The 57,671-nt window shown below is 50.2% G+C and carries 44 protein-coding genes and 2 pseudogenes (1 of these 46 running past the window's edge); 16 read left to right on the top strand and 30 right to left on the bottom strand.

Features of this window, described 5'->3' with window-relative positions:
- The 8 genes from GWG06_RS26425 to GWG06_RS26390 all read right to left on the bottom strand — a co-directional run.
- Positions 1-924, bottom strand: partial view of an efflux RND transporter periplasmic adaptor subunit gene (locus GWG06_RS26425; RefSeq protein WP_160717310.1) — the 5' portion only. The gene continues 291 nt to the left of window position 1, outside the view; 924 of the gene's 1,215 nt are visible here — the first part of the coding sequence; the start codon lies at positions 922-924; its stop codon lies beyond the left edge, outside the window.
- 4 nt (positions 925-928) lie between these two features.
- Positions 929-2,131 (bottom strand): efflux RND transporter periplasmic adaptor subunit, encoded by a 1,203-nt coding sequence (locus GWG06_RS26420; protein WP_160717308.1) that lies wholly within the window; start codon positions 2,129-2,131, stop codon positions 929-931.
- Positions 2,109-3,362: a TolC family protein gene (locus GWG06_RS26415; RefSeq protein ID WP_202183128.1), complete on the bottom strand. Its 1,254-nt coding sequence runs from the start codon at positions 3,360-3,362 to the stop codon at positions 2,109-2,111. The genes GWG06_RS26420 and GWG06_RS26415 overlap by 23 nt, the downstream gene beginning before the upstream one ends.
- Positions 3,346-5,280: an efflux RND transporter permease subunit gene (locus GWG06_RS30735; protein WP_160717304.1), complete on the bottom strand. Its 1,935-nt coding sequence runs from the start codon at positions 5,278-5,280 to the stop codon at positions 3,346-3,348. Before GWG06_RS30735 ends, GWG06_RS26415 begins: the two co-directional genes overlap by 17 nt.
- 2 nt (positions 5,281-5,282) lie before the next feature.
- Positions 5,283-6,572, bottom strand: a complete 1,290-nt coding sequence (locus GWG06_RS30730) for an efflux RND transporter permease subunit (protein WP_127036994.1) — start codon at positions 6,570-6,572, stop codon at positions 5,283-5,285.
- Positions 6,573-6,728: 156 nt separating this feature from the next.
- Positions 6,729-7,127, bottom strand: coding sequence for an HYC_CC_PP family protein (locus GWG06_RS26400; protein ID WP_127036992.1), 399 nt, complete (start codon positions 7,125-7,127; stop codon positions 6,729-6,731).
- Between the two features lie 183 nt (positions 7,128-7,310).
- Positions 7,311-8,150 carry a sigma-70 family RNA polymerase sigma factor gene (locus GWG06_RS26395; protein WP_160717302.1) on the bottom strand — a complete coding sequence of 280 codons (840 nt, stop codon included), beginning with the start codon at positions 8,148-8,150 and terminating at the stop codon, positions 7,311-7,313.
- Between the two features lie 58 nt (positions 8,151-8,208).
- Positions 8,209-8,670: a carboxymuconolactone decarboxylase family protein gene (locus GWG06_RS26390; RefSeq protein ID WP_127036988.1), complete on the bottom strand. Its 462-nt coding sequence runs from the start codon at positions 8,668-8,670 to the stop codon at positions 8,209-8,211.
- 279 nt (positions 8,671-8,949) lie between these two features.
- Here GWG06_RS26390 and GWG06_RS26385 point away from each other — a divergent pair, with 279 nt between their 5' ends.
- The 6 genes from GWG06_RS26385 (at position 8,950) to GWG06_RS26360 (ending at position 17,505) form a co-directional block, all read left to right on the top strand.
- A complete protein-coding gene (locus GWG06_RS26385; protein ID WP_158631407.1) occupies positions 8,950-9,516 on the top strand; it encodes an RNA polymerase sigma factor in 567 nt (188 codons plus the stop codon).
- 82 nt (positions 9,517-9,598) lie between these two features.
- Positions 9,599-10,774 (top strand): FecR domain-containing protein, encoded by a 1,176-nt coding sequence (locus GWG06_RS26380; protein WP_160717300.1) that lies wholly within the window; start codon positions 9,599-9,601, stop codon positions 10,772-10,774.
- A 50-nt stretch (positions 10,775-10,824) separates the two neighbouring features.
- On the top strand, positions 10,825-14,364 hold the full coding sequence (locus tag GWG06_RS26375) for a SusC/RagA family TonB-linked outer membrane protein (RefSeq protein ID WP_160717298.1): 3,540 nt from the start codon (positions 10,825-10,827) through the stop codon (positions 14,362-14,364).
- A 4-nt stretch (positions 14,365-14,368) separates the two neighbouring features.
- Positions 14,369-15,838 (top strand): RagB/SusD family nutrient uptake outer membrane protein, encoded by a 1,470-nt coding sequence (locus tag GWG06_RS26370; protein ID WP_160717296.1) that lies wholly within the window; start codon positions 14,369-14,371, stop codon positions 15,836-15,838.
- Positions 15,839-15,868: 30 nt separating this feature from the next.
- Entirely contained in the window at positions 15,869-16,540 is a 672-nt protein-coding gene (locus tag GWG06_RS26365; protein ID WP_160717294.1) for a hypothetical protein, read from the top strand.
- 35 nt (positions 16,541-16,575) lie between these two features.
- Positions 16,576-17,505: a DUF5007 domain-containing protein gene (locus GWG06_RS26360; RefSeq protein ID WP_160717292.1), complete on the top strand. Its 930-nt coding sequence runs from the start codon at positions 16,576-16,578 to the stop codon at positions 17,503-17,505.
- Positions 17,506-17,560: 55 nt separating this feature from the next.
- On the opposite strand, the gene GWG06_RS26355 is transcribed toward GWG06_RS26360, so the two are convergent.
- The 4 genes and pseudogenes from GWG06_RS26355 to GWG06_RS26345 all read right to left on the bottom strand — a co-directional run bounded on the left by GWG06_RS26355 (position 17,561) and on the right by GWG06_RS26345 (position 22,475).
- The gene (locus GWG06_RS26355) at positions 17,561-18,550 is read right to left on the bottom strand and encodes an alpha/beta hydrolase (protein WP_127036974.1); all 990 of its coding nucleotides are present in this window, start codon (positions 18,548-18,550) and stop codon (positions 17,561-17,563) included.
- 180 nt (positions 18,551-18,730) lie between these two features.
- A pseudogene (locus tag GWG06_RS30895) lies at positions 18,731-19,273 on the bottom strand (S41 family peptidase); the annotation flags it as partial.
- Between the two features lie 426 nt (positions 19,274-19,699).
- Positions 19,700-21,856 (bottom strand): annotated as a pseudogene (locus GWG06_RS30930) (S41 family peptidase); the annotation flags it as partial.
- Positions 21,857-22,013: 157 nt separating this feature from the next.
- Positions 22,014-22,475, bottom strand: coding sequence for a nuclear transport factor 2 family protein (locus tag GWG06_RS26345; protein ID WP_202183127.1), 462 nt, complete (start codon positions 22,473-22,475; stop codon positions 22,014-22,016).
- A 204-nt stretch (positions 22,476-22,679) separates the two neighbouring features.
- Between GWG06_RS26345 and GWG06_RS26340 the strand changes: the two genes are divergently transcribed.
- Genes GWG06_RS26340 through GWG06_RS26320 form a run of 5 tightly spaced genes read left to right on the top strand, consistent with a single transcriptional unit; the run spans position 22,680 to position 26,587 of the window.
- Entirely contained in the window at positions 22,680-23,297 is a 618-nt protein-coding gene (locus GWG06_RS26340) for a hypothetical protein (protein ID WP_160717288.1), read from the top strand.
- A gap of 59 nt (positions 23,298-23,356) precedes the next feature.
- Complete coding sequence (locus tag GWG06_RS26335; protein ID WP_160717286.1) at positions 23,357-23,704, top strand: hypothetical protein; 348 nt, start codon at positions 23,357-23,359, stop codon at positions 23,702-23,704.
- A 12-nt stretch (positions 23,705-23,716) separates the two neighbouring features.
- Positions 23,717-24,580 (top strand): hypothetical protein, encoded by an 864-nt coding sequence (locus tag GWG06_RS26330; RefSeq protein ID WP_127037132.1) that lies wholly within the window; start codon positions 23,717-23,719, stop codon positions 24,578-24,580.
- Between the two features lies 1 nt (position 24,581).
- Positions 24,582-25,256, top strand: coding sequence for a response regulator transcription factor (locus GWG06_RS26325; RefSeq protein WP_127037134.1), 675 nt, complete (start codon positions 24,582-24,584; stop codon positions 25,254-25,256).
- Positions 25,257-25,258: 2 nt separating this feature from the next.
- Positions 25,259-26,587 carry a sensor histidine kinase gene (locus GWG06_RS26320; protein WP_160717284.1) on the top strand — a complete coding sequence of 443 codons (1,329 nt, stop codon included), beginning with the start codon at positions 25,259-25,261 and terminating at the stop codon, positions 26,585-26,587.
- A gap of 33 nt (positions 26,588-26,620) precedes the next feature.
- Here GWG06_RS26320 and GWG06_RS26315 read toward each other — a convergent pair whose 3' ends face one another.
- Complete coding sequence (locus tag GWG06_RS26315; protein ID WP_235938548.1) at positions 26,621-27,070, bottom strand: SRPBCC family protein; 450 nt, start codon at positions 27,068-27,070, stop codon at positions 26,621-26,623.
- Positions 27,071-27,148: 78 nt separating this feature from the next.
- On the opposite strand from GWG06_RS26315, the gene GWG06_RS26310 reads away from it, so the two are divergent.
- From GWG06_RS26310 to GWG06_RS26300, 3 genes are all read left to right on the top strand, one after another.
- Complete coding sequence (locus GWG06_RS26310; protein WP_160717280.1) at positions 27,149-27,583, top strand: GNAT family N-acetyltransferase; 435 nt, start codon at positions 27,149-27,151, stop codon at positions 27,581-27,583.
- A 72-nt stretch (positions 27,584-27,655) separates the two neighbouring features.
- Complete coding sequence (locus GWG06_RS26305; protein ID WP_160717278.1) at positions 27,656-27,997, top strand: YciI family protein; 342 nt, start codon at positions 27,656-27,658, stop codon at positions 27,995-27,997.
- 9 nt (positions 27,998-28,006) lie between these two features.
- The gene (locus GWG06_RS26300) at positions 28,007-28,465 is read left to right on the top strand and encodes a DUF1569 domain-containing protein (protein ID WP_127037144.1); all 459 of its coding nucleotides are present in this window, start codon (positions 28,007-28,009) and stop codon (positions 28,463-28,465) included.
- 21 nt (positions 28,466-28,486) lie between these two features.
- On the opposite strand, the gene GWG06_RS26295 is transcribed toward GWG06_RS26300, so the two are convergent.
- The 6 genes from GWG06_RS26295 to GWG06_RS26270 form a co-directional block, all read right to left on the bottom strand.
- The gene (locus tag GWG06_RS26295; RefSeq protein WP_160717276.1) at positions 28,487-29,962 is read right to left on the bottom strand and encodes a S41 family peptidase; all 1,476 of its coding nucleotides are present in this window, start codon (positions 29,960-29,962) and stop codon (positions 28,487-28,489) included.
- An 80-nt stretch (positions 29,963-30,042) separates the two neighbouring features.
- Positions 30,043-31,158 (bottom strand): helix-turn-helix domain-containing protein, encoded by a 1,116-nt coding sequence (locus GWG06_RS26290; RefSeq protein ID WP_160717274.1) that lies wholly within the window; start codon positions 31,156-31,158, stop codon positions 30,043-30,045.
- A 158-nt stretch (positions 31,159-31,316) separates the two neighbouring features.
- Positions 31,317-31,787: a serine protease inhibitor ecotin gene (eco, locus tag GWG06_RS26285; RefSeq protein ID WP_160717272.1), complete on the bottom strand. Its 471-nt coding sequence runs from the start codon at positions 31,785-31,787 to the stop codon at positions 31,317-31,319.
- 76 nt (positions 31,788-31,863) lie between these two features.
- Entirely contained in the window at positions 31,864-33,240 is a 1,377-nt protein-coding gene (locus GWG06_RS26280) for an efflux transporter outer membrane subunit (RefSeq protein WP_160717270.1), read from the bottom strand.
- Positions 33,241-33,249: 9 nt separating this feature from the next.
- Positions 33,250-36,414: an efflux RND transporter permease subunit gene (locus GWG06_RS26275; RefSeq protein WP_160717268.1), complete on the bottom strand. Its 3,165-nt coding sequence runs from the start codon at positions 36,412-36,414 to the stop codon at positions 33,250-33,252.
- Between the two features lie 86 nt (positions 36,415-36,500).
- The gene (locus GWG06_RS26270; protein ID WP_202183126.1) at positions 36,501-37,649 is read right to left on the bottom strand and encodes an efflux RND transporter periplasmic adaptor subunit; all 1,149 of its coding nucleotides are present in this window, start codon (positions 37,647-37,649) and stop codon (positions 36,501-36,503) included.
- Between the two features lie 216 nt (positions 37,650-37,865).
- Between GWG06_RS26270 and GWG06_RS26265 the strand changes: the two genes are divergently transcribed.
- The gene (locus GWG06_RS26265; protein WP_160717266.1) at positions 37,866-38,510 is read left to right on the top strand and encodes a helix-turn-helix transcriptional regulator; all 645 of its coding nucleotides are present in this window, start codon (positions 37,866-37,868) and stop codon (positions 38,508-38,510) included.
- 55 nt (positions 38,511-38,565) lie between these two features.
- Here the strand turns inward: GWG06_RS26265 and GWG06_RS26260 are convergent, their stop codons facing one another.
- From GWG06_RS26260 to GWG06_RS26210, 11 genes are all read right to left on the bottom strand, one after another.
- Positions 38,566-39,492, bottom strand: coding sequence for a hypothetical protein (locus tag GWG06_RS26260; RefSeq protein ID WP_160717264.1), 927 nt, complete (start codon positions 39,490-39,492; stop codon positions 38,566-38,568).
- A gap of 139 nt (positions 39,493-39,631) precedes the next feature.
- Positions 39,632-41,827, bottom strand: coding sequence for an IPT/TIG domain-containing protein (locus GWG06_RS26255; protein WP_160717262.1), 2,196 nt, complete (start codon positions 41,825-41,827; stop codon positions 39,632-39,634).
- Positions 41,828-41,838: 11 nt separating this feature from the next.
- Positions 41,839-45,117, bottom strand: coding sequence for a TonB-dependent receptor (locus GWG06_RS26250; protein ID WP_235938546.1), 3,279 nt, complete (start codon positions 45,115-45,117; stop codon positions 41,839-41,841).
- A gap of 24 nt (positions 45,118-45,141) precedes the next feature.
- Complete coding sequence (locus GWG06_RS26245) at positions 45,142-46,119, bottom strand: fasciclin domain-containing protein (protein WP_127037162.1); 978 nt, start codon at positions 46,117-46,119, stop codon at positions 45,142-45,144.
- Between the two features lie 27 nt (positions 46,120-46,146).
- A complete protein-coding gene (locus tag GWG06_RS26240; protein ID WP_160717260.1) occupies positions 46,147-47,367 on the bottom strand; it encodes a fasciclin domain-containing protein in 1,221 nt (406 codons plus the stop codon).
- 42 nt (positions 47,368-47,409) lie between these two features.
- The gene (locus GWG06_RS26235) at positions 47,410-48,492 is read right to left on the bottom strand and encodes a fasciclin domain-containing protein (protein ID WP_160717258.1); all 1,083 of its coding nucleotides are present in this window, start codon (positions 48,490-48,492) and stop codon (positions 47,410-47,412) included.
- A 24-nt stretch (positions 48,493-48,516) separates the two neighbouring features.
- A complete protein-coding gene (locus GWG06_RS26230) occupies positions 48,517-49,680 on the bottom strand; it encodes a hypothetical protein (protein ID WP_160717256.1) in 1,164 nt (387 codons plus the stop codon).
- Between the two features lie 31 nt (positions 49,681-49,711).
- Positions 49,712-51,412: a hypothetical protein gene (locus tag GWG06_RS26225; RefSeq protein WP_235938544.1), complete on the bottom strand. Its 1,701-nt coding sequence runs from the start codon at positions 51,410-51,412 to the stop codon at positions 49,712-49,714.
- A gap of 33 nt (positions 51,413-51,445) precedes the next feature.
- Entirely contained in the window at positions 51,446-54,943 is a 3,498-nt protein-coding gene (locus GWG06_RS26220; protein ID WP_202183125.1) for a TonB-dependent receptor domain-containing protein, read from the bottom strand.
- Positions 54,944-55,076: 133 nt separating this feature from the next.
- Positions 55,077-56,051: a FecR family protein gene (locus GWG06_RS26215; protein WP_160717252.1), complete on the bottom strand. Its 975-nt coding sequence runs from the start codon at positions 56,049-56,051 to the stop codon at positions 55,077-55,079.
- A gap of 75 nt (positions 56,052-56,126) precedes the next feature.
- Positions 56,127-56,696, bottom strand: a complete 570-nt coding sequence (locus GWG06_RS26210) for an RNA polymerase sigma factor (protein ID WP_158631414.1) — start codon at positions 56,694-56,696, stop codon at positions 56,127-56,129.
- A gap of 263 nt (positions 56,697-56,959) precedes the next feature.
- On the opposite strand from GWG06_RS26210, the gene GWG06_RS26205 reads away from it, so the two are divergent.
- Entirely contained in the window at positions 56,960-57,520 is a 561-nt protein-coding gene (locus GWG06_RS26205) for an RNA polymerase sigma-70 factor (protein ID WP_420826323.1), read from the top strand.
- Positions 57,521-57,671 lie beyond the last annotated feature (151 nt).

Below are 57,671 nucleotides of genomic sequence, written 5' to 3'. Positions count from 1 at the left end.
CTGCCAGCGGTTATCCGGGTTGGCAATAGCACCGCGTATCTGCATCAGCTGACTACCGCTCTGCAATACCGGATTAATGAACTGAATGGTCATCTGCTGCGGTTCATGCTCATAACCGGCTACCAGTACTTTCACGGACTGGCCGGGTTGTACGGCAGCGGCTTCAGCGGGGTATACGTCTGCTTCCACCCACAGCTGATTGTAGCCTTCCAGCCGCATGATGGCGCCGCCTTCCGCCACATATTGTCCTTCTGTTACGGAGAGTTCAGACACCATGCCACTCACGGTTGCAGGATAGGTGACATAGGGATTCACTTTCTGCGCCTGCACCAGTTGCTGTATCTGAGCGTCAGACTGATCGTACAGGGTTAGTTTCTGGCGGGCAGCCTTTTCAATCTGCTGAAAGCGGGCATCGTCAGGGAATTGCTTCACCTGCGCCACTGCCAGCAGGTATTCCTGCTGCAGGGTGGCCAGCTGTTCGGAATAAATTTTATACAGCGGCTGTCCTTTGCTGACTTTCACACCTGTTTCCTTTACATACAGTACTTCCACACGGCCGGGTACGCGGCTGGAGATAACGGCCGTCTTCTCCGGATCTGTTACCAGCCTGCCGTTCAGCTGCCTGAAATTGGAGAGTGCTCCAGTGCCGGCCACCATGGTAGTAATATTGCCCAGCGCCATCTGGTTGTCGCCGAGATGCAGCGTGGCGTCCTTATTGTTCTTGTCAAATGGTACGAGGTCCATCCCGCAGATAGGGCATGTGCCGGGTTTGTTCTGCACCACCTGCGGATGCATGGGGCAGGTAAAGGTTTGCTGTGCTTCCTGTGCTGCGGGCTGCTTCCCGGTTTCTTTACATGCTGCCAGCAACAACGCCGGTGCAAACGTCACCATCGCTATAGATTTCAAAAAATGTTTTCTTTCCATATCGTTACTGTTGCGGGTTATTCATTTTAATAAAGCTCTCACTGTCTACCAGGTAAGCCGCGTTGGAAGCCACTTTCCAGTCTCCGATGGCAGTACTTACCTGTATCATATCTCCTGCTTCTGCGGTAATATCTACGGCTGCGGGCAGGTAGGTGTCCTTGTCCTTTCTGAATACGATGGTCTGGTTACCCAGCTTCCATACTGCTTTGCGTGGCAGCCACCAGCCGCCGGTATATACTACGGGCACGCTGGCGGTGAGCAGCTGTCCCGGCCGCAGCGTGTGTGTACGCAGGTATACCCTTGCCAGCGTAAAATTTTCTCCGTTGCGGAATACCGGTTCAATCAGCCCAATGCTGCCAGTCAGCATAGCATTGTTATCTGCGGAGGGATAGAACAGCAGCTGCTGTCCATGCCGGATACGTGCAGCCAGCAGTGGCGGAAAGGCAAATTCGGCTACCAGGCTCTCCGCCTGATAGATGGTAAACAGTGGCTGGCCGGCGTTTACATACTGTCCTTCGCGAAGCATGACCGGCGTGGCTGCCGGTGCTGTGGGCGCCGGAGCAGCCGCAGGGGCACTGCCTCCGCCCATACTGCTCATACCATCTCCGGAGGCTGCCGGCGCAGCAGCGGTGCCCGCCACCGTGGCGACGGCGGCTGATTTCTCCAGGATATAGCCGTCAGCGTTACTATACACAGGAATGCGGTACAGGATGTTACCGGTACGCAGTACCTGCTCTATCTGCGGCAGTTGCATGCCCAGCAGCTGCAGCCGCTGCTTCGCGCCTGTGAGCAGCTGCGGTGATGCCGTAGCTACGTATAGCAGTTCCCGTTGGGCGGCGGCCAGATCGGGGGAATAGATTTCCATAATCAGCTGTCCCCTTTTCACCGGCTGATAGTTATACTTAATCAGCAGCCGTTCTATACGTCCGGCTATGCGGCTGGCTATGGATGTCTGGTTACGGGTATCGTAGGTGATGACCCCATTCACATCGGCCGCCTGTATACGCGTGCCGCTTTCCGGAGAGATGGCCGGGATAGTGGCCACTATATGCGTATTCACGGAACGGGTAAGCCCGGCCACGCTTTTATCCATAGCAGGTTCCTGGTGGGCATCATGACCCTTATGCGGCGGCTGTTTCTGCCCGCAGGAAGCCAGCAATACAGCTGTCAGCAGCAGCGATATATTAACGATATAACTGTTTCTCATAATCGGCGATCATTTCGTAGAGTTTTAATTTTTCATCCAGCACGTTAGACTGCATCATGGTGAGCGCTTCCCAGGAATCGATCACATTAGACAAAGCCAGCCTGTTCTCCTGGTAATTGAGGAAGTTGGCGTCCAGCGTCTGCCGCAGGGCGGGGATGATTTTACCTTCCATCGCCTCCACCCGCTGCTGCATGGTTTGTATTTCGTACTGCATACCGTACAGCATACCCTGTGTTTCCTGCAGCATCGCGGCGCGTTCCTTCTCCATGGCCTGTACATTGTACTCCATGGCTTTTACGCCGGACCTGTACATCTTCGAGGCCCAGGGCGCTATCGGAATACTGATCATCCCCATGGCACTGAAAGCCTTTGGCATAGCCTTGTCCAGCGGTTGCATATGATCAAACCGCACTTTAAAATCCGGTTTCTTTTCCCGCTTCATACTTTCAATATTCAGCTGCATGGAGCGGATGCTTTCATCCATTTTGTAGATATCCTTTCTGACAGCGGCCAGCGTAGCTGTATCATAGGACGGCGCCTTTTCAAAGGCAGGACGATAGGTGGTATCAATATCGAAAAACTGATTACCGGGCGCATTCATCAGGCTGTTCAGCCAGGAGCGGGCTTTTGCAATCGTTCCTTCCTGCATACGGATCATATTCCGGTTATCTTCTATTTTGGCATCTGCCTTAAACACACCGCTCAATTGTGACTGATTATAAGGATATCTTACCTCTTCTATCTTCTTCATCGTCAGCATAATCTTTTCATTCTCCTGCAGTACGGCTATCCGTTGCCGGGCGATGAGCCAGTTGTAGTAAAGGCGGCGGGCCTGCGACTTCAGCTCATTCAGCGTAATGCCGCGGGTAGCGCGCTCCACGTTTCCCTGGGAGGCGATAAAATTTTTCTGCGCCGCTTTCTTCGCGGGATTAGGAATATCCTGTTCCAGCTGCAGCATGAGGCTACCCTTATCTCTTCCGTCCATCACCATCTGTCCCGGATAAGGCGTCATAAAGGTTCCCACACCTACCATGGGCGCCATCCAGGCGGTAGCCGCATCTGCGCTGTGTTTGTAACTTTCTGCCTTGAGTCCGTACGATTGCAGGAGCACATTGTTCCTGTCTACCCGTTGCAGGATACTGTCCAGCGGCAACACCGGCGATTGCTGCGCAAACAGCTGCAATGGCGCGGCCAGCAGGCATCCCCATATATATTTAATGATTTGTTTCATGTATTTCCAGTTTACCGTACTTGCGTAATTCATATTCTTTCGACATTAAAAAGATGAGCGGCGTTACCAGGAGGATATGGGTAGAAGAAGTGAGTACCCCGCCGATCATGGGCAGCACAATGGGTTTCATCACATCTGTACCTACGCCGGTGGCCCATAATACCGGCACCAGGCCGAAGAGGGAAACGCATACGGTCATCAGTTTGGGACGCAACCGCTTGGCAGCACCATATATCACGTGCGTACGCAGGTCTTCCCGGGTAATGGTTCCGGCGGAATTACCTTTCTGTTTCACCAGCTGGTTCATGGCATCGTTGAGGTAGATGACCATGACGATACCTGTTTCCACCGCGATACCAAACAAGGCGATAAAGCCTACCGCCACGGCCACCGAGAGATTCACGCCGTAGAACCATATCATATAGGCGCCGCCGATCAGTGCAAAGGGCACCGTAATAAGGCTCAGGAAGGCTTCGCGGATAGAATGGAAGGCGAAGTACAGCGAGAAGAAGATGATGACCAGCACTACCGGAGCAATCCACATCAGGGTCTTTTGCCCGCGGATCAGGTTTTCATACTGCCCGCTCCACTCCAGGTAATAGCCCTGCGGCAGCATACCTTTAGCCTGGTTCATCTTATCTATCGCATCTTTCACGGTGCTGCCCAGGTCGCGGCCACGCACATTGAATAATACGGCGCCGCGGAGCATGGCATTTTCAGAAGTAATCATCGGCGGGCCATCAGAGAACTTCACATCTGCTACGGCAGACAGCGGCACTTCGCCGGCTGCCGGCGACATCAGCGGGATACGGCGGATGCGCTCCACGCTGTTGCGGTATTCCTGCGCCAGGCGCACGCTGATAGAAAAGCGCTGCCTTCCTTCAATGGTATTACCGATAGGCGCGCCGCCCAGAGCCGTTTCTACGGTCTGGTTCACATCATCTACGTTTAGCCCGTACCGTGCGAGGTCCGCGCGGCGTACATCAATATCCAGGTACTTACCGCCGGTAACGGGTTCCACGTAGAGGTCCATTACACCGGGAGTACCTTCCAGGGCTTTGCGCACACGCTCGGATACCGCAGCGATGGTATCCAGGCGCTGCCCGTATACCTTAACGCCCACGTCTGTACGAATACCGGTAGCCAGCATATTGATACGGTTGATGATAGGCTGTGTCCAGCCGTTCACCACGCCGGGTATCTGCAGTTTAGCATCGAGTTCATTGATGATATCCTTCTTGGTTTTGCCTTCCCGCCATTGTGATGTAGGTTTCAGCATAATGATGGTTTCTATCATGCTGATAGGCGAGTTGTCTGTAGCAGTGGCAGCGCGGCCGGCCTTTCCCAGCACTTTGTCTACTTCCGGTACCGTTTTGATAATTTTATCCTGCACCTGCAGAATACGTTTCGCCTCTGCATTGGAAATATCCGGTAAGGTCACCGGCATAAACAGGATGCTCTGTTCATCCAGCGGCGGCATAAACTCGCTGCCCAAGCTTTTCAGCAGCGGAATGGTAACAACCAGTGCAATTACATTAACGGCAATGGTCGTTTTACGCCACTTCAGCACCCCGCGGATAACGGGCTCGTAAATCCGCTCCAGTACCCGGTTTACAGGGTTGGCATTATCCGGCCTGAATTTTCCTTTCATAAAGAAGGATATCAGCACCGGCGCCAGGGTGATGACCAGGAGCGCGTCCATAATCATGATGAATGTTTTCGTATAGGCGAGCGGGTGAAACAGCTTGCCTTCCTGTCCGGTGAGCATGAATACCGGCAGAAACGAAGTGATGATGATAATCGTTGCGAAAAATACGCCGCGGGACACCTGCTTGCTGGACTGCTCAATGATTTTGAGCCTTTCCTCTTCCGTTATCCACTGCGGGGATTTTTTAAATATCTTGCTGAGCCATTTCATAGTTACTTGCTTTTTTGTTGTTCCTGCCATTGCGCATAGCGTTCTGAGAGATGTTTATAGGCATTCTCACTCATGATGATGCCATTATCCACGATCACACCGATAGCCAGGGCGATGCCGGTGAGCGACATGATGTTGGAAGAGATACCGAAAGCATTGAGCAGGATGAAGCTCGCCGCCAGGGTGATGGGTATCTGGATAATGATGCTGAGTGCGCTGCGCCAGTGGAACAGGAAGATGATGACTACGATAGACACCACTATCATTTCCTCTATCAGCGTATGTTTGATGGAGTCTACCGATTCTTTTATCAGCTCTCCCCTGTCATAGACAATATCGAATTTTACGCCGTCGGGGAATCCTTTGGCTACCTCTTTCATTTTCTCCTTTACCCTGTTGATGACCGCATCGGCATTTTCTCCGTAGCGCATGACTACGATACCGCCTACACGTTCGCCTTCGCCATTCTGATCGAAGATGCCGAGGCGGGTTTCGCCGGTCATCTGTACGGTGGCTACATCTGCAACACGCACGGGAATGGTGTTCTGTGTTTTGACGGGAATATTCTCTATTTCCTGTACCGATTTGAGATATCCGGATGTTTTAATGATATAGCCGATATCGCTCAGTTCAAACTTGCGGCCGCCGGATTCGTTGTTATTGGCGCGGATAGCGTTGATGACTTCTCCGGCCGAAAGGCGGTAGTAGAGCAGTTTGTTGGGGTCCAGCGTAATCTGGTATTGTTTCTGGAAACCGCCGAAGGAGGCTATTTCGCTGACGCCTTCCACATTCTGCAGGGCAAACTTCACGTACCAGTCCTGCAGGGCGCGTTGTTCGCCCAGGTCCATATCGGGTGCATCGAGGGTGTACCAGAGGATATGGCCCACGCCAGTACCGTCGGGGCCGAGTTGCGGCGTCACGCCGGCGGGCAGGGTGCTGGACACGGTGCTGAGTCTTTCCAGTACGCGTTCTCTGGCCCAGTAAATATCTACATCGTCATTGAAGATGACATAGATAAAGCTCATCCCGAACATGGAGGAGCCTCTCACATATTTAATGCGGGGCAGTCCCTGCAGGTTGGTTACCAGCGGATAGGTCACCTGATCTTCAATCAGCTGGGGGCCGCGGCCCATCCATTCAGTGAATACGATTACCTGGTTTTCGGACAGGTCAGGGATGGCGTCGATAGGATTTTTCTTTACGGCAAAGATCCCCCAGGCAAACAGGGCTGTGGCCATCACCAGCACAATAAACCGGTTGCGCAGGGACCATTCAATAATTCGATGTACCATAACAGTATGTTTCGGATGCGGGCACAGAAAGCCCGGTGGCTGCTTGGTGTCAGCCGTAATATGTGTCGGAAATCTTGTATGATGTATTGCAGCGGTAAGAAGATCGCGTACGGTGCTGCGAAATAACGGTCAGGGGTATACGCGATAGGGGAATAATCAGATACGGAAAGTGCAGTGCAGGATATGGGTCAGTACTTTACTGCTTCGCGGCGGCGCATTAATCAGCGGCCTTACGGCTGTCAGGCGTACTACATCTGCCTGCGGCAGTTCCAGCCACGGTAGCGGCACTGCCGCCACAGCCAGCTGCATAAAGTGCAGTGTATTCTCAGCTGCCTTCTGGTCTTTCTCCAGCTTTACGGTTTTATGTTCATCCCGGCAGCATTTTTTAGCGCAGCTCTTACTATGCGTAGTGCCGCATTTGCTGCACTGCGTACCACTGCTATGCCACAGCTGTACATCCATCAGCACGCCATTGCAGTAATGCATATGGAAAGTGGCCCCCGTAGAGGACCCCATGTAAAGGACGGCTAATATGAGCGCGATGAACTTCTTCATTTGCGACAAAACTAACGGGAATTGGGGGAAGAAGTGTTATATAATTTTAAGCTGACTTTATATAATTACGAATTGCGAATTACGAATTACGAATGTGGAGCGAAGATTTAAGCGAATGATTTTTTATCCGCTTAAATCTTCGCTCCACATTCGTAATTCGCAATTCGTAATTCGTAATTAATACTACACAAGGCTTCTCAGCTTACCCGGATCCACTACCGCACTGATCTGCAGTATTTTTCCATCTTCAGGAGCGATATCGAAAACGGTGCAGGCAACCAGGGTGTCGCCGTTGTAGAACAGCATGGCCGGCTGGTGGTTGATTTCTTTCACCACGATATTGGCTTTTGTCTGGTAGGTGAAATAGATATGGGTAAGCAGGTCGGCCACTTCGGAAGCGCCGGTGCAGACTTTTCTGAATACGTTGACTTTACCACCGCCGTCAGCATAGAAGGCGATATCGGCGGCGAGCAGGGAACCTAGTTTTTCCAGGTTGCGGCCCCTGATGGCGTCGATATAGTTCTGCAGCATGGCGTTGGTGCGTTCATTGCGAACGCTGACCTCCGGCTTCTCCTCCGGCTTGAACAGCCTGGCTTTGGCGCGGCTCAGCAGCTTGCGCGACAGTTCTACGGTGATGCCGAGCATGTCCGCTATTTCCTCATGTGCATAGTCAAAGCTCTCTTTCAGGATGAAGACCGCGCGCTCTTTGGCATTCAGTTTTTCCAGCAATACCAGCAGGGAGTACGACAGAATATCTTTCAGATAAACATTGGCGTCTGCGGATTCGGTGGCCACCGGTTCCGGCAGCCAGACTTCCGGCTGTACGGTCTGTTTGCGGCGGGTCTTCATATTAATGGCGTGGTTGATTACACTTTTTACGAGATAGGCTTTCTCATTTTCAATGTCCTGGCGCTGATCTGTGTAAAATTTTGTGAGCACGTCCTGTATGGCATCGCGGGCATCTTCGGCGGAGCCGAGGATGTTGTAGGCATACGGGAATAAAATGTTCTGATAGTCTTTCAATGTATACCGGTTTTAAGAACAGCCGGTAACCGGCTGTTCCTGCAATAATAGCGCAATTTTATAAACCCATCGGCTGGCCTGGCTGGTACCATCCTGCCGGAGTTCTGAACGTGATATTCAGGCGGTTCCAGGTGCCTACATTGGAGATCAGGAGTGCCAGCACCGCAATTTCCTCTTTGGAGAAGTGACGTGTCAGTTCCTGATAAACTTCGTCGGTCACTTCGCATTTTTGCGTGAGGCCGTCAGCCAGCGCCAGCGCCGCCCTTTCTGCAGGCGTATAGTAAGGCGCTTCCTTCCATGCTGCCAGTCCGAAGAGACGTTGCGGATCTTCTCCCTGGTGCAGGGCATCTTTGGCGTGCATGTCCAGACAGAAGGCGCAGCCATTAAGCTGGGACACGCGGAAGTGCAGCAGTTCCTGCAGCGTGTGCGGGATTGCGGATTTCCGGATAAATCCGCCGGTACGCATTAAGCCGTCCATCATTCCCTGTGGTGTCTCTTTGTAGTCGATTCTTGTTTCCATGTTGCTATATTTTTAAAGTGTTTTAAAGATGAATTACACATACAAGACACCCTGGAAATATGAAACGTGACAGAAACGGGAAATTTTTTTATTTTTTTTTATTTCCGGCCGGATCCGGCTCTACATATAATACTTTATTCATCATCCGGTTAAATTACTATGATCTATTGTGAAAATTTAATTCGTTATTTTCAGTCAGTATAATTAATATTGTAAGTATCCCTCTATATTATAATACCAAAATCACAGCCAACCAATATTCTAAAATATAGCATGGGTTTGAAGAGCATAGATAATGAGCCAGTATTAATAAAGCAGGTTGCAGGCGGCAGTCAGCAGGCGTTTGCACAGCTTTTTCATGGTTACGTCAACCAGGCAGGAAAAATTATTCATACCATTACAGGGTCCAGGGAACAGACCGAGGAAATCATCCAGGATGTATTTGTAAAGCTCTGGAAAGACAGGGAGAAGCTGACGCAGATCAGGCAGTTTAATGCGTATCTCTTTATACTGTTGCGGAATCAAACGCTGAATCATCTCACCCGTATTGTTACAGAAAGGAAAAAACAGCAGGAATATTTTAAACAGGCGCTGGAACAGGAGAATGGCTATGATGAACGGCTGGATATCCTGGACAAGGCTATAGATGCGCTTCCTGTACAGCAGCGCACGGTATTTCTGTTGCGGGCGCAAGGGTACCGGAATCCGGAGATAGCGCTGCGTATGAATCTGTCTACCGACTCCGTCAAGAAATACAACCAGCTTGCACTGCGGTCCATCCATCAATATATGAGCATGCGTGTCACCATTTTATTTTCCCTCGCAGCCATCCGGCTTTTTGAGTAGATAAAAAATTTTTTCCGCCCATATCTCCTTTTTGATACCTCCGCTTGTCTTTATATATAGACAACCAGCAAAAGCATTACCTATGCAGGAAGACAGGCTTCATTATTTATTTCACCGGGCTGTCGGCGGCAGCATTACTGCTGAAGAGCGGCAGGAGCTGCATGCCTTGCTGGCTGACAACAGCTACCGCAGGCAGTACAATGAATTATTTGCGCAGCTGCCATCATTGACGGCCACGCAGGAAGATGTGTTCCGGCCGCAGGAAGCAGATGCCCTGTTCAATAAAATTAAGGCAGCAACCAATATGGAGGCTGCCCGCAAGACTGTCATTCCTTTAACTACCTGGTGGGCCTGTATAGCAGCCGGTATTGCATTGCTGCTGGGCTTCATCGGCTACCGGCTTTTCCTGCATACCCCATCTGCGCCGGTCAGTTTAGCCACCGCCCTGTCTCCTCGTAAAGCCGGTAATGTCATGCTGGTATTAAGCGATGGCAGGCAAATACCGCTTGACAGCAATCAACAGCACACCGTTATCAGGCAGCAGGGCGCTAAGGCCGTCAGTACCGATACCGGAACGCTCACCTATACTGCACAGCCGGTACCGGGTGAAGCCGCTGCTATTGCCTACAATACGCTCACCACCCCACGGGGCAAACATTTTAAAATAGTACTCCCCGACGGCACCCGCGTATGGCTGAATGCCGCCTCTTCCCTGCACTACCCCACCGTATTCAGCGAGGGACAACGTAAAGTCACACTCAGCGGTGAAGCCTATTTTGAAGTGGCCGCAGACAGCCGCAAACCATTTGTAGTCAGCACAACCGGCCAGACCATCCGGGTACTGGGCACGGCCTTTAACGTTAAAGCATATACGGACGAATCCTATACCCGCACCACCCTGGTAGAAGGCCGTATCAGCATCACCCCGGATAACAGCAACAGCCCGGTACTGCTATCCCCCGGAGAACAGGCCACCTGGGAAAACAATCAGCTGCAGATCATTAAAACCGATCCGCAAGAAGCAACATCCTGGATAACAGGACTCTTCTATTTTTCAGACACAGAACTCAGCGTAGTACTGCATCAGCTGCAACGATGGTATGATATTGATGTAGACTATGCCTCCCTTCCTCCGGGAAGACTATACGGCCAGCTGTCACGGAATACGCCGCTGCCGCAATTACTAAGAGCTATCGAGAAAACAAGTAACATAAAATTTAAACTGAACAATGACCGGTTATCCGTAGAAAGACAATAACCGGCGGAAGTCAACCAGAATTTAATTCGCTTACCTAAAAATCAACTTTTATGAAAACGAAACATGGCCTCCCCATAGGCCATTGGAAGAGCTATGCCCGGTGCATTATGCTTGCCGCCTGCCTGTTCCTGCAAACAACGGCAGCCGCTTTCTCCCAGCTGATCAACCTGCAGGTTAACGGCGCCCGGCTGGAACAGGTACTCAGCACTATCCGCGCTCAAACCGGCTATTCATTTGTTTTTGACGCCCGGTTCGCCAAGAACGCCTTGCCGGTGACCGTACACCTCAGAGACGCTTCCCTGCAAGGCGCACTGGAAGAGGTTTTCAAGGGCCAGCCATTTACCTTCGAAATCAATGACAAGATCGTTACCGTACTTACTGCAGCACCGGTAAGGCAAACCATCGCCATCTCCGGCAGAATACTCAGTCCCGATAACCAGCCCATCATCGGCGCTACCGTTATCGTACAGGGCACCAAACAGGGAACCATCACCAACTCCGACGGAAGATTCACCCTGGGCAACATCCCCGAAGATGCCACCCTCGTTATCACCTCTGTAGGCTTTGATCCTTTATCCCTGCGTGTCAGCAACGGCGCCATCAACGTTACCAACTCCGGGCTGAAAAGCCAGCTGGTAAAAAGTGGTCTGCAAAACCTGCTCATCACCCTCGTACCCTCTTCCTCCCAACTACAGGAAGTAAATGTAACCGTAGGTTACGGTACGCAGAAAAGAAGAGAAACCACCGCCGCCATCTCCACCATCAAAGGATCGCAGCTGCAGAACAAACCCAGCGCATCTATTGAAGGACTGCTGCAGGGGCTTGCACCCGGACTGCTTGTACAGAACAATTCCGGTATGCCCGGCGGCCGCAGCGTAGTACAGATCAGGGGGCTGGCTTCCTTCTCCAACTCCGCCAACTCCAATGTGGTAAGCACCCCGCTGTTTATCATCGATGGCGTACCGCTGGAACAGGATGTCTTCAACCCTTCCGATCCGCGTCAGGCCATTACCAGCGTGCTGGCAGGTTTCAGCCCCTTCGACCTCGAATCCGTAGATGTACTGAAAGATGCTTCCGCCACTGCCATCTATGGTTCCAGGGGCGCCAACGGTGTTATCATCATCAACACCAAACGCGGCAAAGTAGGTAAACCCATCGTGACACTCAACACGCAATATGGCTTAACCTATTATCCTTCTCTCCGCAAAACCCTCGGTGGTAAAGCAGAACGTGATTTTAAAATAGCACTCTACAATCAGTATAAATCATCCAAGGTAGGCGGCGGCGCTACAGATATGCCTATAGAGCTGACAGACAGTCTGAACAGTTTCTATAACAACTCTACCGACTGGCAGCGTTTATACTTCCGTGATGCCGACCTGAAAAACGTCAACCTCGGCATCAGCGGCGCTACCGAAAATGCCAGCTACCGCATCGGTGTTGATTATTACAAAGAGAAAGGTATCGTACTCGGTTCCGGATTCTCCCGCTTTTCACTGACATATAACGGCATCTTCAAACCTACTTCCAGGCTGACCATCACCGGCCGCGCCAATTTAAGCCAGACCGATGCCAGCCAGAAAAGAGGCGACACCTACAACGCAGCTGTAGTAGGTAACAACTTTTCTTCCTCCTTCCGGCCTGGCCCCAACAGCGGCTTTTTCGATGCCTTCCTGGAATCATATAACAAGGGCGTGAACATCGACCTCACCCGCAGAGCGCTCGCACAGCTGGAAGTGAGCTATGATATATTCAAATTCCTGAACCTCACCTCCAGGGCTTCCGGTAACTATGAGTTCTACCGCACGCGCACCTTTGAGCCTTCTGCCACCAGAACAGACTACAAGGCAGCGGCTTCGTACTATTCACAGGAAAAGGTAAACCTGCTCAGCGAAACCTTCCTGCGCTACTACCAGACATTCAAACGTCACTCCGTAGACCTCGTAGTGGGCAACACCATCAACACCAGCGAAAACAACAACATCTACGGCGCAGCCACCGGCGGCCCCAGCGATGCGCAGCAGGTGATACAGGGTTATCCGCAGGCTAACCTGAAACTGGAAACACATAATATCAGATACGGATTATTGTCTTACTACTCCCGCCTTTCCTACAACTACGATAAAAAATATCTCTTACAGGGAGTGATACGCGCCGATGGATCTTCCAAATTCGGTAAAGACAATCAATGGGGATATTTCCCTTCCCTGTCTGCCGGATGGGTATTTACAGAAGAAAAATTCCTGCGCAGCAACATCGGCCGCTGGCTCAACTTCGGTAAAATCAGGGCCAGCACAGGTAAGTCAGGTACACAGTATGAAGATAACTACCTGGCAGTAGGCGCTTATCAGACCAGAAGCGGCGACAACGCCACGTATAATAACATTCCCCTGCTGAATCCCAACTACGGTGGCGGTAATGGTATTGCACTGCCTAACCTTACCTGGCAGACAACCCAGGACAAAGGCATTGGGCTGGATCTCGAATTTTTCAACAGCAGGCTGACCGCCACATTGGATTACTATGATAAACATACCGATGGCTTCCTCTTCCCGGATGCCCTCAACAGCACCAGCGGATACGCTTCCCGCTTTGTGAACAGCGGCGCTGTGAGAAACTACGGCTATGAAGCAGCCATCACTGCCTATATTACCAAACCCGGAAAGAACTTCCAATACTCTACCACGTTCATCGGCGCCATTAACCGCAATGAGCTGACCAAACTGCCGGACTTCGGCAGAAGCGTGTCCAGAGGCAACTATGCAGTAGGGCAACCTTACCTGCAGATTGGCCGCCCGCTGAACGGATTCTATCTGCTCAAATACCTCGGCGTATATCCGGATGATGCCTCCGTACCCGTAAACAAATATACCGGTACCCGTCTCTATCCCAATACCAGCGGCTTCGCATCACAGGACCCTTACCGCGCCGGCGATATCGCCCTGCTGGATGTTAACGGCGACGGCAGAATCGGGGTAATGCCCAACGACTTCTCCGACCGTGTATATGCAGGAGATCCCAATCCTAAATTTACCGGCAGCTTTGCACATACCTTCAGCTACCGCTTTAAAAACAATGCCACCGTACAGCTGGAGCTGTTCTTCAACTACTCCGTAGGCGGCAAGGTGTTCAACAAAGTGCTGGCAGACCGCATCAAAGGCGTTAGCTGGACAGCCAGTGAAAACGTGAACTATCCCGGCGGACAAAGAAACCTGCTGGATGTATCAGACCTGGATTTCTGGCGTCCCGACCATACCAATGCCAAATATCCCGTGCTGAATCCATGGCGCTACTATGGCCTGTCGAGCTACGACTTCATCGGTAACTACGAAACAAACAATGACCTGTTCCTGGAAGACGGCAGCTTCATCAGACTGAACAACGTGAATCTCAGCTACGACTTTTCCAACTCCGTGCTGAATCGCTGGCATATCAGGAGACTGCGCGTTTACGGAGGTATGAACAACGTGTTCCTGCTCACCAGGTACAGCGGCGTAGATCCGGAGAACGTGGATTTCTATGGCTATGATCTCGGAAACGGCTATCCTATTCCGTACAAATTTAACTGTGGTTTCAACTTTGAATTTTAATTGTATGAAAAGCAACTTTCACCCGAAATATATACTGATCCTCGTGTTGCTGGTAGCTGTTGCAGGCGTTTCCTCCTGCAGGAAGATACTCGAACCCGATGTAATTGAACTGCCTACTGCGGAAAATGGCATTACCTCTTCCGCCGATGTGGAGAAGGCAGTAGCGTCCGCATACGCTTATCTTCGTACAGTCGTACCCGATAAGATTTTCCTTATGGGCGATGTACGCGCAGATCTGTTCTCCAGCTATAGCCAGTCTGTTAACGTACGCCCGGAAACGCCGATTGCCACCAACAGCGCCAATGCCATCATCAATAACGGCGGCGGAGACTGGAGCCAGTTTTATACTGTCATCGCACAATGTAACCTGGTGCTCGAAAAAATTCCGCAGATCAAAAACTATGATGAACTGCTGAAAAAAAGACATACCGGCGAAGCCAGCTTCATCCGCGCACTCACCTACTTTTATCTCGCACGTTTCTGGGGCGATGTGCCGCTGAATCTGCAAAGCGTGAACATAGACAACCTGGGCAGAGCGCCGCAGGCAGAAGTTTTCGCCCAGATTAAAACTGACCTGGATGTAGCCATCGCTAACCTGGATGCAGATTATACCGCCGGCGACAAAGCCGTGAGAGCCACCAAAGGCGCAGCCTGGGCTATCAAGGCACATGTACTCGCCTGGCTGCAGGACTTCGCCGGTTGCGAAAAATTATGCGACAGCGTTATCACCAAAGGGCCTTACAGCCTGGTTACCGACACCAGCAACCTGCTCAGCATCTTTGTTGGCAAATCGCAGGAAAGCATCTTCGAACTGAACTTCGACGCAGCCGCCCGCGAACTGCAGAAGAACCGCGTATTCAACAGAACGCTGGGACGTCCCTGGTATAAAGACGTATCAGACGGTGGTGGCGGAACCGACAGATACCTCCTGTCTCCCAGCCGTGCGCAGCTCGAAAGAATGTTCCCGGCCGCAGTAAGAGATGCCCGCTACTTCACCTGGTTTGTAAAAGAAACCGTGCTGCAGGGCGTAGGTCCGGAAGATCGCGTATTCTTCGGTAAATTCAGAACATTGCAGCTCAAGGGTGATACCTCTTCCCAGAACATCAATGAATCCAATATCATCATCACGCGTCTGCCGGACATCATGCTGCTGCGTGCCGAAGCACTGGCGCATCCGTCTGTGGGAAGAACAGGAGAAGCCATCACCTGGCTGAATAAGGTAAGGGCCCGCGCCTATGCGCCCGCCTATACCAGCGGCGGCAACCTGCAGGATACCATTTTACTGGAACGCAGGAAAGAACTGATCGGAGAAGGACAATATTTCTTTGACCTGGTGAGAACAAGAAAGCTGGATAAAGATTCGAAAATCACGCAGACAGACTGGTACGAGCGCGGCGCATGGCTGCTGCCTATCAATCAGACCATCATCGCGAAAAGCAATTTTGCCATTACACAAAATGAATTCTGGAGATAATTTTTTTCATCCCTGAAAAAATAATACTGTATGAAGAAAAATATTGCATTCACCGCAGCAGTACTGATGACAGCCGTTATTGCGCTGTTCACCTCCTGCAGAAAGACAAACTACTACCTGGATGGCGGTTTGTCCGGACAATCAGAAGCAGAGAAAAATTTATCTGTATATGATTTTCTCGCCAGCAGATCTAATCACATGTTCGATTCGCTGATAAAAATTATTGATCTCACCAACTCAAAAGCACTCGTCAACCAGCAGAACATCACCTTCTTTGCAGTACCTAACAAAGGAGTACGCCGTCTGCAGCTGAACTATGTGCCGGACGACAAACAGGCGCCACGCGCACTGGAGGCCATTTCCAAAGACACACTGCTGATGTTGCTGAACAGGTTTATCATTCCCGGTAACAGGATCAGCCTGGAGCAGGCCGTAAAAGATAAACGCAGATTCTACCGCGCCGCCAACGGAGACAGTCTGTATATCGTTGGCACCGACGGTGGTATCAAACCGGGAGAAAGCACTATTCAGACATCCGCTTTCACCATTGAATTTGAACATGTAAAGATACCCGGAACCGATACGGTAAAATATGTAGGCAAGATGCAGACGCATAACCTCATAACCGCCAATGCCATGATACATGTGCTGAATGAAAGCTCCAGCTTCGGAGCCGGGTTAAAACAACGGTATAACAGATAGCATACCTTCTTTTCATTGTTTCAATTACTATTACCATGAAAAAAATAACGGCATTAAAATATCTGCTGTGGCTGGCGCTTCCCCTGCTGGCTATCAGCTGCAACAAAGACAAAACCGATGGCTTCCTGAGCCCCGCGCTTAAATATACCAATCCATCGCTCAGGGCCAGCGTAGGCGCTACGCTGTTCCAGTCAGGCGCCATGGTCACAGATGAATCCACCAAACCGCTGGTATTTACCATAGAAGCCATCCGTTATCCCGATGGCAGTATAGCCAGCAAGGTGATGAACTACCGCGTAGATACCTACTTCTGGAATGCGGAATATTCTCCCAACGATAAAACTGCTCAGGAGACAGACGGCAAGCGTACCAAGGTAAACCGTCCGGCGATCGATATTAATCCTGAAAACGGCAACATTATTATTTATCCGGAAGCTACCGACTCCTTCCAGCTCACCAAGGGAAAATACCTGATAGACGTGCGGGTGAAAAACGGTGGCGGTGAAGTACTGCTGACGAGTGCCATGACCCTGGATGTCGTATATGCGTTACCGTATACCTATTCCGGTGTAGGCATTGACGGCAGGCTTACCGGCATAGATACAAAATTCGAGCGCCTATCAGAAACCGGTAATACCTTACTGGTATATGTACTGAAAAAAGATGGTTCACCCGTTGATCCGGAGACGCTCTTCGGATATGATTATGATGACAGTCCGGATAAGGAAGACCTGAGAGACTGGCGGCACCTGGGTTTAAACAATCCCACAAAGTACACCGCTTTTCCGGATCACCTGGAGCTGCAGGTAGAAACGTTTCCGCTGCCTTATGTACTGGGGAAAGTACGCAGGATAGATCTGTATAACAACGGAGATATCAACGGAGGATATTTCAATTTCTGGTTTGACTTCGCCATCCGCAAGCCCGGCGTATGGAAGATCACCACCCAGCTGAAGTATAATTGAGCACTATACAAAACCCCCTGCCTGCTTCCTTCCGGAAGCAGCAGGGGTATTTTATTTATTTCAATGCGTGTTTCAGTACCGCTCCGGCATAGCGTAACACAGACTGTACTTCCGGCACGGCAGCCAGCGGGTTGAGCAGGCCGTAGTCGTGAATCATGCCCATACATCTTATCAGTGATACCGGCACACCGGCCTCATTCATTTTGCGGGCATAGCTTTCCGCTTCATCGCGGAGCACATCATTCTCCGCTGTTTGTACCAGCGCAGGCGGCATGCCTTTCAGCTGCGCACCGGTAGCCTGCAGCGGCGACGCATAAATTTCCTTTCGCTTTGCTTTATCAGGCAGGTAGTTATCCCAGAACCATATCATCATATTTCTTGTGAGGAAGCGTTGCGTAGCGTATTGATGATAGGACGGCGTATCGAAATCAGCATTTGTTACCGGCCACAAAAGTACCTGTTGCCGGATGGCTGGTCCGTTTTCCAGGTGCGCGCGCAAAGCTGTTACCGCAGCCATATTACCACCTACACTGTTGCCCGCTACTGCCAGGCGGCTGCCATCCACGCCTATCTCTGCACCATTTTCCGCCACCCATTCCGTAGCCGCATACGCCTGGTTAACCGCCACGGGATACTGTGCCTCCGGAGACGGCGTATAATCCACATATACTGCCGCTGCACCGGAATAAATCACCAGGTCGCGGATCAGCCGCTGGTGCGTAGGAAAATCGCCCAGCACCCATCCGCCGCCATGGAAAAACATAAACACCGGCAATATACCGCCGGCGCCCGCAGGTTTTACAATGACGATTTTAATCTCCGCCCCGTTGCGGGAGATTGTTTTCTCTGTAGTATCCACCCCGGAGATGTCTACCTGTACGGATTTCTGGGCGCCAGTAAGCACGGCCCGTGCTTCCACCGGCGTCATCAGTTCCATCGGCTTTCCGTCACCGCTGTTAAGCGCCTGCAGAAAGGCTTTGGTTTCCCTTTCAATAGCCGGGTCATTCGCCGCATCTATGATAGCAGGAGAAGGTCTTGTTTCCATAGCATAAATTTTAAAAGGATAACAAGGGAAAGCGGGAGAGGGTTCGTTAGGTTTTAAATTACGAATTGCGAATTACGAATTACGAATGAGGAGCGAAGATGTAAGCGAAGAAGTAAATTCTTTATCCGCTTACATCTTCGCTCCTCATTCGTAATTCGCAATTCGTAATTCGTAATTAAATTATTTCGTTTCCTTCAGCATTTCCTTCACCGCTGCTTCCAGCTGTGCGTCTTTGCCGTTCAGGAATTCATTGTAACGAAGGGGTACTTTAATATCTGGTTCGAGCTGGGTGTTTTCCATAACGACGCCTTTTCTGTCGATGTTGGCGATCATCGGGATACCGAATACCAGCGTGGGATCTATCTGTTCTTCCCACCATACGGCAGTACCGGTGCCGGGTACAGGCATACCGATCAGTTTGCCGAGGTTATCCTGTTTGTACACTACCGGGAAGATGTGCGCATCGCTGTAGTTGGCTTCACTCATCAGCAGGCAGGAAACGCCCTGGTATTGCACCACGGGTTCGCCTCCTTTCAGTTGTTCGCCCTGCGGAGCAAACTTCAGGTAGTTTTTACCGCTGAAGAAGTTGTGCAGGTCATCATGCAGCCATCCGCCGCCGTTGAAGCGGGTATCGATGATGGCAGCCTGGCGCTCGCGGTAGCGGCCTTTCAGTTCATCGAATACGGTTCTGTAGCTGGCGTCGTCCATGGCTTTCACGTGTACGTAGGCGACTTTACCGTTGCTGAGGCTGTCCACCATTTTACGCATCATGGCTACCCAGCGTTTGTACATGAGGTTAGTTTCGTCGATGGGTTTCACCGGTTTTACAGGCTCTTCCCAGCGGGCTTTGGTATCCGGGTTGAAAACGCTGATTAATACGTTGGTACCGGCTTTGCGGTTCAGGAGAGAAGCGTAGTCGATAGCGGCTGTTACCGGTTCACCGTCGATCTTCTCTATAATGGAACCTCTGGTAACGCGGCTGGAGGCTTTGTCCAGCGGGCCGCCGGCAATTACGTCTGCTACTTTCAATCCGTCACCGGTATATTTTTCATCGTACAGGAGGCCGAGGGAGGCGGTTTCATCTCCTTCGGGGCGTACAGGATTGTAACGGCCGCCGGTGTGGGAGGCATTCAGTTCTCCCAGCAGTTCGCTCAGCAGTTGCTGGAAGTCGTAGTTATTGCTGATATGCGGGAGGAAGCGGGCGTAGTTGTCGCGGTACATCTTCCAGTCCAGGTTGCGCAGGGTAGGATCGTAGAATTTCTCTTTCATCTGTTTCCAGGCGTGATCCAGGATGTAGGCGCGTTCAGCGCTTTCATTCAGTTTCAGTTCTGACCGGATGTTTACCGGTGTCATTTTCCCGGATGCCGCATCTACTTTTACGATGTTGCCGTTGTTGCTGACATAGAGGCTGTTTTCATCCTTGCTCAGTTCCACATTAGGGCTGCCACCCAGTTTCGCCAGCAGTTTGGTATCGTGGAGGCGGGGTTCCGTTACCCAGAGATCGTATCCTTTATCGTAGGAAACCATGTAATACAGTTTGCTGGCGTCTTTATTGAACACGTAGCCGCTGATGGTAGCGTTATTGCTGGTCAGGCGCAGTTGTCTGTCGTCCAGGTTTTTAAAATCCGGATTGAATGGTTTGCTGGCAGTATCTTTTGTTTTGCTGCTGTCTTTCGGTTGTTCCTTCAGCAGGTTGAATTCATCTTTGGTAAGTTTGAATTTGTCCAGGGTAGCCTGGTCAAAGAATACCGCATAGATATCGGATTCGCGTTCACCGGAGGTAGCCAGCGGTTTACGGCCGTTGCGGGTGCTGATCCAGGTAAGCATGTTACCGTTAGCGGTCCAGCGGGTGTTGCTTTCTCCGAAGCCCCCGTTGATAGGATGGATGATATCTCCTTTGCCGTCCGCACGAACGATGGCGGCGTTATCTGCGAGGAAGTATCCCTGCTGATCGTTGGTTACCAGCCATTTGCTGTCGGGGCTCCAGGAAAACTCCCAGTCTCCGTCAGCGTAGGAGTGGTTACGGCCTTTGGGCAGCAGGGTACGGCTTTTACCGGAAGCGATGTTATATACGCGGAGGATGTTACGGTCTTCCACATAGGCGATTTCTTTACCATCGGGAGCGTATACCGGCTGATATTCTTCCGCTGCAGTAGCGATAACCGGTTCTTCTTTCAGGACGGTGGCGCCGAAGAAATAAGGTTCTTCCTTGCGTACGATACTGCTTTCGTAGATATCCCAGTTACCTTTGCGTTCCGCTGCGTAGATGAGTTTTTTACCATCGGGCGACCATGCCAGCATTCTTTCCTGTTGCGGGGTATTGGTGATACGTTTGGTCATGTTGCCATCCACACTGCTCACAAACACTTCTCCTCTTGCCACGAAGGCAACTTCCTTGCCGTTGGGGCTGATGGCGAATTCCGTGATGCTGCCGTTAACAGGAACATTTTTTTCCGTGAGACTGCGGCCATCGTTCAACACGTTGATACCTACCTTACGGGGAGATTCTCCTTCCTTCAGCGTGTATACTTCACCGTTATATGAAAAGCAGAGGATATTATTATCTGCGCGGGTGAGGTTACGCACCGGATGTTTATCAAAATGTGTCAGCTGCTCCATTTTACTGTTATCCGTAAGGGAGGATTTAAACAGGTTCTGGGAGATACCGCCTTTTTCACTGAGGTAGTATACGTCGTTGCCGTTGCCAAATACCGGCTCACGGTCTTCTCCGTTATAGGCAGAAATCTGCTGATAATTATCTTTCCCGATATCGTATACCCATATATCCCTGGTTACAGAAGATGTATGATGTTTGCGGAAGGGGTCTTCCAGACCTTTGCGGTCCTGGAAGATGAGCTGATCGCCTTTGCTGTTGTAGCGGGCCTGTTCAGCACCGGCTGCGGTGAGTAATACAGAGCGGCCGCCGGTAACGGGTACCGTGTACAGGCTGAGGAATACGCGGGGCTGGTTGAAGCGTGCGCTGGTAGCGGGAGCGGAACGTCCGCTGCCAAACAGCACACGTTTGTTGTCCGGCGTAAAATCGTATGGATAATCTGCCGCGCTGTTGGTGGTAAGTCTTACCGGCGTACCGCCGGCAGCGGGCATGACAAATACGTCGAAGTTACCGTACCGGTCACTGGCAAATGCAATATACTTACCATCATGGCTCCATACGGGAGTCATGTCGTGCGCTTCGTGTACGGTAAGCGGAACGGCAATACCGCCGTTGACATCTACGCGGTAAATATCACCCTTATATCCGAAGGCAATAGTTTTCCCGTCGGGGGATATAGCCGGATTACGCATCCAGAGCGCATTTTCCTGGGCATAGGTCAGCGCGGCCGACATCAGTGCTGCGCAGGTAAACAATAATTTTCTCATAAAGCAAATAAAGGATGATTTTGGTGTTGCAATGTGCGACAGCTAAAGATACTCAAATGCCGGCATCCGGCAACGGGGAAGTTTACTGATGCCGCTGCGGGTCGTTGAACTGCCACAGTACATTTACTATTTTCCATTCGTCGTTGAGTTTTACCAGGTGCATGTAATCGATCCAGGTGTCGGCATACAGCTTTACGGAGGCGGTATTGGAGCTGACATCCAGCAGTACTACTTCCTTGCGCGGATTGGGCGGAAATTTGTCATTATTGGCATTATAGGAGGCTGCCAGCAATATCATTTCATCCGCATGGGATTCACGCAGGTATTCCCTGGGCTGTTTCGCATATTTCCAGAAGGTGCGTTTCACCAGCCGGGGGTGTATGCCTCTGGCCATCTGGCCGGGATCAGGCTTGTGCTGGGATTCGATGTAGTCCAGCGCAGCCTGTCTGATAGCTGCCGAGTCGCGGCTGTTCTGGGCATGTGTTGCACGCGGGAACAGGCATAGCATCAGGAGGCTGCCGGTAATGACAGTAGTATACTTCATAAGTAGAAAGATTAGAAAAGTAAATTATTCATCTTTCGGGGTACCCTTGTTACCGTTCATAACATTCAGCAGGAACAGGATTAACAGGGAGCCGGAAATTTTTCAAAAAAAATCACCCGGAGGCCGTTTCTTCATTTTCGCTTCATCTTCCCCTTTTAGCTTTGCCTTATCAAAATAATATTACTGACTTAAAATCAAATCGGGATGATGAAAGCTAATGTAATTATGGTAGCGGTAATGCTATCGTCAGGTGCTGCGTTTGCTCAGACTGTCACTATTAAGGGCGAACAGCAGGTACAGGTAAAAGGTAATGTAAATACGGCAGCAGCAGGCCGGACAGGGCAGGCTGGCGTGAGTGGGCAAGGGCAGGTGCAAGGCAGTGCGGCACTGGGTGGAAGTGTGTCCGGCGGGGAAATGGCGGCTGGTGTTCAGCAGCTGACGACTACACAGGCGGCAGCCGGACAGGCAGCTGTCACTACTGTACAAACAGCGGCAGTACAGCAGGAGCATACAGCAATAACTGCGGCCACAACGGCCACGAAGGCGGTTACCACACGGGTGGAAGCCGGGCAGGAAACCATTATCACTGTTAAACCGGCTGCAGCTCCGGTAGCAAAGGTAGCACTGGAAACATCCGCCAGTACAAGGATCCAGGCAGCAGTACCGGTAAAAGTCATACACCGGGAAGCCATGCAGGTAACAGGTACAGGCGCCGGGATACCCGCCGCCATAAATGCCGGCATACAGCCAGCCATCCGGGTTAAACCCATATCGGCAGGAGTCCGTACACATATACGGAGCAATGCTGCCTTACGGTTATAATTAATGATATCAACAGATTTTTGCGGCTGTGGCAGCAAAAATCTGTTACTTTTACGCTCATGGCAAAACATCTTATATATCAGCTGGCAATAGTTGCCCTGTTGGCCATTCGTCCGGGAGCCGCATTCGCTGCGGATTCCAGGGCAGATATACCCAGCCTGCAACCCACCGGTAATATTCCTGTTACCGCTGATACAGCTGTCGTGCCAGTGTCAGAGCCGAAAAAAATTATTGAAAAACAAGAGGACGCGAAGAAGCCGGAGGTGTTAAAAATCGAGATGATCAAAGAAGTGCCAAAATCACGCCGCTTGGCCAAACCTATCGCGATTCCGATACCGGTACAGGTAAACCCTGTCAGGATTGCCCCGCCGAAAATAATCAGGCCGGCCATCAGGATTATCCGGTAAAAAACCTACAATATGAAACATGCCATCATGTTATCCCTGATATTGTCATGGGGAATGAAATCTTTTGCGCAGGCAGACAGCTCGCAAACAGAGAAGAAAAAAACAACGCTGACTGCCGGAATAACCTATTCCAATAACGCCAGTTACTACGGACAGCAGGCCGCAGAAAAAATGCCATACGCTGCAGTGAGCGCCATGCTGAAATTCCCATTCGGACTATATTTCACCGGAATGGGATACCGCCTGCTGCACGATTCCGATGCTATAGTCTCCGCCTCGGCAGCCGGCATCGGCTTCAGCTTCAACCTGGGTAAAAAACTGGTGGCCGATCTGAACTACAGCCATACTTTTTACCCGGCCCAATCCCCCTTTCTGCAGGCTGCCAGCCCGGACATGGCAGGGGCCTCGCTCAGCTACGAATACTGGATGACAACCGCTGTCAACGCCGATTATACCTTCGGCAAACAACAGGATGTTTTCGTTACACTCAGCACAGAGAAACTGATCGGCCTGGGACATCTCTTCAGCAAAAAAGACCTGGTGACACTTACCCCTAAAATTGAAGTCACCGCAGGCACCCAGCACTTCTACGAATCCTATATCACGGAAAAATACAAAAGAGACAGCATCATGGGATTTCCACTGCCTCCGCTGATACACCTTCCCGGAAGCAGCACGACTACTACCACGACCACCACCGTGGACAACAGCAAATTTGATATGCTCTCCTATAACCTTCGGGTACCACTGGCATATAACCGCGCACACTATATGATAGAAGCAGCCTGGCAACTCGCTGTACTGAGCCGGGAAGCACAGACAGGCGGCGGCACCGCCAACTCATTCTTCCACCTAAGTATGTACTACCAGTTCTGATATGAAAGTATTAATCGTTGAAGATGAACAAGCCATGGCAGCAGAAATGGAAGTCTTCCTGAAAAAAGCCTTCTACCTCTGCGACCTTGCTGCCACCGCGCAGGAAGGGCTATCCAAAATGGAGGAGAACCAATATGACTTTATCCTCCTCGACCTGGGCCTGCCGGACAGAGATGGCATGCACGTACTGGCGGAAGCCCGGAAAAACTGTCCGGATGCCTCCTACATCATACTGACCGCCCGCGGTCAGCTGGAAGACCGCATCCGCGGCCTGGACCTGGGAGCGGACGATTACCTGGCCAAACCCTTTTCCCTGCTGGAACTGCAGTCAAGAATGCAGGCCATCAACCGAAGGAAATCAGGCCTCAACCAATCCGTTGTACCACTCGGAGATTTCGCTGTAGACCTCTCCCGCCGCAGAGTTACCTGCAGCGGCCACGAAATTTCCCTCTCCCGGAAGGAATTTGACCTGCTCAGCTACCTGCTCCTCCACAAAAACAGGCCGCTCACCAGGATGCAGCTGAGCGAACATATATGGGGCAACTTCTCCGATGATGAAGCCGACTCCAACTATATCGACGTACACATAAAAAACATCCGCAAGAAATTATCTGCACACGCCTCCGTAGAATGGCTGCAGACACTGCGTAACATCGGCTATAAAATAAAAATCTGAGCGTGAAACTACTGACAAAACTTACGCTGTTCATTACGCTCTCCAAAGTAGCCATCGTAGTACTGTTCGTACTGCTGCTACCCGCACTGGTGGATAAAATTGCCTACCAGTACAACGACTATTACCTGAAAGAACAAAAGAAAAAAGTACTACAGGTCATCAGCAAAAATGGTATCGGCGCCTACCTTCAGGGAGAAAAAAACTACGGCAGCTATACTATGCTCAAAGAAGAATACATATCACTGGAACCCGCCGGCAGGTTTACCCTCTCCGATACCATCGCTACCGTGCGGCGCGTGGTGGAAGAAGATACCCTCACCTACCGCGTACTAAGCCACGTATTCACAGATAATCAACAACGTTATGTACTGGAAGTAGGTAAAACAACATCCACCATCAGCCAGTATAACCGGCCGTTGCAACGGGTAGCCCTGTTTGTACTGATTACGCTGATCGTTATCACTATCATGACAGACCTGGTGTTCACCCGCCTGCTGCTCCGCCCCCTCGGCCTCATTATCAGCACCAGGCTGGTTAACCGGAAATTCCCCTTCCGGGAACAGCTGCCGCATATATCTACTTCTACCACTGACTTCAAATACCTGGACGACTCCCTTATTGAACTAATGGGAAAAATCAAGTCCGCATTTGAAAAAGAAAGGGAATTCACCTCCAACGCCTCGCATGAACTGATGACTCCTATCAGTATCCTGCAGAACAAAATGGAAAACATCATGACAGACGGAGAGCTGGATGAGGAAGTGCAGAAACAGATCATGGGCATGATGAAAACCCTGCACCGGCTGAAAAAAATTGTGCATTCCCTGCTCTTCATCTCCCGGATAGAAAATGACCAGTTTCCCAAAACAGACCAGCTGCCACTACGGGAACTCGTTACCACCATCATGGATGAACTGGATGAACGCCTGCAGGAAAAACGACTATCATTTTCCCTGCAGCTGCCTCCGGAAGCTACTATCCGGAATGCCAGCCATGATCTCATCTTCCAGCTGTTGTATAACCTGCTCAACAACGCCATACGCTACAACAAACCCGGAGGAGCCATCATGGTATACGATCAGCATTCCCCTGGCACACCGTTCCGGCTGATGATCCGGGACACCGGCATCGGCATCCCCGACAGCGAAATGGCCACCATCTTCGACAGGTTCAAAAAAGTAAACAGGAACGGCCAGGAAGGTTATGGCCTGGGATTATCAATTGTAAATACTATCGCACAATATCACGGCATCACCATTACAGTAAGTGCGGCGCCCGGAGAAGGCACCATCTTCACCATTACATTCCCGGACAGTATGATCAGCGGATAAAGTATCCTCCGCCGGTCATACCTGCCCTGGCATTTAAAACTTACGGTCCTGGAAAGGTAATCCCTTCCCGTCTTCGCAGTAAGATTTCAGGCTGAAAAGAAACATGGCCCAGTTGTAATTGCAATAACGATAAAAGTCTGTCAGCTCCCGCCAGTACAACTGTTTAAGTACAATGGTCGTTACTCCCTTCTCCTTATTCTCACTCAGGTCAAAGGTGACATGCGTACCTACCCACTCAGGATCATCTTCCACACATTCCCAGTGTATTTTCTTCTCCGGCTCCAGCACCAGTATCTTCATTTTAGTCGCATAGTTATCATCAAAGTCAAAGGCATTGACAAAACCGGTTTCCGGTTTAACAATCAGCTTACGCGTCCATACCGCACCCAGGCCCTCCTGCGTGGTTAATGCCTCAAATACTTTAGCAGCAGGTACTTTGATATAATTGATGTGTTCAATATTCTCCATACAATCTTTTTTCACATGTGGATGTTTTCTCCCGTTACAGCTACAGTTTACCCGGGATTACCATTAATGTACAAAAATTAATATTTTCAGGGTATGATTGTTTGTAGAAAAGCTGTATCCGGAGACCTGGATACCATCGTTATGTTAATGCAACAGCTGGGCTATGCGGTAGACAGCAACACCTTATCTGCGCGCCTGGAACTTATTCTGCAGGAAGAAAAAAGCACCGTACTGGTGGCTGTCACTGCACAGCAGCAGGTAGTCGGCTGCCTGCAGGTACTCATCTCCCACCGGCTGGCAGAGGGTAATAACGGAGAAATAGTAAGCCTGGTAGTAGATGAAACGCAACGGGGCAAAGGCATTGGTAAAATACTGGTAACAGCGGCCTGCAACTGGCTGCAGGAAAAAGGATACGGTAAAATCAGGGTGCGCTGCAACCAGATCCGCACAGATGCCCACCGTTTTTATGAAACCCTGGGATTCACGGAAAAAAAGACGCAAAAAGTTTTCGAGAAAAAAATCATGTAATAACCGGCATATTTTTGTCCAATCAGTAAACACGAAGTTGTCTAAAGATCATACAACAAAAATGCATACCCCATGAAAGAATTCATGATGCTCTTCAGACACATTCCTGCTTCCGGCGTACAGCAAACACCGGAAGCTATGCAGGCCTGCCGGTACCGGTGGCAGGATTGGATCGGCGGTATCGCCGCACAGGATAAATTTGTCAGCACAAACAAATTAGGCAACCAGGGAAAAACGGTGAGTGCCAATCAGGTGATCACCGACGGGCCTTATGCGGCAATAAAGGAAATAGTCAGCGGCTATATCATTGTACGTGCAGATTCCCTGGAAGAAGCCGTAGCTTTATCTGCCGGCTGCCCTATACTGGATGCCGGCGGTCATGTGGAAATCAGAAACATTATCAGACATCATTAACCTCCTGTTATGGCTTTACCTAATATTTTCTCGGAAGAAATTTCTTCCGGCCTCGTACAACGTATCCACCGGCTCAGCCCCGGAAGCAGCCCCCAGTGGGGCAAAATGAATGTGGGTCAGATGCTTGCCCATTGCAATGTTATGTTTGAACAGGAATTTACGGACCAGTACCCAAAACCTGGTTTTCTGCTTGGCTTCATGCTGAAAACATTCATCAAAAAATCTGTTGTCAGCGAACAGCCCTTCAAACGGAATGCTCCTACCAGTCCGGCATACCGGATTCACGACGCCAGGGATTTTGAGACAGAGAAAAACAGGCTGATCGCGCATCTCAGCAAGCTGCTGGGACTGGGCAAAACACATTTTGACAACCGGCAGTCCCACTCGTTCGGTGTGTTGACGCTCACAGAATGGAACAACCTGTTTTATAAACACCTGGATCACCATCTTGTACAGTTCGGCGTATAGCCGTCCGGGTAAGAACAGGCGTTACTTCAGCTGCAATGCGTATTCCAGCTGGGTATCCTTCCCTGTCTTTATCAGGCTGATATCGTCAGGAACGGTAATATCAGGCAGTGCACCACGCCCCGGCAATACCGGCGGTGTAGTATAGCATTCGTAATAAATCAGCGGAATGGATACCTCAACGCCGGTATGCGCCAGGGGAATATGCAGAAATGAGCCGCCATTACCACCGCTGTAGTTGCCGGCGCATTCCTCTCCTATCAGGGTAGCTGCCTTGCTGGCTTTCACGGCCCCCAGGAATTCTGAGGCGGTGGAATAGCTGGCGCCATTCATCAATACCATCACTTTCCCGGTGAAGGCGTTGGCAGCAGGATATTGCAGGGACACGCCCGCCGTATGGGCCGCTTTAAGCGTGAAGGTGCCGTCAGGCTCCGGGATAACTTCTTCAGCTGCATGCTGCTTTTCTTCTTCACTGAGGTCTGAATAGCGCAGGTAGCTGCTGTCCATACTTACCGCATACTGCCGAATGTAATACCGCGACGGCTGGTGAATGAGATAGCGGAACAGCAGCACCCCCAGTGTATCTGCACCGCCGTTATTATTTCTTACATCTATGATCAGCCGCCGGATCTTCTTTTGCTGCAGGGTACGCATGCTTTCGTCCAGGAACCTGCCCATATCCATTTTGCCTACGGCCCCAAAGGTGCGGATCGTCAACACCCCGGTTGTATCGATGATATCCAGCCGCCAGGGCTGCTTCCGGTTTTTCTCCGACCTTGCTGCATACATTTTCAGTATTCCCCGGTTCACCGGGTTCTCTCCGGTGCGGCGGTTAATGACCGGCACTGTGGCTGCCGCGGCGGTCAGGCTACCGCTATTCCCTTTATCATCGCGGTAGGTGATAGTGAAGGAATCCGGCCTTTCGATATGCACATAGTACAGAAACTGGAACATCCCCAGATTGAATTGCTGCTGCTTTTTCTCTGCCTGGATCTCTCCGTCGCCCGACATATGCGCAGCCAGGAGCCTGCGTATGGCAGGCATACTGCGCCCGTTGATGGACAGCAGCTGCCAGAAGGGTTTGATGGTAGTATCGGTGGTATGGTTCAGGGATATATATACGCTGTCACCTATCCAATGGGTAGAAAAAGGGAAGAAACGCGTACGGTGATTATAGTACCTGTCGAAACCTGCCATAGGTTTAGCCCCGGTATGGGCGCAGCGGATATAGGCTGTCAGCGCTGTGCAGGTGTTGTACCAGTCATAGAAGGCGGTACTGTCTATTAAAGAAGCATACAAACTATCCATGTAATGCTGCATATCACTGCGGGAGGCATAGCGGTATAAACCCGGATGCATTTTTTCCAGCGCCTGACGCAGCTGGTTAAAATCTGCCCGGAGCTGTACGGCAGAAAAATGGCGGAACCGGAGGCTGTCGGTCTGAGCAGTTGCCGGCAGGGATAACATACCTGTCAGCAGGATCCATAGTATTTTCTTCATCATCAATATTTGCTGTAAAATTCAGTAATACATGGAATTATGGTTTACAAACCTGTGCTCAGATCGCGATTTGAGTAGTTTCAGGATCCGCTGCAGGACTGCATCTGCAGAAACTGACCGGGAGCCATGCCCGTCAGCTGCTTAAAAACCCGTTGGAAAGTTGCCTGAGAGCTGAAGCCACAGGAAAAGGCGATACTGCTGAGGGTATATTGCTGTAAATCTGTTTGCAGCACTTTCTTCTTAAATGCTTCTACCCGGTAGTTATTCACATATTCGTTGAAGTTAGTCTGCAGGTGCTGATTCAGAACGGCGGAAATAGTTTTGGCGGGTATCCCGGTTACACCTGCAAGGGAGGTGAGCGTCAGTCCGGGTTCCAGGTACAACTCCTGTACTTCCATGGCTCTCTGCAGCGCGAGGCAGGTGCTGCTGATATTTTCTTCCGCAATACTATTTGCTTTCGGGGAGATGACCGGTATTTGCCGGAAAGACCACAGGTACCCTTTGATGCCCAGCCAGTAAATCAATATAGTAACGGGAACGAATATAGGATACCAGCCTGTTCTGTTCAGCAGGGAATCCCTGGTGGCCGGAATCAGGTAAGGTACCAGGAAAAACAACCATATCCCCAGCAGACAGCAAAACAGGATGGTCACTTCATGCGCCCACTTCCACAGGGGCAGATAAACCCGGTCCAGGCGCCCGTGGTACTGCATTAAATACCGGACCGTCATCACCAGGTAGATGCTCAGCGACAGCCATCGGAGGCCATCTGTATATATTTCACAAAATTCTATTATTGCTCCGGCAGTTCCTCGCTTCATGAGTCCCAGGTTCACAAGCGCGGCGACCGTGTAGGGAAAGAGGTCCAGCGCCACCGGGTAAAAATGCCGGCTATCTTTATAGGTCAGCCTGAAATCCGGTTCCATTAAACTTCTCACATAAAAAAACAGCAGTGGCCCTACCGGCATAAATACCACCAGTGGTAACACCTGGGCCAGCACATCCAGCCAGCGGGCGCTGTTCAGCCACGGCGCACTAATTGACATAGCATTGAATGCACACATCGCCAGCAACCACAACAGCGCCGCCAGCAACCAGTACTGCTGCCTTACCGGCCGCCGGCACACCAGCAACACACCTATGAGAAGACCCTGTAAGGCGCCGAAGAGGATGAGGAAGTGGAAGAAATCATGCATGGGTTGAAATTACGAATTACAAATTACGAATTACGAATGATGAATGGCGAGTGATGAGCGAAGACCTGAGCGAATAAAGAATATTTTTAATTCTTCGCTCAGGTCTTCGCTCATCACTCGCCATTCATCATTCGTAATTCGTAATTTGTAATTCGTAATTACTTAATAACCGCTTCTTCTTCCTTTTCTTGTCTTTCCCAGATTTTATATTTTACCTGGTAGCCTTTGGGGGCGTATACAACGATGGGTAGTTTGCTGTTATATCTTACGAGGCGGGTATTGTAGATAAACTTATCGGTCAGTGTTTTATCCGGGCAGCCCATCAGGGTAGAGGCGGTTCTGCCGGTGGAGGTGTACTGATAATAGGTGTATCCCCAGCCTTTCACATCTTTGGCGGTAAACTGGCCAATGAGGCGATGGTTGTTGCAGTCTACCTTCATCACTTTTCCGGCCATTAATTCTACCTGGTAGTTATCTTCTGCATTTCTTTCCGGCAGATCAATAACATAACGGGTCATGCCTTTAACAGTGACAGGAAAGGGTTTCAGATTTTCGTCCTTCACCCCTTGTGAATAACCGGTTTGCACTGCTGTAGCCCATACCAGTAACAGCAACATGAATTGTTTCATACAATATTATTTAATTAAGATGACTGCAAGATAATGTGTCAGCTTAATTAACAGCCGCTAAAACAAAATTGTTTGATCAACCGCCGCCCAGTGCCCGGTAGAGGGTTATGACCGCCTGCCACTGCTGAAGTCTGTCATTGATGGCGCCCATTTGTGCGGCCAGCAGATGCTGTTCAGAAGTAAGCACGTCTGTGTAGTTGGTGGCAGAGCTGTATTTCAGCAATTCTTTGGTGAAGTCCACCGCTTTTTCCAGGGAGGCCAGCTGCAGGCGGCGGCTCTCCTGCTTTTCGCCGGCGGCTTCAAAGGAATACAGGGCATCGGAGACTTCCTTACCTGCTGTCAGCATGGTTTTGCTGAAATTAAAAAACGCTTCCTGCTGACGGGCCTGTGCTGTAGTAAGCCGTGCTTTATTCAATCCGCGGTTAAAAATGGGTTGTGTGATACCCCCCAGCACGTTTCCAAACAGGCCGGCATCCGTGAACCAGTCGCTGAAGCTGAAGCTGGAAAAGCCTGCTGCGGCGGTGATGGTAAGGGAAGGGTAAAAGGCTGTTCTGGCGATGTTGGTATTTTCAAAGGCAGCGCGGAACGCAAATTCCGCTTCACGCACGTCGGGGCGGTACTGCAGCAGCTGCGCGGGGATACCGGTGTGCAGTGCTCCGGGCAGCAGCTGGTTGTTCAGCGTACCCCGTGCGATACCGGCGGGAGGCAATGCCAGCAATATGCTCAGCGCATTTTCTGTTTCCCGTATCTGTTGCTTTACATCCGGAATGGCTACAGCGGCGGCATAGCGGTTGGCCTCACTCTGCACTACGGCGGCGCCATTCACTATGCTGGAGGCTTTCAGTTCTTTCATAATGTTCACATCTTCTGTACGGTTGACCAGCGTTTTTTCCAGTACCTGCAGTTGTTCATCCAATGCCAGCAGCGTGAAATAGGTGCTGGCAATATCGGCTACCAGCCGGCTTTTTACGGCCTGCTGCGCCGCTACTTGCTGCAGCCATGTTGCCTGCGCAGCTTTTTTGCCGCTGCGCAGTTTTCCCCATACATCCACTTCCCAGCTGGCGCTGGCGCCCAGATCGTACTGGGTAGCGGTATTCACCAGGCCGTATCCCTGCGGGAAGGCCAGCCGCGATTGTTTGATGCCGGCGTTGGCGTTAATATCGGGCAGGAATGCCTGCCTGCTCTGCCGCAATGCTGCCTGTGCAGCTACGATGCGCTGCATCGCTATCTTCAGATCTAAATTCTCCTGCAGCCCGCGGTTAATCAGCTGCTGCAGCAGCGTGTCTGCAAAAAGCGACTGCCATGGTCTTCCGGCCATCGTCTGGGTATCTGCAGCAGTACGGTCGCGGTAAAGGCCGGCCGGCGCCACTTCCGGCTGACGATATGTTTTTGTGATATGACAGGCGGCAGATAAAACCATTACGGCTATCAGCCAGGTATATTTTATGTTCATAATTTTCTTTTAATCCAGTTCAACTAATGCCGGTTCCTTCCCCGCTTTTACAATCATGGTTCCCTTTCCGCTGAGGCGCTCCTGTAATGCCTGGAATATCACAAACAATACGGGGATAATGAATACGCCGAATACAGTTCCTATCAGCATGCCACCTACGGCTGCGGTACCGATGGAACGGTTGCTGATAGCTCCAACGCCATTGGCAAACATCAACGGCATCAGGCCGAAAATGAACGCAAAGGAAGTCATCAGGATAGGACGGAAACGCGCTGCTGCACCGGAGATGGCGGCACGTACCAGGCTCAGGCCACTCTGCCGGCGCTGGATGGAGAACTCCACAATCAGGATGGCGTTCTTTGCGAGCAGCCCTATCAGCATAATCAGGCTTATCTGCAGGAAAATATTGTTATCCAGCCCGGCGGCACGCGCAAAGAAGAATGCGCCTGCCAGCCCTACCGGCAGCGATAGCAGCACGGAGAAAGGCAGGATATAACTTTTGTATTGTGCACTCAGCAGGAAGTAGATGAACAGCAGACATAGGCTGAAGATGAGCACCGTCTGGCTACCGCTGGAAATCTCCTCCCTGGTCAGGGCGCTGAACTCATAGCCGATACCTTTAGGTAAGGTCTGCGCAGCCACTTCCTGTATGGCCCTGATGGCATCGCCGGAGCTGAAACCCTGTTTAGGCGTTCCCGTTACTGCGGCGGAAGTATAGAGATTGAAGCGGTTGATAAATTCCGGACCGCTGGTTTTACGCAATGTCAGGAAACCGGCTACCGGGGCCATACCTCCCTTTTCATTGCGCACATATATTTTGTTGAGGTCTGCCTCTTCTGCCCTGGCGCTGGCATAGGACTGCAGCATAACTCGGTACTGCTTCCCGAAGCGGTTAAAGTCCGACGCATAAATACCGCCCAGATAGCCCTGCAAAGTGCGCAGGAGCGTGTTTACATTTACGCCCGCTTCTTTACACCGTGCTACATCCACACTTACTTCATACTGTGGGAAATCAGTATTGTAGGGCGTGGCGGCATACATGATTTCCGGACGCTGATTCAGCTGCTGCATAAATTTGCCGACGGCAATACCGAAATCTTTGTAACTGCCGCCTGCTTTATCCTGTAACTGTACTTCAAAACCATTGCTGTTACCAAAGCCCTGCAGGGTAGGCGCTGCAAAAAAGATGATGCTCGCGCCGCGTATGGCGCCTGTCTGCGCAAAAAGTTTTCCCACAATGGTGTTGATGTCCTGTCCTTTGTGTTTCCGCTCCTCCCAGGGTTTAAGCCGGATGAAGATGGCGCCGTAGGAGCCACCGAAACCACTGATCAGGTTCATGCCACCCAGGCTGGAAACGAGGTCTACTTCCGGGATCGCCTTGGCGATACTGTCTATCTGATCCAGCACCTTGTTGGTTTGCTCCAGGGTGGTGGCCGGCGGCAGGATAACATCTCCGTAGATAGCGCCGGAATCTTCATTGGGTACAAATCCGGTAGGCGTGGTTTTCATCAGGTAGATGAGCAGTGCGGCGAATACAGCGATGCCGCCCAGCGCCAGCCACTTACGGGCGATAAGCATTTTTACGCTACGTATATACCTGTCCGTTACTACACTGAATCCTGCATTGAAAGCCGCATGAAACCGCTGCATCAGCCCGCGGTGCTCATGAGCGGCAGGGCTATGCGGCTTCAGCAGGATAGCGCATAACGCAGGGCTTAGCGTCAGCGCATTGACAGCGGATATCACGATGGCTACTGCCAGCGTAATACCAAATTGCTTATAGAAAACGCCTGCAGATCCGGTGATGAAAGTTACCGGTACAAACACGGCGGACATAATCAGTGTAATAGAAATAATAGCGGAACTGATTTCACTCATGGCGTGCATAGTAGCCTTGCGTGCGGATTTTGCGCCCTGGTCCAGCTTGGCGTGCACCGCTTCCACTACTACAATAGCGTCGTCTACCACAATACCGATGGCCAGCACCAGCGCAAATAAAGTAAGCAGGTTCAGGGTGAAACCAAATATTCTGAGGAAGAAGAAGGTGCCGATAATAGCTACAGGTACTGCAATCGCGGGGATCAGGGTAGACCTGAAATCCTGCAGGAAGATGAACACCACGATAAATACCAGGATGAATGCTTCGAAGATAGTCTGAATAAGTTTTGAGATAGAAGCATTGAGGAAGTCATTCACGTTAATGAATGTACGTAGTTTGACCCCTGGCGGGAAATCCTTTTCTGCAGCGGCAAATACGCGTTCTACTTCTTTCACTACCTCGTTGGCGTTGGAGCCGGCTGTCTGGCTGATAGCGCCGCCGGAAGTCCGGAAGCCCTGTGTTTTACCGTCTGTGGCATAGTTGAACGCGCCCAGTTCTACGTCAGCTATATCTTTCAGGCGCAGCAGCTGTCCGTTGCCGTTGGCGCGGATGATGATATCGCCGAATTGCTGCGGCGTTTCCAGGCGGCCGGTATATTTTAATACGTATTGAAAAGTCTTCTTACTGTTCTCTCCTATCTTGCCGGGGGCAGCTTCGATGTTCTGTTCTGCCAGCGCGGCGATAACATCGTCGGGCATGAGGCTGTAGGCAGACATTACATCAGGTTTCAGCCAGATGCGCATACTGTATGCCTGGTCGCTGTACATCTGCACGTCTCCCACGCCGGAAATTCTCTTCAGCTGCGGCACTATATTGATACGGAGATAGTTGTCCAGGAAAGTACGGCCATAGGTGCTGTCTTCACTGTACAGCAGGAAGCTGAATACTTCGCTGCTGAGTTTTTTGGTAGTGGTGATACCTGTTTTCACTACCTCTGCGGGCATGAGGCCAACGGCTTTGGCGACCCTGTTCTGCACGTTTACGGCAGCCAGGTCAGGGTCGGTACCCTGCTTGAAGTTGACGGTAATTACAGCGCTGCCGTCATTGCTGGCTTTGGAAGTCATGTATGTCATGTGTTCCACACCATTGATCTGTTCCTCCAGGGGGATGATGACACTCTTCATCACCACATCTGCGTTCGCGCCCTGATAGGCGGCTGATACTTCTACGGTCGGAGGGGCTATTTCAGGATACTGCGAAATGGGTAGCGACATTAACCCCAGGCCTCCGAGTATGACAATGATGATGGAGATAACGGTGGAGAGTACCGGGTTATCTATAAATTTCTTTAACATAAAATCAGTTTTTAAAAGGCAAGGCAGTGGCTGTTACAACCGTTTATCACTGTTGCAGGGAGATGTAATGCCTGTAGCAAAGGATGTTATCTGGAGGCGGTAGTCACGGGTTGCAATACGGGTTTTATCTTCATGCCTTCTTTCAGGCTGCCGACGCCTTCGGTGACAATTTTCTCTCCGCGTTTCACGCCGCCGGTGATGATAAAGGAATCTCCTGCGGTGAATTCCTTTACTGCAATTTCCCGTGATCTGGTTACGCCGGCAGTATCTACCGTGTAAACAAATTTCTTACCCTGCAGCTCGAAGGTGGCCTTTGCAGGCACCACCAGCGCGTCGTTTACAGGTTGCGTGATACGGATAACGGCACTGCTGCCGCTGCGTATCAGTCCTGCGGTATTGCTGAAAGCCGCGCGCATGCTGATAGCTCCTGTTTCGGTGTTAATGAGGCCGCCGGTGGTTTCAATTCTGCCCTTCTCCGGATAGGCGTTACCGTTAGCCAGTATCAGTTGTACCGGCGGGAGGCTATGAATTTTTTCGTCCAGTGATTTTCCGGTATCCTGACCGGTTAAATCGAGTAACTGTTTTTCGTTAAAGGAAAAATAGACATGTACGGTGGAAATGTCTGAGAGGGTGGTAAGCGGTTCAGGGCTGTTGCTGCTGACGAGGCTGCCTATTTTATAGGGCAGTGTACCGATGATGCCGTCGGCCGGGCTATAGATAGTGGTATAGCCTACGTTCACGCGGGCGTTCTGCAGGCTGGCTTTTGCCTGCGCCAGTTCCGCTTCCTTGGCCTGCAGGGCCAGCTGGGCGGATTCCAGCTCGTAGTTGCTGACGATTTCTTTTTTCACTAAAGGCTGTACTTTTTTCACTTGCATCGCGGCAGTGTTTACGCCGGCTTCAGCGCTTTTTACAGCGGCCATGGCGGTCAGTACTTCCTGTTCATATTGAGGAGCCTGTATGCGGAACAGGAGTTGTCCCTTTTTAACAGTGGCGCCTTCATCGGCTAATATCTGCTGCACATATCCATCTACTTTAGGTCTTATTTCAATGTTCTGTTTTCCTCTTACGGTGGCCGGGTAGTCGATGTTGATGACTGCCGGAGCGGGTGTCAGCGCGGTAACCTGGTAAGGTTGCGGCTGATCGTTATACCCTGTTTCAGGCGGTTTGCTGCCACAGGCAGTCAGAAAAAGGGCCGTTGCCATCATACCGGCAATCCTGGTAGTTGTTGTCTGCATAATTGCTGTTTTTAGCTATTTTTTGCCGGAACATAGAAATCCCGTCCGCAAACCGGGCAGCTTTGCAGTGTATAGAAAAATCTTCGGCCGGGCAAAAAGGTAATGCGCTGGAAGTACCGCCGGTCGCACATCTCCGGCGGATTGCCAACAATGAATTGTTATTCTGGTGCGAAGTTAGTAAATTTGTGAATAAACCAAATAAACACTTTGTTTATTATGAAAAATAATTTTCCGGAGAACGAGAAAGCGGTGTGGATATTGAAAACAAAAGGGCCTCAGCCACTGATAGCAGTAGCCGAGCAACTGAACATCACAGTAGAAGGGGCGCGCTTTCAGCTGCTGAAGCTGGCCAGCGAAGGTATTGTGGAAGCAGTAACGGTATCTAAAGGCAGGGGCAGGCCACAACAGATATGGTCGCTCACCGCCCTGGGCAACCAGCGCTTTCCGGATACGCACGCTGACCTGACCGTCCGCCTCATCAACTCCATGCGCGATACGCTGGGGGAAGAAGCACTGCAGACAGTCATAGACGCTACGCAGAAAGTCAACATCACCAGATATACACAGGCGGTAGCCCAGGCCGGCAACCTGGAAGAAAAAATTAACTGCCTCGCACAGGCGAGAGATGCGGAAGGATATATGGCCTCCTATGAAAAAGAAGGAGACGGATTTTTACTCATAGAAAACCACTGCCCTATCTGTGCAGCAGCCACTGCCTGCCTGGGATTCTGCAAATCAGAACTGGAAACCTTCAAAAAAGTAATTGGCAGGGAGGCAAAGGTGAAACGTGTGAACCACATCCTGGAAGGCGCCAGAAGATGCGCCTACAGTATCATTCCGGACAAGGCGGACAAGAAATAAACAATAACCGGAAGATGGAAAACGGCGGACCCAAAGCCCGCCGTTAGTATGTTATTTACCTGGTAAGTTTTTCGATCTTTTCTTTCATCTCCTTATTCTCTGCACTTAACACCGCCATCTTCTTCTGCTGTTCTATCATATACAAGGTCAGCTCTTCTATCTTCTGCAACAGTTTCGCTGATACATCTCCCAGATCTACGCCCTCCTTCTGCACCACAGCAGCAGAAGGGATTTCAGGAAGATGCCCGTGCTGACGGATAAATGATTCCACCTCAGATAAATCAGGAAGTTTGTAATCCGGCTCAAATACAAAATCAGCCCAGCCCTGTTGTAATACTCTCACACGTTTTGCAGTAATGGTACCATTCACAGAAAGATCTGTCGGCAACGCGTTGCTGCCCATCTTCACGTTGTTGTTCCGGTCGTATTGTACCATCAGTCCATCATATGCCGTCACATATTCCCCGTGCAGGAAAAACAGCTCGGAAAGCCCTATAGCTCCTGCGGCACCAATACCATTGTAAAAGGTATACCTGAGTTTTGAAAAAGTACCCCGGGCTTCCGCAATATAATCATTGAGGCTTGTATTACTTACATCAGCCAAAATTATCCAGTCATTGGCACCTGTTTCAAAACCTTCTATTTTAAAACGGGAGCTACCCTGGTAGCGCGCTGTCCAGCCAACATACGCTTTCTTCTGCGTGTGCACCAGCGGCAGGTTTTCTACCAGTACAACCATTGGGTTGCTTTCTGAAGGGGCAGTACCGAAAAAAGGATCCAGCGCACCGTCGAAAAGCCGGCTTACATCTACCTGAACAGGCCCCGTCAGTGTTACTTTAAAACGTTTGTCTGCGTGAAACAACAGGTTCTTCTCCAGACCTGCAAAGGAATTGTTATTCGGAGCCACCAGGGAGGCTACCTGCGCATACGCTGCGGACATTGACAACCAGAAAAGGGTCACAAACATGCATACATTTCTCATGGTAAAAGGGAGTTTATACTTCAACCTGCAAGATCAGCATTTATTTTTAAATAACCCACACAGCCTCAAAGCAATATGCCCCAACTAATGTTGAGGCACATGCTTCATGTTGAGGTTAATATCCGGGCGTATGAAAAAACTATTTCATGAAAATCTTTCTGATCGCCTTATTGGTTTTCTCCGATACATAAATAGTACCTGACTTGTCCACACACACACCGCCCATATGACGGAAGAGCGCTTCATTCAGTGTACCGTTGACATATCCCATCTTAAACAGCTCCCGCGTTCCGGCCGCACCTGTAATGGTAGTTACCAGCCCGCCCGGAGTAATGCTGCGTACTGCCATCAGCATATTGTCTATTACAATAATATTGCCGGTAACCGGATCATAGGTTACCTCTATCGGAGAACCCATGAGTACCTGGCTTCCCTGGCCGTCCACAAAGCCTGTTTCAGAAGAATTACCCGCCAGCAAAGCATCCCTGCCGCCAGGAGAGGTTACCCCTACATAAGGCGTGTAATAATCGCCGCCGGCATAATAAATACGTCCTGACGGATCAATCGCCATACCACCCGGAATGGTCACATAGCCGTTTCCTATACGTGTCAGGGTAGCATTGCTTTCCAGCCTGAATACCCCCTGGTACTGCTGGCTCACATATACCACGCCGCTGAAATCCACGCCGATACCACCACCCAGCCTGCCGGAAAATGAGAACACCGTTGCTACTTTACCATCCGGTGTGATCTTGCGGATAAAAGTCTGCTTATAATTACCATCCTGTATATAGATATTATCCAGTTTATCGATCACCATAGAGGTAGGCGCTTCCAGCACAGCGCTGGTACCTGTGCCATCTACGTGCCCGCCGGTATTGGAAAGACTTCCCGCAAAATGGCTGATCACCCCGGTGGCGCTTACTTTCTTAATCCTGTTGCCGTCAACAATAAACAGGGTGCCGCCGCGGTCAACCACAATACTTCCGGGAGTCTCCAGGTCAGTAGTACCCGGACCGCCCACCAGCGTCATCACACCGGCACGTTTGAAAACAGGACCGGTAGCCTGCAAGGCACCTACGCGCACTTCCAGCGCACCGGTGGAAATACCGGCGGGCATCTTCAGCTTCAGTTCCTTTTCCGTGGCTCCTGTTACCGGTATAGTTATTCCATTTAAAGTAACCATGTTATCTGTCAGCACATTACTGAAACCTACACCCGTTACCGTTACCTCGCTTCCTTCCAGACCATTGTCAGGCGTAAGTTTCGCGATACCCAGGTTCTGTTCTTTAAATAAGGGCCCGGCAGTTTCCTGTCCGTTTACCCATACTTTAAGATTGCCGGTTCCCGCACCAGCAGGTATGGTCACCACCAGCCCTTCTTCTGTGGCTGATTTTACCGTTCCCTTTACGCCATTGAAAAACACATTATTCTCATCGGCTTCTTTACTGAAATTCTTGCCGCTGATGGTAATATCTTCACCGGCAGGGCTGCTCAGGGGAGTTACTGTCTGCAATACCGGCGGAGGTATCACCGTGAAATCCGGACCGGTTGTTATCTGTCCGTTGATCGTCAGGCTCAGCGGCCCCGTTGCCACGTCGTCAGGGGTGGTTACCACTATCTGCGTGGCAGTAGCGCTGACAACCTTACCAGGCTTACCGTTGAAGGCAATGCTGTTATCTGCCGCCACCGTACTGAATCCTTCTCCCGTAATGGTAACGGTTGTTCCCTTGCCACCTTTCAGCGGCTTGAGTTTAGCAATATGCTGGAAGGTAAATAACGGACCACTCACTTCCTTATCCTCTACTGTCACCTTCACGGCGCCAGTACCGGCCGCCTCAGGTACGGCGGCCACTATCAGCGTATCGTTCACGCTGGTGATAGTTGCCTCCTTCCCGTTCACGGTTACTTTCGCGGGTGTATTCAGACTGCTGAAACCTTCCCCGCGGATGTTGAGGTTTGTACCCGCCGGACCATTCAACGGATTTACGGCGCGCATGGTCAGGTTCTGGTAAGTATAACTGCCTGCTTCCACCTGCTTGCCATCGTTGCTGATGGTTACCTTACCGGAAGATGCTTTCTCCGGAGCCAGTACCATCATAATGGTATCTTTTACATCCACCACAGTGGCAGCGATACCATTAAAGCTCACTTCATTTTCCTTCGCGCTGCTGCCGAAACCTGTTCCGCTGATAGTCACCACAGTTCCTGCCTTGCCGCTGCTGGGCCAGAAATTCTTCACCGTCAGCGGCGTTTTCATCTCCTGCACATCTTTCCTTTTACAGGCAGAAAATACCAGGATAAATCCAAGAAATAAATATATACAGTGTTTCATATTGCTTTGTTTTAGAATGAATACCTCATACCCATCTGTACCTGTGCACGGGATCCGAAGAAGTCAATGGAATAAGGCTTACCCGGATTTTCGTACTGGTATACAGGGTAGTTGCCCGGATGCTGCTTCGCCGGAAACGCAGGCGTTAAGCCCACACTGGCAGTTGAGTTAAAGGTATTGGGAGAAAAATAGGAACGGCCCCAGTTACTGTTCAGCAGATTGGTCAGGTTCATCACGTCCAGCGTGAAGGTGAGGAAGCTACTGCCGGGAGCGGCGGAAAAATGGTACTCCTGCGCAAAGTGCAGATCTGCCTGGATATTCCATGGCGTGCGTCCCATATTACGCTCTGTATAAGCGCCGCGGCGGGTACGCAGGTATTTGTCTCCGTCTATATACTCATTGAAACCGGCTGCCTGCGCTGCTGCTGTAATTACTTCACCTGCCTTGTTCGTATAGTCCTGGAAATATTTAATAGCTTCATCTGCCTGTGGAATATACACCAGGCTTACCTGCTGCGGTAATCCCTGGATACTGTTGTTTACAATACCATAGGTAAAGGGACTACCCGACTGCGCTGTGGCAAACAGGCTGAGTGTGCTCACCCAGTTAGGATTCCATGTTTTACGGTAATGCAGGTTCACCACAATACGATGACGGATGTCAAAGTTGGAATAGGCCAGTTCCGGGTTATTCGGATTCAGCGCCTGATTCAGCTGCCAGTTGCTTTCCATGGAATTTCTGATACCGTTGGAAATATCTTTGGACTGTCCGTAAGTATATGCCAGTGAGGCATACAGGCCAAACGGATAAGTACGTGCAGCCGTTGCCGTTAAGCTGTACCGGTAGCCTTTACCTGTATTGCCCAGCTGATACGCATTGGAGAAACGCGGATCAGTGGTACCGCTGTAAACAGGCTGCTGGTGAGCGGTATCATATCCGTAGTAACGCGGATCATCTTTGATATTTACCTGTTTAAAAATAACATCCTTGATGGTTTTGGTAATCATTGCCTCTACCCCCAGCTTGTAACCATTCTGCGTGGTGTAGTCTACCGCCACGCTGGTACGCCAGATTTTCGGCATAACGAAGTTATTATCTATCACATCCACCTGCGTTTTACCGGCGTATCTGCTATTGATGACAGCGCCGTTGGAGGCGATGAAATCAGCGATACCGTTAGGTCCGGGCTTCAGCGGATCTGTACCGGGAACAAATGCTTTTGTATCGGCTTTCTGGTCAAAGGAGCCGTAATTCAGCCCGTTGTTGTAGTAAGCGTACGCCAGCCATGCAAAAGGAATACGGCCGGTGAACAATCCTGTACCGCCGCGCAGTACCAGGCGCTGGTCCCCGAACCAGTCATAACGGAAACCGAGTCTGGGCGACAGCTGCACCTTGTTCAGGTAGTTGTTCGTGATCCGGTTCAGTGGTGTATAGGTATAGGAACTTCCGAAGTAGTCATCGGTAAACGCGTTCTGTGTATGTTCGCTCAGCTCCGGTTTGGAAGGCAGCATGGTATAGTCTGCGCGCAATCCGGGGATGAGTTTCAGTTTCTCTGTCAGCTGAATTTCATCCTGTGCATATACGCTCAGCATATTGATGTTAAACTTCGCTTCGGGATTGGCCAGGATATAATCGCGGTTGTTATTGTTATAGTTGTAGCTGCCGCGCACGCGGTAGGGTTTATTATCCAGATAATCTGCGATGCTGAGGTAGTCTACGCGGCCGTTCCAGCTGTTCACAAAGCCGTAGTCGATATGATACAGTTCATTATGTGTACCAAACAGCAGGGTATGTTTTCCTGTATGCAGCGTGAGGTTATTGGTAATCTCAATGGTGCGCTGCTTCATGTTGAAAATCGATGCTTCCCTGTCTGTACCAAAATAGATGGTGGTACCGGGCGCGCGTCCCATGATCTGCACCTGCGGCAATGCCGGATCTGCAGTAGGATTGCGCTGATCGTGCACAGTGGTAAATCCTGCGATAAAGCTGTTGGATAAGCGGTTATTGAATCTTGTTTTCAGTTCTGCTACGGTAGATGTCTGGTTATTCACCTGCTCGTAGGCCATGCTGCTGAAGCGGAAATCCTGCTGATCACGGTCCATGTTCATGGCTTTGGAGCGGATGGTGTTGTTGCGTACCGACAGCTGATTTTTTTCGTTGATGTTCCAGTCAAGGCGGTTGAAGAATTTCACGGAATGCGACCAGGCATTGAAGTTGCCGGCGGTACCGGGATCAAAGTCTTTACCGTAGCGGTTCAGCGTAGCATTGCGGATATCTTCCGCATCCTGTGTACTGAGTATTTTCGCGGTTTCGCGGGTGCCGGCGATCAGCTGCGCCGGATCCTGGCGGCGGGTAATTTCTTCGTTGGTAAAGAAGAACAGTTTGTTTTTGATGATGGGGAAGCCTACACGTACGCCGGCCTGGTAATCATAGAAATCGCCGTTCATTTTTCCGAGGGTGCCTGCCTTATCGCGGCCGGTGATAGCGGCATTGCGGCCGAATCCATATATGGAGCCGGTAACTTTGTTGGTACCGCTGCGGGTGACAGCATTCACGCTACCACCGGTGAAGTTACCGATCTTCACGTCGAAGGGAGCAAGATATACCTGCATGTCTTCGATAGCATCCAGAGACACCGGGTTGGTGCGGGTGCTGGAGCCGGGCATACCGGAAGAACCGGTAATACCGCCCACGGAAGGACTGAAACCGATAGCGTCGTTGTTGATGGCCCCATCGATGGTAACGTTGTTATAGCGAAAGTTGGTACCGCCGAAGGAGTTGTCTTTAGAACCCTGTGGTACCAGGCGGGTAACATCCTGTATGCTGCGGGAAATGGTAGGCATATTGGCTACCTGCACGCGGCTGATGTTTTGTCCGGCGCCGAAGGTGTTGGCTTTCGGACCGGCCTTTGCACCCTTGATCACTACTTCCGATAGCTGTTTACCTTTATCTGCCAGCTGTATGTTCAGCTGCAGGGCTTCTCCCAGGCGGATGGTAATATCTTCACGGGTTTGCGTTTCCATGCCCATCATGGAAACGGTAACACTATACGGACCGCCTATACGAAGGCCAGGCAGAAAAAAGCGGCCGTCAGGCGTGGTAGCGGTACCGTATTTAGTGCCGGAAGGCTGGTGGATAGCTACCACCGTGGCCCCCGGCATAGGTTCATTTTTGTCGTTGGTAATCTTTCCGTTCAGGGTACCATTCGTTTCCTGCGCCTGTGCCCACAACCCTGCCGTGATGCCTATTACCAGTAATAATATTTTGAAGTATACCTGCTTCATCATCATGCTAGTTAAAAATGTCAGTAATGTTTATTGGTTCTCTTTCAGCAAGGCATCCACTACATGCAACACACCGTTACCTGCCAGCACATTACGTTTGACGATATTGGCCGGCTGTGCGTTCCCGGTTCCTTTCAGGGTAATATCCTGTGTACCGTCGCTTTTGCTGATTACCTTAATAATGATATTATTGCCATTCAGCATAGCCTGTTCGGACTGATTGGTGCTGCTGGTGGTGAGAATATAGTCATACACAAATTTGCGTCCCTTGAACATGGTGTAGCTCAGCAGGCGGCGCAATACGGCCGGATCTTCTGCATTGATCTTATCAATGGAACCATATCCTGCTGCCCGGAGCGCCCGGTTGGAAGGCACCATCAGCGTATATACCTCGTCTGATGCCAGCTGTTCTTTCATACCGGACTGCTGTAATGCCACGTTCAGCAAGGTGAGCGAGGTATCGGCAGCTACTGCATCTGAAACCGTTTTATTTACCAGCGGCGGCAGTACTTCGCTCATTACCTGGATCAGGCCATTGCTGGCTGGCAGGTTACGGGCAGTGATGCGCGTGCCGTTTATCATCAGTATGGTATCTGCATTTTTAACCCAGCGCGTAACAAACATCCTGGCGCCGGCATCGGTACGTATTTCCTGGTTGAAGGAAAACGGTAGTTTGTTGAACTCCCATTTACCGCCGAGAATATGGTAAGACACCATGTTGTTCAGTATAGAAAGGCTTTCCGTCAATAAAGCATCATGATTGCCATAACCCGAACGGTTAAACGCTATATTATCCGGTACCAGTACGGTAAACGGCCCTTCGCCGGCCAGCTTTTTGAGATAACCGGTGCGTTCCAGGGCTGTATTGAAATAAGAGAAATTGAAAAGGTTGTCAGCTATAACAAAATTGATCCTGTTGTTTCCGTTGTTGTCCGGCTGTACTTCATCTTTCTTGTTACATGCTGTCAGCGCCGCCAGCAGCATACCTGTATATAGTACTTTCTTCATTTGTTGTTTTTTTTGGAGATAAACACCTTATGGTACCAGCAAACCTTCGTCTACCACATGAATAAGTCCGTTGAGCAGCATGATATTCTTTTCTGCCAGCGGTATGGGTGTATGAGTGGAGTGTAAGCGGCGTATGGCTGCCTGTCCGTTGCTGTTGCTGAACTCAATACGCACATACACATTAGGCCCCTGCCCGATGTTGCCCAGCCAGATCATCATACCGGACAACATTTTATTGTCGGTCATATCATTATTGAAGAACAGCAAGGGAAGCGGCTTTCGGTCAGGACTGATAGGGCCGTTGCCTCCTGTCTGGTCCATGCGGTGTGGCAGCAGGATAGAATCCATCGGAGAAACCGGATATACATAATATCCGTTCTCGTCACTGTAAGGTTCGCCGATAGGTAATGCGCGCATAGCATACTGCCGGATATCTTCCACGGATGTAAAACCGCTTTTGATAAATGCATTATTGGTCGGCGCAAATACGGTAAAGGAACCACCGGTCATAGGCATGGCGGACAGTAAGGGCAAATTTTGCCGTTGCTGATCCCACCAGCTGGCATCGGTATACAGGCTGTCGCTGATACGCATGGCTTCCAGGTAAAAGGTGAAGCGCCCGTCTGCCTGCAGCCAGGTCAGCATATCCGTTTCGGGTTTAGGTATCAGCTGTTCTATCGGATAAATGGTACCATTGGTAGCTTCCATGGCGAGGCCCCATTTATTGACGCCTTTTCCGTTAACATACAGGCTGTCGTTGTGCCTGCCTGCGTACATATAATACTGGTAAGGATTGCTTTCATCGAAGTTGGGAATACTGGCGGATAAGAGCAGGGTCTTTAAAGCATAGTTGCCCGGACGTAATGCCAGGGAAGTCTGTTCAATACGTCCGGAAGAAGTATAGTAGCGCACCAGTGAATCCAGGTCGGCAACGGTAGCCTTATTAATACGGTCCATCGTCCAGCCGCCGGCCTGCAGTGCCTTGTCTGCAGGCGCCAGCACGGTAACCGCATTTATTCCTTTCCTCTTCAGTGCTTCGCTGATACCGGAGCGTTTCCATGCGGTATAGAACAAAGTATGTGAAGATTTTTCCAGCAGTTGTTCCACCGTTTTATCCGGGCCGTTAAACGATACAGGTTCTCCTACCGGATCCGGTTCAATATCCTGCCGGCGGCAGGCGCTCATGCATAGTATTAATGCAGATAATCCGCACCACAACAGTTTTCCCGGCATAAAAAATAAGCGCATTGTTATAATGATTTTGATATTTTGATTAAACACAGACAACGTTTATTTACGCAGTGTCCGCGGATACAGCAGCAGGTCGTCTATCTTGTGAACGACGCCGTTGGTCACCACGTGATCGGTGCCTTTAGCAATACTGCCTTTGTAATTGATTATATACGGGCCGTTCGTACCGGCGCCCCCTTCCGGTGTCATAGGCTTCAGGTAAGCCGTTTCCGTGAGGTTATAGGAATTGTACTCATAGAAGGGCTGCATAATAAACCCGGTGAGCTGAATGAAGGTATCATTCGTTCCAAAGTTGCCGTTGATCTGTTGCCAGTCTGTAGAAAAGATGCGTCTGATCTTATGCTCTGTAGTATAGATACTCATGGCGATGGGCTTGAATGCAGCAGGGTCCATGCGGCTGATGCTGTCTGCCGTAAGGCGCTGGTTACGGAATGCCTTGTTGTCCGGTGCAAATACGGTGAACGGGCCTTTGGCACTAAGCCCATCCCATAATTTAAACTGCTTCAGCGCAGCCACAAACAAGGTGAGCGAAGTATCAGCCTGCAGGAATTCCTGTATATTCTGCGGATAGTATTTCAGCGGTTTACGGATAACATGCACCACACCATTCGCCAGCGCGATGTCTCGTTTGTTTTCCTTGTACACCAATGCACCGTTTACATACACATTTCTGTGAATTGGCGGTGAAAAGGGGCTGCCCGGCATCATGGAAACGGATACATACATTTCAGCGCCGGACAGGGTCACAAATTTATTGGACATCTGCACCGGAAAATCACCGATATACTTCCTTTCGCGGAACACATGGTATTTCAGCGCATCCCGCAGGCTGTCCGTATTCATCGTGTTGAATGCGGCTGCGCTGGTAACGCCCATATCTTTAAAGGCATTATTATCCGGTGCAAACAGGGTGAATGGCCCCGGCTGATTCAGGGAATCCATCAGACCTGTCTTTTCCAGTCCTGCAGCCAGTATGCTGAGATCGTAATTATTCCTGACAAAATCACCCACGGCTCTCTTGCCGCCGATTTCATCAGGGGGAAGGGTAAGATTGTCTTTCTTGCAACCTGTTACTATTAACAGAGACAGAAAAAACAGAAAAGATAATTTATGTAGTTGCATATGTTTTAATTTTTGAGACGCGGCTTAATACACCGGTGGTTCGTACTTGCGCTGAATAGTTGTCAGAAAGAATTTTCCGTTCACATATTCAATGGTATTTACTGTAGAGAAAGACCTGTTGAAATATGCTCCGGAACGCACGGTTACCACCATGCCGGTCAGCAGGTCTGCCTGCATCTGATAGGCAGATTCATAAATAACTTTCTCCGGCAAAACGGCTAATTCACTGAAACGGCCGTTGCTTTCTCCCATATATTGTATAAAGGGATTGGTGGCATAGGTATATTCCGGTGACAGGAAAGTGAATACCTGCCCTGTTCTTCCGGTATAGATCCGGTTGGGAATAGTATCCGGAAACAGCGGAAAACTATAGTATGGCTGTACCTCAGGGGATTGTGAACGTATTACCCTGCCCATCAGATTGCCCTTATGGCCTTCAATCGGCGAGAATCCTTCAAACTTATTCACATAATTCAGCGTACTGTAAACATTCATGGTATCCAGCAGGCGCTGATTGTACTTTTTATCTTTAAACACCGCATTCTGGGAAAAGCCTTCTGAGCTGAGGTTATAAAAGTTCACATATACCATAGAATCGGAGAAAGGGCGTTTTACAAAATCTTCCTGGCGGATATAAATACCGGCTTCCTTGGTACTGAATTTCTTCTCCAGTATATGCATGGTATAAACTTCGCGCTGACCGAAGTTCACGGTAGTGTCTATCATCACCAGTTTCCGCAGGTCTTTCGGCAGATCAAAGAAGGGCACAGTACTGAAAGGACGACTGTAAAACATGATGCGGTGTTTGCCGGAAGGCACCTGCGCCCAGCTGCTCAGGTCATATCCGTTGAGGATAGGGCCGGCGAGTACCTTGGCGGAACCGGGATATTCCGTCTGGTATATCACGGTGCTGACAGCATCCGGATAAGGCCGTGCCCATTTAGCGCGTTTATCCAGAAAATCTCCTACTGTAGCGGCTTTTACGGGTACGCCATCCGCATCCAGTTCCGGATCTATCAGCATGGTCAGGAAAGGCTGCGGAACATCTTTGGTATCCACAGTGATGTTATAATCCAGGTTGTTGAACACGCGCAGGTAGGCAGGTTCAGCAATGGTAGTATATTCTGTTTTGCGGCAGGATGCTGCCGTAACGATAACAAAAAATAAAAGGACTAATCTGTTATACATGTTGCTTCATTTCTGGGTGAGGAATAGCCGATCATTTATTGTGTTTGATAATAATCATGGTGGCCTTTTCACGTTCCGGCTTATCGGATTTTATCAGGCCTGCCAGCGCTACGGTGTACACACCTGGTTCGCTGTAAGGCTGTTCATCCTTATACAGAGCGGGGTTGGCAATAAACTGTCTGCTTTTCAGTACCGGAACACTTCTGATCCAGTTGCCCGGTAACACATCCGGACTGGAGGCATAGGCCATAATATTGGTAATGAAGCTGGCATTCATTCTGATATAAGCCGCTTTGATATCGGGGATGCCAATCTTCAGATGCTGCGAAGGAGTTGCATTGTAGAACGGCTGGCCATCGTTGGCAGTGAAGGTAACTTCCGGCAGGTCCGGTGCGAAGTTCATGAAACGCAGCCAGCTGCTGTATTCAATACGCTGCGGCGTATAGGTACCATCTTCTCCGTTGCCGCCGTTATTGATAACGCCGCTCAGGTTGTTGGCTACCACGCTCATAGCCGGTTTACCATCTTTATCTTCATACGCCCAAATGCTGATATTATCTGCTGCCATCAGCTGCACTGTTTTCTCAGCCAGCACATTACCAGCTTCATCCATCAGTTTCAGTGTATGCATGCCTGTTATATATATGCTGTAATCTTCCGTTTTGCCGAAAGCCAGCAGCGGGCCTACGGGCCTGTTATCTGCCTGTACCTTCACCTTTCTGCCAGGCATTACGTTGATGGACTGCATACGGGCATAGGTGTTGTTTACCGGTTCAAAATCGTTGATGACACGGAAGCCGTTTGTTTTGGCGATGCTGGTTTCACCAGTGCCGGGGTTAGTCAGGTTTTTGAAGTTGGGCAGATCAGCTACCGCGATCGTATATACGCCGCCGGGCTGATAGGTTTTGATATTGGCAAACGTCAGTCCGGAATTAAGATAACCGGAATAGTCTGCCCCCAGCTCGTAGGCGCTCATCATAATGGTGGACTTATCCTTATCGATAATATCCAGCCCCTGTATGCTGCCGCCTACTCCCGGCAGCTGATTGCCTTTGGCATCCAGTACGCGGAACTGATAGGTACCGTAGGGCAGTTCTACGTAATCGGAGTACGTATCCGGGGCAATGTTCTCCAATCCTTTTACAGGCGTACCGTCAGCCAGCGTCACCGTCATCGGGCCTTCCTGGCGGTATCCCGGCGAGCTGAGGTTCAGCAGGCGGATTTTGAAACGCTCCGGGTTGGCCGGCGAAGACACCGAGCGGGGCACTGCAAATACGGAGTCTTTATAGGCATTCGGATTTCCGTAAAAAGTATAGTAATAGTCGGTAGGATGATTGAAATCATCTTTCATCTGAAAGGGCCTGGTAAGCGCAAGGCTCCAGCTCTTTCCCATCCCTGCCATGCGTATATCACGCACTATACCGTCTGCACCTACAAAACTCTGCGGTATGGTATAGGTAGTGCCCAGGCGGCCGTTCTCCGGAAAATACCGGTTACCGCGGGTAGTGGTTTCATCATAGTTACCTTCCCTGTTGGGCCGGAGGAAGGTAGTGAGCTGCTGCTCTCCTATCTGCAGTTCCGTTGCTCCGCGCAGGTTTACGATACGTACGCTGGAAGCGGCATCTGCGCCGGGATTTATCCGGTTGTCGTAGGTAAAATCCATCTTCTTTGTACAGGATACCAAACCTGCAGCTCCCATCAGGCACAATACATAGTATCTCAATCTGTTCATCATATTCTGATTAGCATGTTTGTAAAAATGTGATTACAGGGTATAGCTCAGGCCCAGCATGATTTCTGTGCCACGCTTATAACTCCTGCGGATATACTCTTTTCCGTAGTATTTGCCGCCGGTGTTAGGGTTGGCATATACTTCCTTCAGCGGCTGATCCAGGATGTTCTTGGCATATCCTTTCAGCAGCAGGCGTTTCACGATACGTTGACCGAAAACGATGTCCAGCACGGGATTCGGACGGGTATATAAATCCGGCGTACCATCCAGGTTCACCTGTATGAGTCTTTCCCCTACCATGTTGAAAGTGGCAGTGATATCCGTTCCGGATTTAGGACGATTGTAGTTCAGGAATACGTTTACGGAATAGGGCGCCTGTTCAAACAGCGGGCTGTTGGACGGTGCGCGGCGGTCTAACGCCTGTGAGGCGGTCATTCTCTCTGCCGTTTTCTTAATCTCACTTTGTGCGAGTAAGAGGTTGGAGCCCAGGAAGAAGTGCTGCAACGGCTTCCAGAGCAGGCCCAGGTTCTTCACCACTTCCAGCTCTATACCATATACACGTCCTCTGTTCGGGTCATTCTGAAACTCGATAGCCGGGAATTCCGGGAATTTGGCATCCAGTCCGGAGGTCTGCTGTTTGTACACTTTAGTCAGCTGGTTGTCGATTTCCTTGTAGAACACGGAAGCGGACAATACTTCACCCGGTGCAGGGAACCATTCCCAACGGAAATCGTAGTTGGTGGTGAGCTGATTTTTCAGTTTAGGATTACCTACTACCAGGGCAAACTGGAACGGGTCGAAATCGAAAACGTTGGTCAGCTCTCTCAGCTCAGGACGCGCCAGCGAGTTGCTGTAGCCCAGGCGGAAGTTCATGTTTTTGTGTAACGTGTAGGTCAGGCCCGCAGAGTAATACGGTTTATAATCTGTTTTGTAGACAGAGTTAGGTTCGGTATATACCAGGTTTACCTTGTTACCGTCTTTGTCCGGTGTGGTGATGGTAGCATCCAGGAATACACCGGCAGTATCTACGGCCGCCTGTATGTCTGTCAGCTCAAAACGCGCACCGCCGGTGAGGCGCAGGTTTTCTGTAAGCCGCAGGTCCAGCATACCATAGAAAGCGCGTGTTTCATAAAATCCTTTATAGTTGTTGGGAGATTTCTGGATGTTATATAAAAATCCGCCTGTCCGGGGTTGCCCTTCCTGGTTGAAAGAGGAAGCCGGGCGTATACCGATGCGGTCATATCCCACCAGCCTGTCCAGGTTACCATTTACTTCATACAGTGGTAAAGCCTTGTTGGCAGAGTAATTGGAGCCGGGCAGGAATAAAACGTTTTCCGCAAAATCGCGTTTACGGTGCAGGTAGTTCACCCCTGTTTTAAATTCCTGGCGCAGGCCCAGCACTTTGAAAGGCACGGTTACATCCGCCTTGTAGTTGTAGTTGGTTTCGTGCAGCTTGCGGAAACGGCGCCCGTTGGGGTCCGCCTGGATAATACCATAGGGACCGTAGCCATTTACATAGCCGGAAACGAGGGAATACAGATGTGGTGCATATATGGGCGATTCACTGTTGTTGCCGTTGCCATCCGGTTTCCAGACAGCACCGCCACCCACCGGTTTATAATCTGCCAGGTTCACGAAGCGGTAGTCAGGATCATCCTGTGTGGAAGAAGAAGTGGCGAGGTTATAGCTTAACCGCGGACTGTACTCTCCTTTCATGAATTTATGTTCTCCCTGCAGGTTGAACGTGTTGAGGGTACGATAGCTTTGTTTCAGTGAATAGATAATGTTGGATACTGTACCTGGCAGTCCTGTATACTCATACGCACCGAAAAGGTTGCTGGCCCTGGTTTCCGCGCCGCGGCTGCCGAGGTATTGCATACTGATTTCGTGCTGCGGGTTGAAACGGTAGGTAAGTCCGCCGAGGAAACCGTAGTTCAGTGTCTGCACACCGGTATTTTCTTTATAGGTCAGGTATTTACCAAGATGAATATTGTTGGGGGTGATATAGTTAGGAATAATGCGCGGGCTGTATACATCCTTGCTGCCGGTAAGTACGCCCTGGTAAATGCTCCATTGTGACAGCTCGCCGCCATAGGTATCTGTTACGCGGCTGTAGTAGTTACCGCCGATAATCAAGCCTACCTGGTGTTTTTTAAATGCCTTGAAGTTATTACCGTAGGTGATGGAATAAATCTGGTTCAGCGGAGCCGGTTTATATTTGGTTGTCAGCACCGGATCAAACTGATGCATGATACCGTTGATGCGGTTGGCTTCCGCGAGCATAGCAGGGTCGTTGCGGCTGTTGGCTATTTTAGACTGTATATCTCTCAGGCCGTTGGGATATTGCGTGGCAAGGTCCTGGAATTCCCTGCTCAGTCCTTTGCTTTTTATGTGCTGTCCGAAGAACCCGGCATCTGCATTATAGAAACTGTTTACCCTGCCGCCCAATCCTACCTGCGTATTAAAACCGCTCTGGATGGTAATGTTGAACGTTTCATATTCCGGGATGGATTTTGTTTTCAGTTCCACGATACCGGCAGAAGCATCTGCGGGTTTGTCGGGTGTGCTGCTTTTGTATACGGTGATATTATCCAGCAGGCTGGCAGGGATCAGGTCCAGGGGAATGGCGCTGCGGTCCGGATCGGAGGAAGCGAGGCGTACGCCGTTCAGCTGACCGATTACGCTGCGGTCACCCAGGCCGCGGATCGCCACATATTTCTCATCCGTGATGGTTACACCGGATACACGTTGCAGCGCCTGTGTGGTGGTGATACTGGCTGTTTTCTCAATATTCTGTGCAGAGATACCATCGGAGATGGTAGCTGCATTTTTACGGTCATTCAGCAAGGAGGCTTCCGTATTGGTTCTGCGACGGGCTTCCACCGTAACGCCGCCCAGCGTTTTGCTGTCCTGTGAAATTTTAATGCTCAGTGAAGTGCTGTTGCCCACCTTCACCATTTTGGTGGCATACCCTACAAAGTATACTACCAGTACGTCAACGGTATCTTTTACTTCAGCGGCGAACTTTCCCGCAGCGTCAGCAGTAATATGGTTACCGTTGCTCTGGATAAGGATTTCAGCGCCGGCAACGGGTGTATTTTTTTTAGCGTCACGCACTTCGCCGGTGATGGTTCTCCATTTGCGCGGCTGCTTTTCTTCCGTGCGTGGCTTCATTTTACGGATAACGATTTTCTTTTCATCAGCCGCTTCAAATTCAAGCCCGGTGCCTTGTAACAGGTAGTTGACCACCTCTGTTACCGGTTTGTTGTCGAATCCGGCAGTGTATTTTTTAGTGGTTACATTTACTTCCGCGGGGTTGTAGAAAAAAGTGATGCCCCCGCGTTGCTGGATGATTTCCAGGCAGCGCGCCAGGCTTTCATTCTTAAAACTCACGCTCACTTTTCTTTTCAGTGCGTCCTGCGCCATTGCCGACAGCGTTGTGCAGAGCAGCAATACCATACAGTATATCCATCTTCGCCCGGATGTATATCTTCTTTTACTTAATAGCTCCGGTAAAATTTTTTCCTTCATTCGATTAGTATTTTTTTTTGAAAAATAGCCGCCCGGCATCATGGAGCGGCCATGATGTTCCCTGTGGGCAAATAGTGCAGGAATGGCTATGACAGCCATTCCCGGCTGATTATACTGTTGGGTGAATAAGTGTTTATCTGATCATAATAGTTCCGTCTTTGTTGGTGTGTATGCTGCATCTGTAAGACAAGGAAATCACATGTAATATGCCGGACAAGGAATCGCCGGCATCGAAGGCGCCGGTGAAGGCAGTACTCATTATTTCCGGGGTGGCGGTGATGTTCACGCCGAATTTCTTTTCTATCTCCCGGAAAACATCTGCCAGTACTGCATTATTAAATATGAGCTGTTTGCTGGTCCATTCAATGTTCACGTCCTGATGGCGGTTAATACGGATAATACCGCTGGCTTCATCCCAGGCCAGTTCCTGCCGTGCGCTGAGCTGTGTTGCCGGAAATCCTTTGGCATCGGAGGTTACGGCTACCTTTCCGGTTTTCACGCTGACTCTGGCAGCGGGAATGCCGGCGCTGTCTGTCATCACGAAGGAGGTGCCCAGCACCTGTACCTGCAGGTGCGGCGCTGTGATGGTGAAAGCAGCGGCGGGGTTGCGGGTAACGGAAAAAAAGGCTTCCCCGTTCAGCCGCACTTCTCTTTTATTACCGCGGAAGCGGCGGGGGTAGCTGATTTCGCTACCTTCATTCAGTATCACTACGGAGCTGTCGGGCAGTATTACCTGCCTTACCTGAAACCGGAGCGCGGTTACCTTCTGTAATGGTATAGGATCAATAATATCGAGCAGGGAATACTGATAGCGGTATCCGAGGGCAGTACCCATTAACAGTACCAGGCAGGCGGCGGCGATAGTCCTTGCTTTTGTGAACCATATAATTTTTCCTGCGGTAGTATTTTCTTCCGGCTGTTCCTGTATGATGAGGCGCAGGTTATCGAGTACGGCTAAACGCTTTGCCTCTGCCTGTGGGTTAACGGGCGTTTGCTGTGTTTCCTCCCATGCGCGCTGACACCATTCTTCCATCAGGGCTGCTTCTTTATCAGAAGCATTGCCTGCCAGGTACCTGTCAATGATTTTTTTTAGTTGTGTTATATGCATTATGATTGTCCTTGCCTCTATGTATATGTTCCGGAAAGCGGGATGCTTGTCCCGAAGAACCAGGTTAAGGAATTATTAACAAGCTACGAGGTCGGCGAAAATGATCAGGAAGGCGATATTATGCCGTAATGTTTTGAGGGCGATGTGCAGCTGATTACGTACAGTCTTTTCCGATAGTCCCATCTGTTCGGCTATCTCCGCTACAGAGAGCTGATGGCGGCGGCTGAGCAGGAACATTTCGCGGGTTTTAGAGGGCAGTGTTTCCAGCTGGGCTTCTATCTCCTGGAATACATCTGTCTGATGAAGTTTCTCCCATATATCATTTAATACAGGCAGGAACTGTTCCTGTACTCTTTCCAGGTTCTCCGGCTGTTCAATGATTTCCCGGAGTCTTTTCAGGGATTGAAATCTGACAGCCTGCAGCAGGTAACTCTGCAGGGAACCGGTAATCTGCAAACGTTCGCGGCGGCCCCAGAGAGAGATGAATACCAGCTGCACCACATCTTTCGCATCGTCTTCTGACTTCAGTATTTTACCGGCAAACGTAAACAATACATGCCAGTGCTTATTGAAGCATGCTTCAAAAGCTTTCTGGTCCCCGGATTTAATCTGATGTAGCAACTCGATATCTTCACTGGTTTGCATGACTGCAGGTTTGGCATTGCGCCTGCAAAATACAGCAATCATTTGCCAGGATGTTTTAATTTAATGTTACCATTTTTCTATTTGAGATTTGGTTATTTGATATTTCTTTCCATGTAATATGTCCTCTTTATATTCAGCATACCTTATGCATAGAAAGAAATCTCAAATAACCAAATCTCAAATAATAAAATACCCCAATATCATGGCTGGTTATTTTTTTTATTCTAAATTCGGTTTCAGGCAGTATTACTCCAATGCTACAGGTGGTCAACATAAGGGAATTACAGCGTCGTATAGCCGTATACGATGATGAGGCCGCCTACAGGGAGCTGTTTATACAATGTTATCAGCCACTGCAGCGGTTTGCCAATACCTTTGTGCATAATGACCAGGTGGCGGAAGAGATTGTATCTGATGTATTTATCGCTATCTGGGAGCAGCGGCAGCGCCTGGAAGAAATCCTTAACTTAAAGGTATACCTGTATGTAAGCATCAAAAACCTGTCGCTACGGCACCTGCTGAAGCAGCAGAAGAAAGCCGCCATATCTCTGGACGAGCTGCAGGTAGATCTGGAAAGTCATTCCCATGATCCCGAACAATTGATGATTACCAAAGAGCTGCTGGCTTCTTATGAAAAGGCAGTCAATTCCCTCCCGCCCCGCTGTAAACTTATCTACAAACTAATCCGGGAAGACCGACTCAAATACAAAGAGATCGCTGAAATCCTGAACATTTCCGTCAAAACCATCGACAGCCAGTTAGCCATTGCGCTGGGAAAAATAGCAAAAGCGGTGAATGTGACGTTGAAAGCACGTTTTGATTGATACTTATTAGTTAATTACGAATTGCGAATTGCGAATTACGAATGTAATAGCGAAGATTTAAACGGAGATTAAAGGTGATAAGTATTGAATATCACCTTTAATCTCCGTTTAAATCTTCGCTATTACATTCGTAATTCGCAATTCGTAATTC

This window comes from Chitinophaga solisilvae (genome assembly GCF_009928525.1).
Taxonomy (GTDB): Bacteria; Bacteroidota; Bacteroidia; order Chitinophagales; family Chitinophagaceae; genus Chitinophaga; species Chitinophaga solisilvae.
This window is presented reverse-complemented; position numbering and strand designations above follow the sequence as displayed.

Coding starts and splice junctions, on each gene's coding strand:
- GWG06_RS26420 (WP_160717308.1), bottom strand. CDS start 2,131: ATGAGAAACAGTTATATCGTTAATATATCGCTGCTGCTGACAGCTGTA.
- GWG06_RS26415 (WP_202183128.1), bottom strand. CDS start 3,362: ATGAAACAAATCATTAAATATATATGGGGATGCCTGCTGGCCGCGCCA.
- GWG06_RS30735 (WP_160717304.1), bottom strand. CDS start 5,280: ATGAAATGGCTCAGCAAGATATTTAAAAAATCCCCGCAGTGGATAACG.
- GWG06_RS30730 (WP_127036994.1), bottom strand. CDS start 6,572: ATGGTACATCGAATTATTGAATGGTCCCTGCGCAACCGGTTTATTGTG.
- GWG06_RS26400 (WP_127036992.1), bottom strand. CDS start 7,127: ATGAAGAAGTTCATCGCGCTCATATTAGCCGTCCTTTACATGGGGTCC.
- GWG06_RS26390 (WP_127036988.1), bottom strand. CDS start 8,670: ATGGAAACAAGAATCGACTACAAAGAGACACCACAGGGAATGATGGAC.
- GWG06_RS26380 (WP_160717300.1), top strand. CDS start 9,599: ATGCAGGAAGACAGGCTTCATTATTTATTTCACCGGGCTGTCGGCGGC.
- GWG06_RS26375 (WP_160717298.1), top strand. CDS start 10,825: ATGAAAACGAAACATGGCCTCCCCATAGGCCATTGGAAGAGCTATGCC.
- GWG06_RS26370 (WP_160717296.1), top strand. CDS start 14,369: ATGAAAAGCAACTTTCACCCGAAATATATACTGATCCTCGTGTTGCTG.
- GWG06_RS26365 (WP_160717294.1), top strand. CDS start 15,869: ATGAAGAAAAATATTGCATTCACCGCAGCAGTACTGATGACAGCCGTT.
- GWG06_RS26360 (WP_160717292.1), top strand. CDS start 16,576: ATGAAAAAAATAACGGCATTAAAATATCTGCTGTGGCTGGCGCTTCCC.
- GWG06_RS26355 (WP_127036974.1), bottom strand. CDS start 18,550: ATGGAAACAAGACCTTCTCCTGCTATCATAGATGCGGCGAATGACCCG.
- GWG06_RS26345 (WP_202183127.1), bottom strand. CDS start 22,475: ATGAAGTATACTACTGTCATTACCGGCAGCCTCCTGATGCTATGCCTG.
- GWG06_RS26340 (WP_160717288.1), top strand. CDS start 22,680: ATGATGAAAGCTAATGTAATTATGGTAGCGGTAATGCTATCGTCAGGT.
- GWG06_RS26335 (WP_160717286.1), top strand. CDS start 23,357: ATGGCAAAACATCTTATATATCAGCTGGCAATAGTTGCCCTGTTGGCC.
- GWG06_RS26330 (WP_127037132.1), top strand. CDS start 23,717: ATGAAACATGCCATCATGTTATCCCTGATATTGTCATGGGGAATGAAA.
- GWG06_RS26325 (WP_127037134.1), top strand. CDS start 24,582: ATGAAAGTATTAATCGTTGAAGATGAACAAGCCATGGCAGCAGAAATG.
- GWG06_RS26310 (WP_160717280.1), top strand. CDS start 27,149: ATGATTGTTTGTAGAAAAGCTGTATCCGGAGACCTGGATACCATCGTT.
- GWG06_RS26305 (WP_160717278.1), top strand. CDS start 27,656: ATGAAAGAATTCATGATGCTCTTCAGACACATTCCTGCTTCCGGCGTA.
- GWG06_RS26300 (WP_127037144.1), top strand. CDS start 28,007: ATGGCTTTACCTAATATTTTCTCGGAAGAAATTTCTTCCGGCCTCGTA.
- GWG06_RS26295 (WP_160717276.1), bottom strand. CDS start 29,962: ATGAAGAAAATACTATGGATCCTGCTGACAGGTATGTTATCCCTGCCG.
- GWG06_RS26290 (WP_160717274.1), bottom strand. CDS start 31,158: ATGCATGATTTCTTCCACTTCCTCATCCTCTTCGGCGCCTTACAGGGT.
- eco (WP_160717272.1), bottom strand. CDS start 31,787: ATGAAACAATTCATGTTGCTGTTACTGGTATGGGCTACAGCAGTGCAA.
- GWG06_RS26280 (WP_160717270.1), bottom strand. CDS start 33,240: ATGAACATAAAATATACCTGGCTGATAGCCGTAATGGTTTTATCTGCC.
- GWG06_RS26275 (WP_160717268.1), bottom strand. CDS start 36,414: ATGTTAAAGAAATTTATAGATAACCCGGTACTCTCCACCGTTATCTCC.
- GWG06_RS26270 (WP_202183126.1), bottom strand. CDS start 37,649: ATGCAGACAACAACTACCAGGATTGCCGGTATGATGGCAACGGCCCTT.
- GWG06_RS26265 (WP_160717266.1), top strand. CDS start 37,866: ATGAAAAATAATTTTCCGGAGAACGAGAAAGCGGTGTGGATATTGAAA.
- GWG06_RS26260 (WP_160717264.1), bottom strand. CDS start 39,492: ATGAGAAATGTATGCATGTTTGTGACCCTTTTCTGGTTGTCAATGTCC.
- GWG06_RS26255 (WP_160717262.1), bottom strand. CDS start 41,827: ATGAAACACTGTATATATTTATTTCTTGGATTTATCCTGGTATTTTCT.
- GWG06_RS26250 (WP_235938546.1), bottom strand. CDS start 45,117: ATGATGATGAAGCAGGTATACTTCAAAATATTATTACTGGTAATAGGC.
- GWG06_RS26245 (WP_127037162.1), bottom strand. CDS start 46,119: ATGAAGAAAGTACTATATACAGGTATGCTGCTGGCGGCGCTGACAGCA.
- GWG06_RS26240 (WP_160717260.1), bottom strand. CDS start 47,367: ATGCGCTTATTTTTTATGCCGGGAAAACTGTTGTGGTGCGGATTATCT.
- GWG06_RS26235 (WP_160717258.1), bottom strand. CDS start 48,492: ATGCAACTACATAAATTATCTTTTCTGTTTTTTCTGTCTCTGTTAATA.
- GWG06_RS26230 (WP_160717256.1), bottom strand. CDS start 49,680: ATGTATAACAGATTAGTCCTTTTATTTTTTGTTATCGTTACGGCAGCA.
- GWG06_RS26225 (WP_235938544.1), bottom strand. CDS start 51,412: ATGAACAGATTGAGATACTATGTATTGTGCCTGATGGGAGCTGCAGGT.
- GWG06_RS26220 (WP_202183125.1), bottom strand. CDS start 54,943: ATGAAGGAAAAAATTTTACCGGAGCTATTAAGTAAAAGAAGATATACA.
- GWG06_RS26215 (WP_160717252.1), bottom strand. CDS start 56,051: ATGCATATAACACAACTAAAAAAAATCATTGACAGGTACCTGGCAGGC.
- GWG06_RS26210 (WP_158631414.1), bottom strand. CDS start 56,696: ATGCAAACCAGTGAAGATATCGAGTTGCTACATCAGATTAAATCCGGG.